Raw genomic sequence first — 55,433 nt, 5'->3', positions numbered from 1 at the left:
TGCCTCATCGCCCGCGGGCAGGTCGCGACAAAAGCCGCGGATGTCGTCTAGAGTATTGAACTGCATGCGATTCCCTCGTCGAGCGGGCCGCAAGCTAAAGCATGATCCGGAAAAGTGTGAAGCGATTTTCCGAACAGATCATGCTCAAACAAGAAGCCAGAGCGCGATGATGATCCAACCTGATTTCAGCGCGCTTTAGTTCAATTTGCAGGCCGCTACCATGAATCAATGGCTCGACGATCTCAGGATTGCCGTCAGCTTCCTGACCCGCCTGCCGATGCCGCATCCGGATGGCGCACGGCCGGACAGTTTTGCGCGGGCGCAACGGATGTTTCCCTTGGTCGGTGCCTTCATCGGGGCCGCCATCGGGCTCGCCTGCCTGTTTCTGCGCGTGATCGGCGTGCCGGATCTGGCTGCGGCGGCGCTCGCGCTTGGCGGCGGTGCGTTGCTGACCGGCGCGCTGCATGAGGATGGGCTGGCTGACGTCGCTGATGGTTTCGGCGGTGGCCGCGATACCGCGGCCAAGCTCGAGATCATGCGCGACAGCCGGCTGGGCACCTATGGCGCGCTGGCGTTGCTGGTGAGCTTTGCCGCCAAGATCGCGGCGGTGGCGGCAATCCCCGACAGTGCGGTCGTACAGAGCCTGATCGCCGCGCATGCGCTCGGCCGCGGCGTGTTGCCCTGGATGTCGATCAGCCTGCCTTACGCGCGCAAGGATGGGCTCGCGGCCAATGCCGGCCGGGCCGACGGCGCGGTTGCCGCGGTGGCGGCGGGCATCGCGCTCGCGATCGCATTTCTGTCATTGCGCTTCTCCGATGCGCTGCTGGCGGCGATCGTGGCCGGAGCCGGTGCATGTATCGTGGCGCTGCTGGCAAAGCGGCACATCGGCGGCCAGACCGGCGACGTGCTCGGAGGCGCCGAGCAGGTCGCGGAGACCGCGATCCTGGTGCTGCTCGCGGCGCGGCTCGGGTGAGCACAGTGGAGCGCGAAACGCATCTTTGGCTGATCCGCCACGCACCGGTCGATGGCCCGCGCGGCGTGATCCACGCGCCCGATGCACCGGCCGATCTCGGCGATGCCGCGACATTCGCCGCGCTGCAGGCAAGGCTGCCGGCCTCAGCCTTTGCTGTCTGCAGCCCGGCGCGGCGCACCCGCGAGACTGCCGTGCGGCTCGGCCTTGATGCGATCGAGGACGACGCCTTCCGCGAGCAGGATTTCGGAGATTGGACCGGGCGGCGCCACAGCGAGCTCGAGGCCGAACTCGGCGTGGCCTACCGCGCATTCTGGAACGCGCCAGGCAACAACCGGCCACCCGGCGGTGAAAGCTTTGCCGATCAGATTGCGCGCGCACGGGCAGGGCTTGCGCGCCTGCCTGCAGGCGATGCGGTGCTGGTCGTGCATTCCGGCACCATCCGCGCCATCCTTGCGATCGCACTCGAGCTCGCGCCGGAGCGCGCGCTGCGCTTCGTCATCGACCCTCTGTCGCTGACGCGCATCGACCGGCTGGACAATGCTTGGCGCGTGGTCGCGGTGAACGGGCCTCAGGCTACGGCTTGAGCACCGTCAGCTTGAACGGCCCGGCGTTGGCCGCCGCGTGCGCGACGGCGTCGTTGGCTCCGGTCAGCGGAAACGCCGTCACGGCCCAATGGCCGAGGTCCAGCAACCCGCTGCGAACCAGGCCCACCAGGCCCGGTATGGCGGCCGTGTCATACATCCACTGTCCGCGCACCGTAATGAGGTTGCGCATGATCCACGGATAGGGCAGCGACAGGTCCTCCCCGCCCAGCATGCCCACGCCACCCGTCAGCACGGCCCGCCCGCCTTGCCGCAGGGTCATGATCGCTGCCCGTGCCACGGCCGCGCCCACGGAGGGCGGCAGGAAGTCCATCACCGCATCGATCGGCCCCGGTGCTGCCTCCTGCATCGCCCGCGTGTCCGCCGCCGCATTGCTCGTCAGTTGCACCGGCACCAGGCGCTCACCGAAGCGCCGGCGCAGATCGTCCAGCACGGTGCCGTTGCGACCAGGCGCCACCACGCAGCGTGCGCCCATCGCCATCGCCAACGCCACGGTCGCCGAGCCGAAGTTGCCGGTGGCTGCACTCACCAGCAGCGTTTCGCCGGGCCGAAAATCCATCGCGAGCAAGCCACCATAGGCGATCAGCAAAGTGCCGACGGCGCACCACCGCCCAGCTTCAGCGGGGGCGATCGTGCCGATAGGGGCGGCATTTTCCGTCGGCACGCGGACCTTCTCGGCAAACGTGCCATCGCGGAAGTAGCGCTGGAGCTTCTGCCCGCCTTCCCCTCGAGCGCTCGCGGCCTGCAGGGTGATGTCGGGCGTGGTCGCGCCGTCGCGCGACCGCACCGTGGGATCGCAAAACACCCAATCGCCGGGCTGCAGCCGAGTGGCGTCCGGGCCGACCGCGCGCACCCGGCCGATAGCGCCGGCGCCCGGCACCACCGGCGTAGGCAACAGGTAGCGCCGCGCGCCGCTGAGCACCTCGTCCGTGTAGGACAGCACCGGTGCGGCGACGACGTCCACCAGCACCTCGCCTGTACCGATCACCGGATCTGTCACCTGCTCGAGGCTCAGCGGCACTCCGAAATTGTGTAGGACGGCAGCCTTCATGTGCAAACTCCCTGGACAATGAAGCCCAAAGATAGAGCCCGCCGGATTTGCAGGAAGAACCGGTACGATACTAGTCTTCAGCGATACCACCTTCAGGAGGATGGCATGGCAGGCAACCGCCCATTCGGGGACTTCCTGCGTTCACGTCGCACGCGACTGAACCCGGACAAGGTCAGCGATGCGACCCGGCAGCGGCGTCGCACGCCCGGCCTCAAGCGCGAGGAAGTGGCACAGCGTGCCGGCATCAGCGCCGAGTGGTATGTCAAGCTGGAGCAGGGCCGTGCCGTCTCTCCCTCGGCCGAGACGGTGGAAGCACTCGGTCGTGCTCTGCGGCTTGATCGGGTGGAGTTGGCGCACCTCCGCTCGCTTGCCGTGTCAGGTGGACGACAGCCGTTCCGGCGCGAGAACACACCCGATGCGCTGCGTCGCATAGTTGCCAGCCTATCGGAGCCTGCTTACCTCACCGGGCAGCGATTTGACGTCTTGACCTGGAACGATGCCGCTGCGGCGCTCTTCGGGGACTTCGGCCAACTCGCGCCCGAGGATCGCAACATCCTGCACTGGATGCTCACTGATCCGGCCGCCAGACGTGTGTTCGGCAAGACCTGGGCGGAGGAGGCGCGGCGCATTGTTTCGCTGTTCCGTGCGGCGCATGACCTTTGGCCCGGCGACATGGCCTTCGCCGCCCTTGTGGACCGGGTTCGCGCGAGCTGTCGGGAGTTCGACGCGTGGTGGTTCGAGCACGGGGTCGGTGCGCCGGTATCCGGAACGAAGCACCTGCGTCACCCGACACTTGGCGTCGTGCGCTACGAATACGCGAGTTTCCAGGCCAACGACGATCCGGCGCTCAAGCTCGCCCTCTACACACGGCGCTGAGAAAGGCTTACCCGTTCCGCCGCTGGCCGCGCAGCGTCGGCAGGCCGATGCCGGCGGCATCGAAGCCGCCGTCGACGGCGAGGATCTGCCCGGTGATGTAGCTCGCGCGATCCGAGCAGAGGAAGAAGATCGCTTCCGCCAGCTCCTCTTCCAGCCCGTATCGATTGAGCGGAATCGCGTCGTGATAATCGGCGCGGATCTCCGGCGTGTGCACGGCCTTGGCCATCGCAGTCTCGACCGGGCCCGGCGCCACGCCGTTGACGCGGATGCCGAGCGAGGCGAGCTCGACGGCGAGTTGCTTGGTGAGATGCGCGAGACCCGCCTTGCTGGTGCCGTAGGCCGAGCGCAGCGTCGAGGCGCGCACCGCGGAAATCGAGGTGATGTTGACGATCGCGCCGCCGCCATGCTCGCGCATGACGGGTGCGGCCGCCTTGGTGCACAGGAACGGGCCGGTGAGGTTGACGGCCATGATCCTGTTCCAGTCGGCGTCCGAAGTCTCCAGCACCGGCGCGAACACGGCGACGCCCGCGTTGTTCACCAGCGCATCAAGCCGTCCGAAGCGGCGATTGATCGAAGCGATCGCCGCCGCGACGCCCTCGGCATCGGCGACGTCGCAGGTCAGCGCCAGCGTGTCCTCGGGCTTCTTCAGCGCAGCGACCGCGTTCTCCAACAACGCACCCTCGATGTCGAGCAGCGCAACGCGCCAGCCGTCGGCGAGAAAGCGTTTCGCCGCAGCGAGCCCAATGCCGCGCGCGGCGCCGGTGACGAGTGCGACTTTGGGCACAGACGAGGTCATGATGCGATCCATTGTTCAGTCGAGCGGCGTCTGCTCGCGATCAAGGGAGCGTCTGCGGCCTTTATTGCGCGGTGTCAACCGGGCGACGTTGCTTCTAAGTCAGCGGGCGCCTTTCGGCGCTGGGTGGGAGAGCACACGACATCGAGGATGCCATGTCGATCCCACAAAAATAATCGCCGCACGAGATGTCGGCACGGCGGCCTTTAGTTCGTCCTGTGGCTGATGACCTGAAGGAGCTCCGATGTCGCTTACACTGCATTACCACCCGTTGTCCTCGTTCTGCTGGAAGGCGCTGGTCGCGCTTTACGAGAACGGCGCGCCGTTCACGGCGAACCTCGTCAATCTCGCCGATCCCGACCAGCGCGCGGCGCTGCTGCGGATCTCACCGATCGGCCGCTTCCCGGTGCTCAGCGACGAGGTGAGGGGAGAGGTGGTACCCGAATCCAGCATCATCATCGAATATCTCGACCGGCATTATCCCGGCCGCGTCAGGTTGATACCGGAGGATCCCGATCTCGCGCGCAACACCCGGCTGCGCGACCGCTTCATCGACCTTTACGTCCATCTGCAGACGCAGAAGATCGTCGGCGACCGGCTCCGCCCGGCGGACAGGAAGGACCCGCATGGCGTCGCGGAAGCGCGGGCGCAGCTTCGCACCTCCTACGCGATCATGGAGCAGCAGGTCGCGCGGGGCGGCTGGATGATGGGCGACACCTTCAGCCTGGCCGATTGCTCGGCCGCGCCGTCGCTGTTCTACGGCAACAAGGTCGAGCCGATCGGCGACAGACTGCCGCACCTGAATGCCTATCTGGAGCGGCTCAAGGCGCGGCCCTCCTTTGCGCGCGTCCTCAAGGAGGCCGAGCCCTATTTCGGCATGTTCCCCGAGGCCTGAGCTCCCGACTGCCTCCGAAAATAAATCCGGCCCGGATGTCTTGTCCGGCCGGTTCCATTCGTCTTCCAGTCGAGGCGTGCGATCCGGCGGATTTTTCCGGCCGGATCGCGCGCGCCCGGGCTGATGGAGACGACATGGCTGCAGCTGGCAACAGAGCGGAGATCATCCGCGCGATCTTCGCCGCCTATCTCGCCAATGACCGCAAGACGGTGGAAGCGGCGTTTGCCGACGACTTCCGCTTCAACACGCCCTATGGCGAGAACATCGACAAGCCGAGATATTTCGCCGAGTGCTGGCGCGACAGCGACTGGATCGGCCGCCACGAGATCGAGCGGATCATGGTCGAAGGCGGCGAGGCCTTCGTCACCTATCGCTGCATCGCCAAAGACGGCAAGAGCTTCCGCAACACCGAGTTCTTCGTGTTCGACGGCGACAAGGTGACGCGCGTCGACGTCTATTTCGGCCCGTCGCACCAGGACGGCTCACTCGTCAGGCAGGACCGCTGAGAGCTTCGTGCAATGTGGATCAAGCGGGCTCCGTCAATGACGTGCGAAATAATTTCCCACCGCGTGTCGGTTGTGCAGAACACCGGCCGTCTTACATGCGAGAGCCGGTTCTCGGGCGCGACGCAACACGTCGCCCCGGAGCGGCTGCAAACCGAAAGGTGCCATTCAATGCGTTTCATGATGCTGATGATCCCGCTCGGCTATGAGAGCGCGCCGGCCGAGCTCGACCTCGACCCCGAGCGCGTCGCCGCGATGATGCGATACAATCAGGCGCTGAAGGACGCGGGCGTGCTGATCACGCTCGAAGGCCTGCATCCGCCGGCTGCCGGTGCGCGCGTCACGTTCGCGAGCGGCAAGCCCGTCGTCACCGACGGTCCGTTCGCCGAGTCCAAGGAAGTGCTCGGCGGCTTCTGGATGATCGAGGTCGCCTCGCGCGCCGAGGCGATCGAATGGGCCAAGCAATGCCCGGCCTCCGGCAACGAGATCATCGAGATCCGCCAGGTGCAGGAGATGGCGGATTTCTCCGAAGAGGTTCAGCAGGCCGCCGCCAGCTTCGAGCATCCGCAAGGAGGCTGGGGCAAGGCCCTGCGCTAATCCTTCAAACCATCGTCAACCCAAGACCGTCGTCAACCCACCAGCGCAACGGAGCAAGACATGAGCACCAACACGTTCCTCGCCGTCTATCTCGGCAGCAAGAATGGCGCGCGCATGGAGGCCTGGAACAAGATGCCGGAGGCCGAGCGGCGCGCCAAGGAGCAGCAGGGCATGGCCGCCTGGGGCGCCTGGGTCGAGAAGCATCACGACGTTATCGTCGAGATGGGCGGCCCGCTCGGCAAGACCAAGAAGGTCGATGCCAACGGAGGCGCCGACATCACCAACACGATGACCGGCTTTACCGTGGTGCGCGCCGCCTCGCACGAGGCCGCCGCAAAATTGTTCGAGAACCATCCGCATTTCGCGATCTTCCCCGGCGAGGCCGTCGAGATCATGCCAGTGCTGCCGATCCCGGGCCGCTAAGCCGCAGGCGGGAGGGGGAGAGGAGCTTCTCCTGTGACAGCCATCTGCGATGAACGGCAGCCCCGCGAGAGCGCCGTCCGTTAATCTTGATGACGGCCCGTTCCCCCGCTAGTGACCTTTCCGACCGGCTCATGTAAAAGTTATTCACATGAGCTGGACCAAGGACCAAGGCCGCAGCGAGCGCGGCTATCATCACGGCAATCTCAAAGAGGCGTTGCTGCAGGCCGCGCTCGACCTGATCTCGAAGAAGGGGCCGGCCGGCTTCACCTTCGCCGATGCCGCGCGTATGGCCGGTGTCAGCCCGGCCGCGCCGTACCGGCATTTCCGCGACCGTGACGAACTGATCGCCAGCATCGCGCAGCGCGGCTTCGAGCAGTTCGAGGCGCTGCTGACCGCGGCCTGGGACGATGGCCGGCCCGACACCGTCACCGCGTTCGAGCGCGTCGGCAAGGCCTATCTGGCGTTCGCCCGCAACGAGCCCGCGTTCTACTCGGCGATGTTCGAATCCGGGCTGCCTCCCGACGCCAATCCAACGCTCATGGCTGCGAGCGAGCGTGCGTTCGCGATCATCCGCGCTGCCGCCGAGCGGCTTGCGGCGCTGGCGCCGCCGGGCATGCCGCGTCCGCCGGCGATGATGATGGCGCTCCACATCTGGTCGATGTCGCATGGCGTCGCCTCGTTGTTCGGCCGCGGCGATGCCGCGCGGCGCAAGCTGCCGATGTCGCCGGAAGAGCTGCTTGAAGCCGAGGTGCTGATCTATCTGCGTGGCCTCGGCTTCCCCACCGAGCGCAGGGCCGAGGCCGCGGCGGCCGAGCAAAAAGCCGCCGGTCCCTGGGGCAAGGCGAAATAAAATTCCAAAAATAATTGCAGGGGTGCGTCAACCGCTCCGCTTGACTTTCCGAAGGGATGGGCTAGGTATGTAAATGTTATTTACATTCACAACGGCGTGATGCCGTGATGGAGCGTGAAATGGCCTACACCGCAGATGCTGATCGCTGGCGCGGTCCCGTCGAAGATCCGTACCGCCCGCACATGTACTGGGCGCCGTGGCATCCCCTGAAGATCGCCGGGATCATCCTCGGCTTCATGATCTGGTGGCCGATCGGTCTCGCCCTCCTCTTCTTCACACTCGGGAGCAGAAAAATGGCTTGCTGGAGTCACTACGACCAGGATCGTTGGGCGAACAAGATGGAGCGCATGCAGTACAAGATGGAGCGGATGAAGAACCGCATGGAGCGCCGCGGCTTCCCGTTCGGCGGCTTCGGTCCGCCCTCCAGCGGCAACCGCGCCTTCGACGAGTATCGCGCCGAGACGCTGCGCCGGCTCGAGGAAGAGCAGGTCGAGTTCAAGAACTTCCTCGAGCGTCTGCGTCACGCCAAGGACAAGCAGGAGTTCGACGCCTTCATGGCGCAGCACCGGACCCAGCCGACTCCGCCGAACGACCAGCCGTCCCAGCCGCCGCAGGGCTGATCTTTCGGAACGACTAAGCCTTCAGGCGATGTGCCCCCATAGCACCTGAATGGCCACGAGCCGCCCGTTTGCGAAAGCAGACGGGCGGTTTGCGTTTGGGGGGATAATGATGTGATGCGGTCAGTGCACGCGATGCACTTCAGGTGAGGTGAGCACGCAGCTCAGGCTCCCTCTCCCGCAAGCGGGAGAGGCGAAGGAGAGAGTCTCGCGACCACGCAGAGGGAGTAGAACTCCCCTACACATTCGATCCATGAATCGCGTCGATCACCGCATCCGTCACGTCCTTCGTGGTGGCCTTGCCGCCGACATCTGGCGTCAGCACACCCGCCGCGCACACTTTCTCCACTGCCGCCATCAACCGCACGGCGGCGTCCTTCTCGCCGAGATGCTCCAGCATCTGCGCCCCGGTCCAGAAGGTTGCCACCGGGTTGGCGATGCCCTTGCCGGTGATGTCGAAGGCTGAGCCGTGGATCGGCTCGAACATCGAGGGGAAGCGGCGCTGCGGATCGATGTTGCCGGTCGGCGCCACGCCGAGGCTGCCGGCCAGCGCGCCGGCGAGGTCGGACAGGATGTCGGCGTGCAGATTGGTCGCAACGATGGTGTCGAGGCTCTTTGGTTGCAGTGTCATGCGCACCGTCATGGCGTCGACCAGCATCTTGTCCCAGGTCACGTCGGGGAAATCCCTGGCCACCTCGGCTGCGATCTCGTCCCACATCACCATGCCGTGACGCTGCGCGTTCGACTTCGTCACCACTGTGAGCAGCTTGCGCGGCCGCGACTGCGCGAGCTGGAACGCATAGCGCATGATCCGCGTCACGCCGACGCGGGTGAACACAGCCACTTCGGTGCCGACCTCTTCCGGCAGGCCCCTGTGCGCGCGGCCGCCCATGCCGGCATACTCGCCCTCGGAGTTCTCGCGCACGATCACCCAGTCGAGATCGCCGACGCCGACATTGCGCAGCGGTGAGGCGACGCCGGGCAAGATCTTGGTCGGCCGCACATTGGCGTACTGGTCGAAACCCTGGCAGATCGGCAGCCGCAGGCCCCACAGCGTGATGTGATCGGGCACGTCGGGCGCGCCGACCGCGCCGAAATAGATCGCGTCGAACTTCTTCAGTTCGGCAAGGCCGTCGGCGGGCATCATCACGCCGTGCTTCTTGTAATAGTCGGAGCCCCAGTCGAACGTCTTGACGTTGAAGCTGATGTCGCCGGAGCGTTTTGCGAGTGCCTCGAGCACGCGGACGCCCGCGGAAATCACTTCGGGGCCGATGCCGTCGGCGGGAATGGCAGCGATGGAATGGGTGCGCATGAAAATCTCCTGAGTGCGAGTGAGGTCAGTGGGATCGGGCAGGGGTGGGTTGTGGTGCCGTCTCGGCCTTGGCGCCGTGCGTCCGCGACAGCAGCAGCGTGAGCACCGCCGAGAGCAACAGCAGTCCGGCGATGAAGTAGAGACCGCCGTCGAAGCTGCCGGTTCGTTCCTTGATCCAGCCGATCATCGCAGGCCCGAAGAAGCCGCCGAGATTGCCGATCGAGTTGATGGTGGCGATGCCGGCCGCGGCGGCCGAGCCGGACAGGAACATCGTCGGCATGCTCCACAGCGGCGGCTTCGACGATGAGATGCCGATATTGACCAAGGTCAGCGCGGCGATCACGGCAGCAAGGCCGGTCCACGATCCCGCCAGCGCCAGGCCGGCCGCGGCGATCAGGCAGGCGATCACGACGTGCCAGGTGCGCTCGCCGGTGCGGTCCGAATTCCGCGCCCACAGGATCATGGCGACCACGGCGATCGTCGCAGGTACCGCGTTGAGGAAGCCGACATGAAGCGACGACAGACCGAACTGCTTGATGATCTGCGGCGCCCAGACGCCGAGTGTGTAGAGCCCCGCCGAGGTTCCGAAATAGACTAGCGCCAGCGCAAGCACGCGCGGATCGGCGAGGCCGCGCCAGATGCTGTGGCTTGCGGTCGCGGCCTTTCCGTCGTCCTCCGCCTTCATGGTCCTGACCAGCCAGTCGCGCTCGTCGTCGGCGAGCCATTTGGCCTGCTCCGGCCGGTCGGTGAGAAAGCCCAGCACAACGAAGCCGAGGATGATGGCCGGCACGGCTTCGAGCTCGAACAGCCATTGCCAGCCCTTGAAGCCGAGCAGTCCGTCCATTTCGAGCAGAGCGCCCGAGACCGGCGAGCCCAACACGGTCGACAGCGGCGCCGCGGCCATGAACAGCGCGGTGACCGCCGCGCGCTGGCGCGCCGGAAACCAGTAGGACAGATAGAGGATGATGCCGGGGAAGAAGCCGGCTTCGGCGGCGCCGAGCAGGAAGCGCAGCACATAGAAGCTGGTCGCACCCTGTACCAGCGCCATCGCCGCCGAGACCAGGCCCCAGGTGAACATCACCCTCGCGATCCAGATCCGCGCGCCGACCTTGTGCAGGATGATGTTGGAGGGCACCTCGAACAGGAAGTAGCCCCAGAAGAAGATACCGGCGCCGAAGCCGTAGACGGTCGGGGACAGGCCGATATCCTTGTTCATGGTCAGCGACGCGAAGCCGATGTTGACGCGGTCGATGAAGGCCACGAAGTACAGCAGCATGATGAATGGGACGATGCGGAGCGTAATCTTGCGCAACACGCGCGTCTGAAGCTCGCCGGCCATGGGCCTCCCTCGGGTTGGTGTTCTTGTTGGGCAGCGCGCTTTCACTACGCCAACGGCAAGCCTAGAGGGCCGCAGCCTTTGCGTTCAACCCGCGCCGGTTTATACAAAAATATGATATAATCCCCAATCGTCATTGCGAGGAGCGGAGCGACGAAGCAATCCATCTTTCTATGTCGTGGCAATGGATTGCTTCGCGGAGCCTGTCATCGGGCGCGCGTTCGCGCGACCCGTTGGCTCGCAACGACGGCAGCCAGCACAGGAGTGAACACATCTTGGAACTGCATCAGCTCCGCTGCTTCGTGGCCGCCGCCGAGGAACTGCATTTCGGCCGTGCCGCGCAGCGCCTGCAGATGCTGCCCTCGGCGCTCGGCCGCCACATCAAGCTGCTGGAAGAGGACCTCGGCGCGCGGCTGTTCGCGCGGACCACGCGCGCGGTGTCGCTGACCGAGGACGGCTCGACGCTGCTGCGCGAGGGGCGCGCGCTGTTGAGCCGCGCCGAGGCGATCGAGGACGGCTTCCGCAATCGCCAGCGCAAGCCGTCGCCGCGGCGGTTCCGGATCGGCGCGATCGACAGCGCCGCGGCCGGCCTGCTGCCGGCCTTGCTGCGCGATATCGGCAACGCGCATCCGGACATCGCCGTGCAGCTTCTGGAGGAGAAGACCATCCGGCTATTGCCGAAGCTGCTCTCCGGCGCACTCGATCTAGCTTTTGTGCGCCCACCGGAACGCCCCGATGGGCGGATCGAGTTCGTGTCCCTGCTGCAGGAGACGGCTGTTGTCGCCGTGTCGCGGAAACACGCGCTGGCGCGGCGCGCGGTGATTTCGCTCGCCGATATCGCGGACCAGCCCTTGATCGTGCCGGCACGCCGCTCCCGGCCGCACAGCCATGATCTCACCGTCAAGCTGTTCGACGAGGCCGGGCTGATGCCGCGCATCCGCCAGATCGCGGATGAGAAGCAGACCATCGTCAACATGGTCGCGGCCCGGCTTGGCGTCGCCATCGTGCCGCGCTGGACCGCGCGGATGGCGATCCCCGGCGTTCGTTTCGTGCCGCTCAGGCTGAAGCGCGGCAGCAGCGCTGGTCGCCTGCCGCTCGCGGCCGCCTGGCTCCGCGGCTCGCGCGACCCGATCCGCGACCGCGTGCTCGCCGTGCTGGAGGCGCGGTTGAAGACTTATGCGCGGGAGGCGTGAGCGGAGGACGAACCACTTCCCGGTTCGATCGCACAAACGGACGTCCGTGCGCACACCGCTACAGACGTAAGGATCGAGGCTGTCATGGATCTCTGGACCAGATTCCTGCTTGGCGTGACCGCCGTCGCGGTCGTCGGCTATTTTGCCTTGATCTACGGCGGCTGCGCGCTCGATCGACGATGTCACCTGCGTTCCTGCTACTCGCACCGGACCTGCGGCGTCGTCTACGACAAGACCGATGACACGCTGGCGCATTGATGCGCCCTATGACGTTGTGGCGGCGGGACGCGACACCTGCGACATAGTAACCCGACGGGCAAAATTCCGCTTCGCGTTTGACCCAACTCAGCGGTCTAATGCGCCCGTCTCACCCGATTGAGGGGCGCGTCGCGATCGTCACGGGTGTTGCGGTGAGATGCGGTGGACGCGGATTGTGTGGTCGACGAACACGCATGAAGCGGACGGCGAAGTCGTGCAGGCCTGACGCCCTAGTGGCAGGTGTCTTTTCAGCGAGAGGCATGAACTCTTGCTGATGACGGTGACAAGCAAGCCCAGTCTCGCCGGGGAGAACACGTATAAGCCGTAAACCATCGCGCAGGGAAAGCCGGATTGCTCCGGTTACACCTGTGGTCCTACCCCCGAGCTTTCTACCATTGCTCGGGGCCCAGGGTGCGATCGGCACCCGGCTTTCCCTGCGCCCTCTGTTCTCAGAGCGGCGAAGATTGATGAAAACCTCGGACACATCGTGCCGCGAGAATGTGGATGTTTGACTCATCGGCTCTGCAACACACTCGCTGTCGTCCCTGCGAAAGCAGGGACCCACCACGAATTTCTATTGTTGCGCGATGCTGGAACGACGAGTCCCGTTCACAACATCCGCCGCGGGGTATGGGTCCCTGCTTTCGCAGGGACGACAACGTGGAGAGAGCCTGCGCCTCTCCTGCATCACGGGGAATGCACATACACCAGGCTATAGACATACGACTTCGGCCCCTTGCGGCTTACCCAGTCGCCCTCCGGGGGATGCTCGCGCTGATCGGCCGGCAGCATATTCCAGGGCCGCCCAGTGCACGATTGGCTCGCTCTATCCCAGGCCACCCAGCCCCAATCCTTCCGGCGCTCGATCCAAAAATCCTGGTCCTGCCGCTGGTAACCGACGGTTCCATCGGTGCTGGTCTGCCGCACGAAGGTGTAGACGAGGTCGTCGCTCTGTCGGCGGAGCTCGAATCTGTCCCGATTTTGCCTGCCAGCCATGATGGTTCCGCTTTGTGGACTCGCGTTATGTTATAATATAACACTATTCGCCATGACACACGCGCATCCCCACGATCACGCCCGTCACCACGGCCATGCCCACCCCCACGGGCACAGCCACGGTTCAACGTCGCCGCATCCGGCACAGATAACGCACTGGTCGATCCTGCGCATGACCGTGCCGGCCCGGCTCTCCGCGGCGCTGGCGGTCAGCGCCTGCCTGTGGGCCGTGGTCTGGCTGGCGATGAGGTGATCCGTGGTTGCGCTCGTTACATTCCGCGATGTCACGCTCGGCTATGACCGTCACCCGGCGGTGCATCACCTGAACGGCGAAGTCGCATCAGGTGCGTTGCTGGCGGTGATCGGCCCGAACGGAGCCGGCAAGTCGACGCTGTTGCGCGGCGTTGCCGGCGTGCTGAAGCCGCTCTCGGGCGTGATTGATCTCGACGGACTCGAGCACAGGGATATCGCCTATCTGCCGCAAAGCGCCGACATCGACCGCAGCTTCCCGATCTCGGTGTTCGACTTCGTCGGCACCGGGCTGTGGCGCACCACCGGCTTCTTCGGCGGAATGGGCAAGGCGGCTCGCGAGAAGATCCTGGCCGCGCTGGCCGCAGTCGGCCTCAATGGTTTCGAGAACCGTCCGATCGGCACGCTGTCGGGCGGGCAGATGCAGCGCATGCTGTTCGCGCGCGTGCTGTTGCAGGACGCGCGCCTGATCGTGCTCGATGAACCGTTCAACGCCATCGACGCCAAGACCACCGCCGACCTGCTGGCGCTGGTGAAGCGCTGGAATGCCGAGGGACGCACGGTGCTGGCGGCGCTGCACGACCTCGAGATGGTGCGCAACAACTTCCCGGAAACGCTGCTGCTGGCCCGCGGCCCGGTCGAATGGGGGCCGACCGCGGAAGCGCTGACACCTGATAATCTGACCGTCGCGATGCGGATGTGCGAGGCCTTCGACGACAGTGCCGCCGCCTGCGCGGCCGATCCGCGCTCGAGGGCTGCCTGACTGCCATGATCTACGATGCGCTGATCGGCCCGTTCACCGAATTCGAGTTCATGCGCCGCGCGCTCGCGGCCGTCATCGCACTGTCGCTCGGCGGCGCGCCGATCGGCGTGTTCCTGATGCTGCGGCGGATGAGCCTGGTCGGCGACGCCATGGCGCATGCGATCCTGCCTGGAGCCGCGATCGGCTTCCTGCTGTCGGGGCTCAATCTATTCGCGATGACGACTGGCGGCCTGATCGCGGGCTTTGCCGTGGCGCTGCTCGCGGGCCTCGTCGCCCGCAACACCGAACTGAAGGAAGACGCCTCGCTTGCGACCTTCTATCTGGTCTCGCTGGCGCTCGGCGTCACCATTGTCTCCATCAAGGGCACCAATATCGACCTGCTGCACGTGCTGTTCGGCAACATCCTGGCGATGGACGACCAGACGCTGCTGGTGATCGCCTTCAACGCCACCCTCACGCTGCTGGTGCTCGCCGTGATCTATCGCCCGCTGGTGATCGAATGCGTCGATCCCGTGTTCCTGCGCACCGTAAGCCGGGCCGGTGCGCCGGCGCATCTCGCCTTCCTCGCGCTGGTCGTCATCAACCTCGTCAACGGCTTCCACGCGCTCGGCACGCTGCTCGGCGTCGGGCTGATGATCCTGCCCGCAGGCATCGCGCGGTTCTGGTCGCGCGACATCACCACGATGATCTGCATCGCGGTTGCGAGCGCGATGCTCTCGGGCTATGCCGGGCTCGTGCTGTCCTATCAGACGCGGATCCCGTCCGGCCCCGGGATCATCCTGGTCGCGGCTGGGCTCTATGTCGCTTCGCTGCTGTTCGGCAATGTCAGCGGCCTGGTGCGGCAGCTGTTCCCTGGCCGGCATCTCGAGGCGTGACGCCGATGCGCAGGTTGTTGGGGTTGATCGGTCTGGCGCTGCTGCTGGCGAGCGGTGCAGCGCGCGCCGAGGGACGCGTCAACGTCGTTGCGAGCTTCTCGATCCTTGCCGATATGGTGCGGAACGTGGGCGGCGACCGCGTCGACGTGATTGCGCTGGTCGGGCCGGGCGGCGACCCGCATGTCTACGCCCCGACGCCTGCCGACGCGAAGAAGGTTGCCGCGGCAAAGCTTCTGGTCATCAACGGGCTCGGCTTCGAGGGCTGGCTGCCGCGCCTGTTGCAGGCCTCCGGCAGCAAGGCGCCGATCATGGTGGCGACCAAGGCCATCATGCCGCGGAAGATGGGCGGCCATGACGATCCGCATGCCTGGCAATCCGTGGCCAACGCGAAGATCTACGTTGCGAATATCCGCGACGGGCTGATCGCCGCGGACCCCGGCGATGCCTCCGTCTTCAAGGCCAATGCCGACGCCTACCTGGCCAAGCTGGAGGCGCTCGACCGCGAGGTGCGCGAGGCGGTGGCGAAGATACCGCAACAGCGGCGCAAGGTGATCTCCACCCACGACGCCTTCGGCTATTTCGCCGACACCTACGGGGTCACATTCTTCTCGCCGCTCAGCGTCTCCACGGATTCCGAGCCCAGCGCACGCGATATCGCCGCCATCATCGCCCAGATCAAGGATGCGAAAATTCCGGCAGTTTTTCTCGAAAATATCAGCGATCCGCGCCTGATCCGGCAGATCGCGGCCGAGACCGGCGCCAAGGTCGGCGGGACCCTTTACTCCGACAGTCTGACGGGCGAAAACGGTGATGCGCCCACTTACATTGACATGGTCAGGCACAATATAAAGGCCCTGACCAGCGCGCTCGCCGACTAGGGCAGGGGCCTCCCTGCCGGGGTTGAGCGCCTTTCAAGTTCCTCGGAGTTGCTATGGTTGAAGCTTCGCAAAAAATTCCTGTGACCGTGCTGACGGGCTATCTCGGCGCCGGCAAGACCACCCTCTTGAACCGCATCCTGTCGGAGAACCACGGCAAGAAATACGCCGTGATCGTCAATGAATTCGGCGAGATCGGCATCGACAACGACCTGATCATCGGCGCCGACGAAGAAGTGTTCGAGATGAACAATGGCTGCGTCTGCTGCACGGTGCGCGGCGACCTCGTCCGCATCATGGACGGCCTGATGAAGCGCAAGGGCAAGTTCGACGCCATCATCGTCGAGACCACGGGTCTCGCGGATCCGGCGCCGGTGGCGCAGACCTTCTTCGTCGACGAGGATGTGCAGAAGAATGCCCGGCTCGATGCCGTGGTGACGGTGGCCGACGCCAAGTGGCTGAGCGACCGCCTAAAGGATGCGCCCGAGGCCAAGAACCAGATCGCCTTCGCCGACGTCATCGTGCTGAACAAGACCGACCTGGTCTCCAAGCCCGAGCTTGCCGAGGTCGAGGCCCGCATCCGCGGCATCAACCCCTATGCCAAGCTGCATCGCACCGAGCGCTGCCAGGTGGGGCTGACCGACGTGCTGGAGCGCGGCGCGTTCGATCTCGACCGCATCCTCGAGATCGAGCCCGATTTCCTCGAAGCCGGCGACGATCATGACCACGATCATCACCATCACGACCATGATCATCATCACCACCATCATGATCATGACCACGGCCATGGCGGGCTGAAGCACTATCACGACGAGGACATGCAGTCGCTATCGCTGCGTTCGGACAAGCCGCTCGACCCGACCAAGTTCATGCCGTGGTTGCAGCAGCTCGTCGCCACCGAGGGCCAGAAGATCCTGCGCTCCAAGGGCATCCTCGCCTTCACCGGCGATGACGACCGCTACGTGTTCCAGGGCGTCCACATGATGCTCGAGGGCGATCACCAGCGGAAATGGAAGGACGGCGAGAAGCGCGAAAGCCGGGTCATCTTCATCGGTCGCGAATTGCCGGAACAGGCGATCCGCGACGGCTTCGAGAAGTGCATCACGACGTGACGAGCGAGTTCGACCCGGGCGAGAGCGCCTCCATCGTTTCGATCACCGATCGGGTCAAGCCGCTTGCCATTGGCGCGGCGGTCGGCTCGGTGCATTTCCTCGGCGAGCGCGCCTGCTTCGTCGGTGCGGAAGAGAGTGTCGCGCTGGCGACGATCGACGGCGAGATCAGCAAGGTGCCGACGCATTTCGGCGGCATCCTCTGCGCGGCCTCCGACGGCAAGCGTCTCGTCACCGGCGGCGATGACGGCAAGCTGATCGCGCTTGATGCAAAGGGCGGGACGACGACGCTTGCGACCGACGCCAAGCGGCGCTGGATCGACAATGTCGCGCTGCACGGCGACGGCACGGTGGCGTGGTCGGCCGGCAAGACCGCCTTCGTTCAGGGCGCCAAGGGCGAGGCCAAGACCTTCGACGTGCCGTCGACCGTCGGCGGGCTGGCCTTTGCGCCGAAGGGCGTGCGGCTCGCGATCGCGCATTACGGTGGCGTGACCTTGTGGTTTCCCAACATGGCGGCCAATCCGGAATTCCTGGAATGGGCCGGCTCGCATCTCGCCGTCATGTTCAGCCCGGACAACAAATTCCTTGTGACGGCGATGCACGAGCCGGCGATGCATGGCTGGCGGCTCGCCGACAACAGGCACATGCGGATGAGCGGTTATCCCGGCCGCGTGCGCTCGATGTCATGGAGCGCCGGCGGCAAGGGGCTCGCGACCTCGGGCGCCGATACCGTGATCGTCTGGCCGTTCGCCAGCAAGGACGGCCCGATGGGCAAGGAGCCGGCGATGCTGGCGCCGATGCCGACGCGGGTCGCGGTGGTGGCCTGCCATCCGAAGAATGACATCATGGCGGTCGGCTATGGCGACGGCACCGTGCTGATGGTCCGGCTCGAGGACGGCGCCGAAATACTGGTGCGGCGGAATGGCGGCGCGGCGGTCGCGGGGCTGGCGTGGAATGCCAAGGGCACGCTGCTTGCTTTTGCCGCGGAAGATGGTGACGCGGGCATTCTGGAAATGTAAGAGATCGCGGCATCCAGCCGGGTGACGCCATGCGATTCCTCACGACATTCCAAACCGCCGACTTCATCGATACGATCATAAGCTTGGCGTCGGCCTTCGTGCTCGGCACGCTGATCGGGGCGGAGCGGCAGTATCGGCAGCGCACCGCGGGCCTGCGCACCAATGTGCTGGTCGCGGTCGGCGCGGCGGCCTTCGTCGATCTGGCGATGCACCTCGCCGGCGCCGACGGTGCGGTGCGCGTGATCGCCTATGTCGTGTCGGGGATCGGCTTCCTCGGCGCCGGCGTCATCATGAAGCAGGGCATGGACGTGCGCGGCCTCAACACCGCGGCGACGCTGTGGTCCTCCGCCGCAGTCGGCTCCTGCGCCGGCGCCGATCTGGTGGCGCAGGCGGCGGTGCTGACCGTCTTCGTGATCGCCGGCAACACGCTGCTGCGTCCGTTGGTCAATGCCATCAACCGCATCCCGCTCAACGAGAAGGCTTCGGAGGCGACCTATTACGTCAAGGTCGCGGTGACCACCGAAGCCCTGCCGGCGATGCGCGATCGCCTGGTGGAGAAGCTCGAAGCCGCGAGCTACCCGGTCGCCGACGTCGCCGTGGTCGAGATCGGCGACGATATCCCGGAAATCGTGGCGACGCTGGTCTCGACCGCGATCGATCCGACCGAGCTGAATGCGGTCCTCGCCGACCTCGAACGCCAGCCCGGCGTGCGCCACGCGACCTGGGAAAGCAATACCGCGGACTGAGTTCCCGTGAGCTGACGCCCAGGAACGATGCCGGAGCCGGATCGTTGACGTCGCGAACAAGTCGCGAGTGGACGAGATGGCTGTGGACCCTGGCAAGCGAATGCCGCGCAAGAACATGCTGATCGCAGCAGGGCTGGTCGTGGCGGGCGTCGCGATCGCGGGCCTTGCGATACGCGAGATCAACGCGACCGATTCCGAGCAGATGGCGCAGGCGACGCAACCGCTGCAGCCATCGCCGGAGCCGCACAAGACGCCGCCGGCGGAGTCGAAGCCCGGCGGCGAACGTCCGACCACGCCGGCGCCGGAGCCGGCGCATCCGGACGCCAACGCGCAGAGGGAGGGAGCCAAGCCGGTCCTGCCGCCGGCGCCCGCAGAGAAGACCGCACCGCCGATCAAGCAGAAATAAGACCGTCGCGTGTCACGCATTGTGACGTGCATTTGACGAGCGGTGCCGATATTCCGGTCTCGCCTCGACCGCCCACCCGCCCCATAATCCGCGCTCACGCAACGCCAGATGGGGCCTTCCATGAAGATCGACGAGATCAGGCGCACCGCCTATTCGATGCCGCTCACCAACCCGTCATTTCCGCCGGGGCCCTATCGGTTCTTCGACCGCGAATATTTCATCATCACCTACAAGACCGATCCCGAGGCGCTCGCCGCTGTGGTGCCGGAGCCGCTCGAAGTCGCCGAGCCGGTGGTGAAGTACGAATTCATCCGCATGCCGGACTCGACCGGGTTCGGCGACTACACCGAAACCGGGCAGGTGATCCCGGTCCGCTTCAAGGGCGAACTGGGTGCCTACACCCACGCGATGTATCTGGACGACGAAGGTCCGATCGCCGGTGGCCGCGAGCTGTGGGGATTTCCGAAGAAGCTGGCGCGGCCGAAGATCAAGGTCGAGAGCGACGTGTTGGTCGGCTCGCTGCATTACGGCTCGGTGCTCTGCGCCTCCGCCACCATGGGCTACAAGCACCGCAAGATCGACCACGACACCTTGCTGGACGCGATGAAGGTGCCGAACTTCATCCTGAAGATCATCCCGCATGTCGACGGCGGCCCGCGGATCTGCGAGCTGGTGCGCTTTCACCTCGAGGACATCGTGCTGAAAGAAGCCTGGACCGGTCCCGCCGCGCTCGGCCTGTTTCCCCACGCGCTCTGCGACGTTGCCCGCCTGCCGGTGCGCGAAGTGGTCTCGGCGCTGCACTACCGGGCGGACCTGACGCTGGGGCTGGGCACCGTGGCGTTCGACTATCTCGCGAGATGACGAGGTGACCGGGGCGCGCCATGACGCGCCCCGGTTCGTCACTATTGCGCCTTGTCCTGTGGCAGCAACGCCGCAAAGGCCCGATCGAGCGCGGCATCGGCTTTCGCGAGCTTGTCGCGCTGCCCGGCGAGCCAGGCCTTGTCAGCATCGAGGCGCCGCTCGGCCTCCTTGAGCATGCGTCCGGTCTCGGCAGGCTGCGGTCCGCCCACCCCCTTGGTGTGGGTCACGATCCATTCAGGCGACATGACCTCCCTGAACTCAGCCTCGCTCATCGGGAAGGCCTGCGCAGGCATGTTGAACTTGGCGAGCGTCTTGGCGAACAGGTCCGTCACCGTGTTGAACGGAATGGTCTTCGGCGTGAGGTTCAGCGGCCGCGCATAGCTGACCATCTGCGACGCGAAGCCATGCCCGACGCGGAACGGAATCTGGTGCGTCTGCAACAGCAGTTCGGCGAGGTTCATGGTCGACGTCCAGTCGCTCTCCAACTCTTCCTTTGCGCGGGCCTTGTCGACCATGATCGCGTCGAACACCCGGTCGGCGGCGTTGACCATCTTGATGGCGCGCGGGAACAGGCCGAGATCCTCAAACTCGAACTTGTAGTCGACCATGCCCGACGTGACGTTGTGCGCGCGGATCGACACGGCGTCCGACAGGCCCACCACGTCGGACGCGGCGATCCGCGCCTGCATGATCAGGCCCGGATTGCGCTTCTGCGGCATCGCGCTGCTGGTGTAGGTCGAGCCCTCCTGCAGCAGCAGCCACGGTCGGACCTCGGCGTATTGCGTGTGCAAATCCTGCATCATGACGCCGACGCGGATGGCGGCCGAGTTGGCGATCGCCGTGGCCTCGAGCTGGTTGTCGAAGGGAATCACCTGGTTGGCGTCCATCGAATTTTCGACGATGCCGTCAAAGCCCAGCAGCTGCGCGAGCCGTGCGCGGTTCAGCGGCCAGATCGAGCCGGACATCACGCCGACGCCCATCGGGCTGAGGTTGAGCCGGCGCCAGGCGTCGCTGATGCGCTGCTGGTCGCGCTCAAGCGATTCCTCGTAGGCGAGGAGGTAATGACCGTAGGTGATCGGCACGGCCTGCACGCCGTTGGTGTAGCCGGGCATCAGCGTGTCGAGGTTGTCGGCCGCCTTGGCGAGCAGCCTGGCGCGCAAGCCCAGCAGCGCCTCGGCGAAATCCAGCGTCTGGTTGCGTAATTTGGCAGCACGATACGTCGCGTACATGTCCTGACGGCTGCGCCCGGCATGGATGACGGAGGCTTCCTCGCCGACTTTGTCGGTCATGATCTTCTCGATCTGGAGGACGTCGCTCGGGCGTTTGCCGTCGGGCTGCTTGGCCTGGCTGATCGTATACTCGACGCCCTTGGCGATTAGCTGGCCGACGTCCTTTGGAAAGATCCCTTCCTCCATCAGCATGACGGTGGAGGCCTTGTTGATCTTGTTGAGCCAGTAGAACTGATCTTCGGCGGCGTCGGACTTGCTGGTCGAGGGCAGCGTGCCGCTCGGGGCATTGGCGCCGACCTTCGCGGCGTTTTCGTTACACTCCTGCGTGGTCTTGCAGGGCAACTGCCCGGTGTCCGCCGCGAGAGCGGTAGACGCAATCAAAAGGCTGACGCCTCCCGCGATGCAGGCGAAATACTTCATGCGATCCTCCCAGATGCCTTGCAGCCGGCCGGCTGGTTAGCACCTGGGCCGGCCCAAGGCCATTGGCCGGAAGGCCATCGCGGGAGCGCGCGGGAGGCGAAGAGGTGCGCTTGTCAGCGCACCAGCACGTTCCGGAACTGCCAGGGATCGCTGGTGTCGATATCTTCCGGGAACAGTCCCGGACGATCCGTCAGCGGGGTCCAGTCGGTGTAGAAGCCCTTGACCGGCCCGAGATACGGCAGCTGGATTTCCAGCAGACGATCGAAGTCCATCTCGTCGGCTTCGACGATGCCTTGCTTCGGATTCTCCAGCGCCCACACCATGCCGCCGAGCACCGCGGAGGTCACCTGCAGGCCGGTGGCGTTCTGATAGGGCGCGAGTTTGCGGGTCTCCTCGATGGAGAGCTGCGAGCCGTACCAGTAGGCGTTGTTGTCGTGGCCGAACAGCAGCACGCCGAGTTCGTCGATGCCGTCGACGATTTCGTTCTCATCGAGGATGTGATGCTTTTCCTGCATCTTCGCGGCGCGGCCGAACATTTCATGCAGCGACAGCACGGCATCGTCAGCCGGATGATAGGCATAGTGGCAGGTCGGCCGATAGATCGCCGTGCCCGATGCGTCACGCACAGTGAAGTAATCGGAGATCGAGATCGACTCGTTGTGGGTGACGAGGAAGCCATATTGCGCACCGCGGGTCGGACACCAGGTGCGCACGCGCGTGTTGGCGCCGGGCTGCATCAGATAGATGGCGGCGCCGCAGCCGGCTTCGTGGGTACGCGCATTCTCGGGCATCCATTTTTCATGGGTGCCCCAACCGAGTTCGGACGGCTGCACGCCTTCCGACAGGAAACCTTCCACCGACCAGGTGTTGACGAAGACATCAGGCTCCTTCGGCGACTTGGAGCGCTGCGTGTCGCGTTCGGCGATGTGGATGCCCTTGACGCCAGCCTGCCGCATCAAGTCCGCCCATTCCGCCTTGGTCTTCGGCCTGGGGGCATTGAGCTTCAGATCAGCGGCGACATTGAGCAGCGCCTGCTTGACGAAAAAGGAGACCATGCCGGGATTGGCGCCACAGCAGGAGACGGCCGTGGTCGAGCCCGCGGGGCGCGCCTTCTTGGCGGCCAGCGTCACTTCGCGAAGGGCATAGTTGGAGCGCGCTTCCGGGCCTTTCGAAGAATCGAAATAGAAGCCGAGCCAGGGCTCGTTGACGGTGTCGATATAGAGTGCACCAAGCTCGTTGCAGAGCTCCATGATGTCGGTAGAGCCGGTATCGACCGAGAGATTGACGCAAAAGCCTTGGCCGCCGCCTTCCGTGAGCAGCGGCGTCAGCAAGTCGCGATAGTTCTCCTTGGTCACGGCCTGCTGGATGAACCTGACATTGTGCTTCTCGCAATGTGCCTTGCGGCCCTCGTCCTTGGGATCGATCACGGTGATGCGTGACTTGTCGTAATCGAGATGCCGCTCGATCATCGGCAACGTGCCTTTGCCGATGGAGCCGAAGCCGACCATGACGATCGGGCCGGTGATCTTCGCGTAGATCTGCGAGGAGGGGTTCATCATTTTCTCCAGGAGAGTGCCTAGCGGCGGGTAGAGTGGATCAGGGAGTGCGTCGCTTTGCGGTAACTTCGATCTCGACTTTCATCTCGGGCTTGTAGAGCCCCGCGACGATCAGCATCGTTGCGGCCGGGCGGATGTCGCCGAGAACCTCGCCGCAGACCGCGAAATGGGCGTCCACGTCACGGGGGTCGGTGAGGTAGTAGGTCGCGCGGACGATGTCGGCCATCGCAAAGCCGCCCTCCTTGAGGGCAGCCTCGATGGTCTTGAAGCAGTTCCGTGACTGGCTCGTGATATCATCGGGCATCGTCATCGTGGCGTAGTCGTAGCCGGTGGTTCCCGCGACGAAGGCGAAGTCGCCGTCGATCACGGCGCGGCTGTAGCCGGCGGATTTCTCAAAGGGCGAGCCGGTGGAAATCAGGCGACGGGACATGTTTGGACCTCGACTGAAAAAGGGCGTTGCGCGGGGTTTACGGGCATTTCGAGCGCCCGTGCAACCCCCACGGATGACGTCAGCGGGACTGCTGGGTGGTGTCGGGCGACGACGGCGGCGCAGCCGTCCAGCGCCGGATCAGGATGTCCCTGACGATCATGACAGATATCAGGAGCAGCATGACCGTGGTGACGAGGCTGCGCAAACGCGGGCGCGCGACATCGGCTGGGCGAAGGTTCTCGGACATGGCGGCCGCCCTTACGCCGCGTGCGGCACGGGGAGCGGTGCCTTGCGGTTACGGCTACGGGATGCTGTCCGAGGTGCCTTGGCCTTGGACAGGGATGCGCCGGTCGGCACAATCATGCCCCAGGCGCCGTCGAGGGCACCTTCGACAAGCTCCAGGCCGAGCAGCCGCTCGCGCTCGAACGTGCCGGGCAGGGAGAGTTCGCCGGTCTTGGCGGCGGAGAAACCGAAGCGGGCGTAATAGGGCGCGTCGCCGAGCAGGATCACTGCGACGTGGCCGCGCGTCTTCGCGGTGGCCAGCGCACGCTGCATGAGCGCGGCGCCGACGCCGAGGCCGCGGCGGTCGTCATCGACTGCCAGCGGCCCCAGCATCAGCGCGCTGCGGCCCCCCGCGCTGACGTGCCACAGCCGCACGGTTCCAACCAGCCGGCCGTCCTGGCGCACGGCCGCCAGGCTCAGGCCTGCGGCGGGCGCGCGTCCGTCGCGCAGGCGCTGGCAGGCGCGTGCATGGCGGTTCTCGCCAAAGCAGGCATCCAGCAGCGCTTCGCGCGCGACGACGTCCGATGCTCGTTCCGCACGGATCGCGAACGGAGCGGCATTCCGGATGAGGGCAACGGGGGTGTTCCGCTTTGCAGTCATGGCACGTCAGTCCTCGCTTGCAACGGCATTGCGTACGCCGCGGCAAGCGTCGTTCAGAGAATCGAAAATGGTCAGGGAAGAAGCCGGCTCGCCGGCTCCCGGTTCGTCAGGCCTCGAAACGGAGGCGGGTCAGATGTGGTAGGTCTTCAGCGGCGGAATGCCGTTGAACGCCACCGACGAGTAGGTCGACGTATAGGCGCCGGTGCCTTCGATCAGCAGTTTGTCGCCGATCTCGAGCGTTACCGGGAGCGGATACGGCAGCTTCTCGTAGAGCACGTCGGCAGAGTCGCAGGTCGGGCCCGCGAGCACGCACGGCGTCATGTCCGCCCCGTCATGCGGAGTGCGGATGGCGTAGCGGATCGACTCGTCCATGGTCTCGGCGAGACCGCCGAACTTGCCGATGTCGAGATAAACCCAGCGCACCTCGTCCTCGTCGCTCTTGCGCGAAATCAACACGACCTCGGTCTCGATGACGCCAGCATTGCCGACCATGCCGCGACCCGGCTCGATGATCGTCTCCGGGATCTGGTTGCCGAAATGCTTGCGCAGCGCGCGGAAGATCGACCGGCCGTACTGCACGACCGGCGGCACGTCCTTGAGGTACTTGGTCGGGAAGCCACCGCCCATGTTGACCATGGTCAGGTTGATGCCGCGCTCGGCGCAGTCACGGAACACCGTCGACGCCATTGCGAGCGCGCGGTCCCACGCCTTCACCTTGCGCTGCTGCGAGCCGACATGGAACGAGATGCCGCACGGCTCGAGCCCGAGGCGCTTGGCGAGGTCGAGCACCTCGACCGCCATCTCTGGGTCGCAGCCGAACTTGCGCGACAGCGGCCACTCGGCGCCGGCGCAGTCATAGAGGATGCGGCAGAACACCTTGGCGCCGGGAGCGGCACGGGCGACCTTCTCGACCTCGGCGGCGCAGTCGACCGCGAACAGGCGAATGCCGAGCCCGAAGGCGCGCGCGATGTCGCGCTCCTTCTTGATCGTGTTGCCGAAGGAGATGCGGTCCGGCGTCGCACCAGCGGCCAGCGCCATCTCGATCTCCGCGACGGTCGCGGTGTCGAAGCAGGAGCCGAGCGAAGCCAGCAGCGACAGCACTTCGGGCGCCGGGTTGGCCTTCACCGCGTAGAACACGCGGCTGTCCGGCAGCGCCTTCGCGAAGGTCTGGTAGTTGTCGCGCACGACCTCGAGGTCGACGACGAGGCACGGCTCGGTGTCGAGGCCCTCGCTGCGGCGGTGACGCAGGAATTCCTGGATGCGTTCGGTCATGGCACTCTCCAACGGCCCCAGCGACGGGATCCGCTCAACGTGACGTCGGATAAGAGCGCTCTGGCCACATCGCGCGATGGAGGCGCGCTGAGACCAAAAAACTCAAACCAGACTGTGCTGCCGTGGATTGGTTGGGAGAGTCTCCCGCCCGCTCACCTGGCAATGAAGGACAAGCCTTTTCAGTAGCCCGCGCCGGCGTTGGAATGCCGGTAGAGACCAAAAAAGCCCGCTCCGTCGTTGCTTTAAGTCGCGTCCCCCGTTGAGAGCGGGGTGCGCCGGTTCGCCTCCGGCTGCCAGTCACGGTTGCAAGCAGCGGTGAGACCTTCAACGGCATCCCTGGAGAGAGATGCTGGCCGCCTGATCCATCCTGACGGACGGGAGCGACCCTCGGTTCTTCCACCCCTTGGCGGCTGTCCGGCCTCTTGTCCGGATACCTACCGACTGACACACGACCACAGGCACGTGCGAAATTGGGCAAGTGAGGAAATAAGTCTTTTGATTTCGCTGCGCAAGAATTTTTTTGCGATAGCGACAAATTTCCCTAACGCGTGCTTGCGATCTCGTGCACGGCGCGCGCGTCAGCGTGTTGAAGATGAACGGCTGTTAAGAATGACTAACGAAGCGTGTGCGTTTTAGCCCTGTGCCGCAGCGCTTTCTTGAATCGCTGATGTTACGCGCGACGCGTGAACGGCTCGACGCGCTGAGCGGCGCGGATGAAGGCGATCATGATCAGCACGCCGATGCCGAACAGCACCGCCTGCAGGATGTGCGCGCCCATGGTGTCGAGCCCGAACAGGATCGCGAGCGCCCAGCCGCCGGCGAACGCCGCGCCGAACACTTCCGCGCCGATCAGGATCGCCGCCGAGATGACGGTGATGACGCTCGGCCAGACGATGGTGCGGTTGCCTGAGGTGGTGGGCTGCATGCTCATGAAATAGGTCCTGTTCAGGGAGCGCAATCTCTCCGAAAAGTGCCCATCTATCAAGCGCAAAAGGCCCAAAAATGCCGTATCGCGTGATATAGACTGGCCGCAATTTCAAGGCGAAAAACGGGACTTTAGATGTCAGAAATCAGCGCAGAGGCCAACGCTCAGAATCTTGCCAATCCCCTCCTGAAGGCATGGCAGACGCCGTTCGAGACGCCGCCCTTCGCCGAGATCGCGCCGGAGCATTTCCTCCCCGCCTTCGAGCAGGCCTTCGCCGACCATTCGGCTGAAATCGCCGCGATCACGCACGATCCGGCGCTGCCCGACTTCGACAACACCGTCACCGCGCTGGAGCGCTCCGGCAAGCTGCTGTCGAAGGTTTCGGCCGTGTTCTACGACCTGGTCTCGGCCCACTCCAACCCGGCGATTCTGGAGATCGACAAGGAGGTGTCGCTCCGGATGGCGCGGCACTGGAATCCGATCATGATGAACGCTGTGCTGTTTGGCCGCATCGCCATGCTGCACGAGAAGCGCGCCAGCCTCGGCCTATCAGGCGAGCAGCTGCGGCTGCTGGAGCGGACTTATACCCGCTTCCACCGCGCCGGCGCCGGCCTCGACGACGCCGCCAAGGTGCGGATGGCCGAGATCAACGAGCGCCTCGCCCATCTCGGCACCTCCTTCAGCCATCATCTGCTCGGCGATGAGCAGGAGTGGTCGATGGAGCTCGGCGAGGGCGACCTCGGCGGCCTCTCCGACACATTTGTGGCAGCCGCCAAGGCTGCGGCGGAAGAGCGCGGCAAGCCCGGCAAGGCGATCGTGACGTTGTCGCGCTCTTCGGTCGAGCCGTTCCTGCAGAGCTCGACCCACCGCGACCTGCGCGAGAAGGTCTACAAGGCTTTCACCGCCCGTGGCGACAATGGCAACGCCAACGACAACAACGAGACCATTGTGGAAATCCTCAAGCTCCGCGAGGAGAGCGCCGGCATCCTGGGTTATCCGACCTACGCCGCCTATCGCCTCGAGGATTCCATGGCCAAGACGCCGGAGGCGGTCCGCGGGCTGCTGGAGCGGGTCTGGAAGCCGGCACGCGAGCGGGCGCTCGCCGACCGCGACGCGCTGCAGGCGCTGATCGCCGAGGAGGGGAACAACTTCGCCCTGGCGCCCTGGGACTGGCGCTACTACGCCGAGAAGCTCCGGCAGCGCCGCGCCAATTTCGACGATACCGCGATCAAGCCCTATCTGGTGCTCGACCACATGATCGAGGCCGCTTTCGACTGCGCCACCCGCCTGTTCGGCGTCACCTTCGAGGAACGCAAGGACGTTCCGGTCTGGCACCCGGACGTGCGGGTCTGGGAGGTCAAGGACCGCAACGGCGAGCACAAGGCGCTGTTCTACGGCGACTACTTCGCTCGGTCTTCGAAGCGCTCCGGCGCCTGGATGACCTCGCTCCGCGACCAGCAGAAGCTCGACGGCGACACCGCGCCGCTGGTCATCAATGTCTGCAACTTCGCCAAGGGCGCCGACGGCGCGCCGTCGCTGCTGTCACCGGACGACGCGCGGACCTTGTTCCACGAATTCGGCCACGGCCTGCACGGCATGCTCTCGAACGTGACCTATCCCTCGCTGTCGGGGACCTCCGTCTTCACCGACTTCGTCGAGCTGCCCTCGCAGCTCTACGAGCATTGGCAGGAGCGGCCCGAGGTGCTGCAGCGCTTCGCCCGGCACTACCGGACCGGCGAGCCGCTGCCGGATGACCTGCTCAAGCGCTTCCTGGCCGCGCGCAGGTTCAACCAGGGCTTTGCCACCGTGGAGTTCGTCTCCTCGGCGCTGGTCGACCTCGAATTCCACACCCAGCCGGCCGCGGCCAGCCGGGACGTCCGGGCTTTCGAGAAGCAGGAGCTGGAGAAGATCGGCATGCCCGCCGAGATCTCGCTGCGGCACCGGCCGACCCAGTTCGGCCACATCTTCTCCGGCGATCACTATGCCTCGGGCTATTACAGCTACATGTGGTCGGAGGTGATGGACGCCGACGCCTTCGGCGCCTTCGAGGAGGCCGGCGACATCTTCGATCCCGCGACCGCCAAGCGGCTGCATGACGACATCTACTCGTCGGGCGGCTCACGTGACCCGGAGGAGGCCTATGTCGCCTTCCGCGGCCGCGAGCCCGAGCCGGACGCGCTGCTGCGCCGTCGCGGCCTGCTCGAGACGCCAGAGGCGGCCTGACGTGGGGCCGGTCCTGCGCCGCCTCACAGCGTGGCTCGTGCTCGCGGCGGCCGTCGTGCTCGGTGCGGCGGCCGCGCAGGCCCATCCCCATGTCTGGATCACGGCCAAGAGCGAGCTGATCTACGCTCCCGACGGCACTATCACCGGGGTCCGTCACGCCTGGACCTTCGACGATATGTTCTCGACCTACGCGCTGCAGGGGCTCGAGACCAAGACCAAGGGCGTCTACACCCGCGAGGAGCTGGCGCCGCTGGCGCAGACCAATGTCGAGTCGCTGAAGGAGTACGCCTATTTCACCTTCGCCAAGGCCGACGGCAAGAAGCAGAAGTTCACCGAGCCGGTCGACTATTTCCTCGAATACAGGGACACGGCGCTGACCTTGCACTTCACGCTGCCGGTGAAGACACCGTTCAAGGCCAGGCAGCTCTCGCTCGAAGTGTTCGATCCCACCTACTTCATCGACTTCCAATATGCCGACAAGGACCCGGTGAAGCTGGTCGGCGCAGCGGCCGAATGCAAGATGCAGTTCGAACGGCCGAATGACGGCTCCGCCGCCGCGCAGAAGCTCGGCGAGCAGAATTTCCTGGATGGCGGCGCCGGCAATTTCGGCATGATGTTCGCCAACAAGATCCTGGTGGATTGCCCATGACGCTCGTGTTGTCCCGCGTGATGCGCGGCCTCGCCGTGTCCGCCGCCGTGCTGGGCGCGGTGATCCTGCTCGACGGCGTGCTCCACACGCTGCTGGCGCAAAATCCGTTCGGCGCGCCGCGTGCGGCCGAGCCGCAGGGCGGCCTGGTCGGCTGGCTGTTGGCGAAACAGTCGGAGTTCTATCGCGAGATGTCCACGACGATCCGTGCCGCCAAATCCGACGGCTCGGCGGTCTGGACGCTGCTTGCGATCTCCTTTGCCTACGGGATCTTTCACGCCGCGGGCCCCGGCCACGGCAAGGCGGTGATTTCGTCCTATCTGGTCGCCAATCGCGAGACCGCGCGCCGCGGCATCGTGCTGTCGTTCGCCTCGGCGCTGATGCAGTCGCTGGTCGCGGTCGTCATCGTCGGGGTCTTTGCCTGGCTGCTCAATGCGACGGCGAAGACCATGTGCGGGGCGGAGAAGGCGATCGAGATTGCGAGCTACGCGCTGATCGCTGCGTTCGGCGCCCGGCTGCTCTGGGTCAAGGGCCGCGGTTTGATCCGGGCGCTGCAGATGCCGCGCCCGGCGCTGGCGATGGCAGGCGCCCATCAGCATGGTCACGACCACCACGACCATGGACATGACCACCATCATCACGATGCTCACGAACATCATGACCACGATCATCATCATGATCACGGTCATGATCCGAACCACGTCCATGACGAGCACTGCGGCCATTCGCACGGGCCGACGCCGGCCGAGCTCGCCGGCCCCGGCGGCTGGCGGCGCGGCCTGAGCGCGATCTTCGCGGTCGGGATCCGGCCGTGCTCGGGCGCGATCCTGGTGCTGGTGTTCGCGCTGGCGCAGGGCCTGTTCTGGGCCGGCATCGCCGCGACCTTCGTGATGGGCATCGGCACTGCGATCACGGTGGCGGCAATCGCCATCGTCGCGGTATCGGCGCGCGGCGTGGCCGAGAAGCTCAGCGCCGCCCGCGACGGCGGCGGCATGCTGATCATGCGCGGCGTGGAATTCGTCGCCGCCGCGCTGGTGCTGCTGTTCGGGCTCGGTCTGCTGTTCGGTTATGTCGCGGCTGAGCGGGTGACGTGTCTTTAAAGTCACCTCGCCCCGCTTGCGGGGAGAGGTCGAAATTCAAGCACAGCTTGAATTTCGGGTGAGGGGGTACACGTATCTCCACTGCCACAACTCTTGGAAGCAGCCCCTCACCCCAACCCTCTCCCCGTAAGAACGGGGGGAGGGAGAAGAAGCAGGCTCAGCGCGTCAGATAGCCCCGGATCGCCGGCAGGAAGAAGATCGCGATGTTGATCGCGAAACCGATGCTCCAGAGGATCGAGCGCAACGTCGGGCGGTTGCCGATATAGGTGAAGACGTAGGCAACGCGCACGATCAGGAACAGCACCGCCAGCTCATCGATCAGCCGCAAATGGCCGAGGCGGAACTCGGCGAGCAGCACGGCGACGGCGAAGAACGGGAAGGCCTCGATACCGTTCTGGTGGGCGCCGAGCGCCCGCGACCGGATCGGATCATCGTAGAAGTCGGGATCGCGCGGCCGGGAATTGTCGAAGCGGCGGAAGCCGATCCATTTCACGGATGCGATCGTCAGGAGCGAGAGCATCAGCGTTCCGAAGACGCACCATTCGGCGACCGTCATGGTTTTTCCCCATCTTTGGACCGGAACGTAGCCAAGGCGCACTCGGCTTGACAAGGTTGGAGCAACGCGCGAAGCCCAAGACCTGAAGCACAGGGCCATCATGAGCACGGTCATTCCATTCGGAAACGCGAAGCGGGCCGCGGAAGCGACGCCCGAGCGCGTCGGCGTGCTGCTGGTCAATCTCGGCACGCCCGATACTGCCGATGCCGCGGGCGTGCGGGTCTATCTCAGGGAATTCCTGTCCGATCCGCGGGTGATCGAGGATCAGGGCTTGCGCTGGAAGCTGATCCTCAACGGCATCATCCTGCGTGTGCGTCCGCGCAGCAAGGCGCGCGACTACCTGAAGATCTGGAACGTCGAGAAGAACGAGTCGCCGCTGAAGACGATCACGCGCTCGCAGGCCGAGAAGCTCGCGGCTGCCATCGCCGATCACGACCATGTCGTGGTCGATTGGGCGATGCGCTACGGCAACCCGTCGATCCAGTCGTGCATCGAGGCGCTGGCCGCCCGCGGCTGCAGCCGTCTCCTGGTCGTGCCGCTCTACCCGCAATATTCAGCCGCGACCTCGGCAACCGTCTGCGACGAGGTGTTTCGCGTGCTGGCCGGCATGCGCGCGCAGCCGATCCTGCGGGTGACGCCGCCTTACTACGATCATCCCGATTATATCGAGGCGTTGGCGCAGTCGATCGATGCGCATCTGGCAAGCCTGCCGTTCCAGCCCGAGATCATCCTCGCGTCCTTCCACGGCATGCCGAAGGAATATGTCGAGAAGGGCGATCCCTACCAGGCGCAGTGCATCGCAACGACGGACGCCCTGCGCAAGCGGCTCGGGCTCGATGCCTCCAAACTGATCCTGACGTTTCAGTCGCGCTTCGGTAACGCCGAGTGGCTGCAGCCCTACACGGACAAGACGGTCGAGAAGCTGGCGAAGGACGGCGTGCGGCGAATTGCCGTGGTCACGCCGGGCTTCTCCGCCGACTGCCTGGAGACGCTGGAGGAGATCGCGCAGGAGAATGCCGAGATCTTCCGGCACAATGGCGGCGAGCAGTTCGCCGCAATCCCTTGCCTCAACGACAGTGACGGCGGCATGACAGTGATCCGCCGGCTGGTGCTGCGCGAGCTGCAAGGCTGGATTTGAAGGGCCGGGTTTGAACGGCTCGATCTGATTGTAAACGATCGATGACGCTGGACTCGCGGCGTCCGTTCGGCCTTCATACATCTGGCAGCCCGCCAGACCGCTTCCTACGTAATGGTCAAAGAACAGCCGGCTGAACCGGCGTAGCGGTCCTGCCGACCAATGCACGACCGCGTCCGGCGATGGTCTGGCCGGCTCTGGAGGACTTTATGACTGGTTTCGACATTTTCGCGATCGCGATTGTTCTTCTCGTCATCGTTACGCTGTTCGCCGGGATCAAGACCGTCCCGCAGGGGTATGACTGGACCATCGAGCGGTTCGGCAAATACACCCGCACGCTGTCGCCCGGCCTCAATCTGATCGTGCCCTATTTCGATCGCATCGGGCGCAAGATCAACATGATGGAGCAGGTGATCGACATTCCCGAGCAGGAGGTGATCACCAAGGACAACGCCACCGTCACGGCGGACGGCGTCGCGTTCTTCCAGGTGTTCGATGCCGCCAAGGCGAGCTACGAGGTGGCCAACCTGACGCAGGCGATCACCGTGCTGACCATGACCAACATCCGCTCGGTGATGGGCTCGATGGATCTCGACCAGGTGCTGTCGCATCGCGACGAGATCAACGAGCGGCTGCTCCGCGTCGTCGACGCCGCGGTCGCGCCCTGGGGTGTCAAGGTCAACCGGATCGAGATCAAGGACATCGTGCCGCCGGCCGATCTGGTCGAGGCGATGGGCCGGCAGATGAAGGCCGAGCGCGTCAAGCGCGCCGACATCCTGCAGGCGGAAGGCCAGCGGCAGTCCGAGATCCTGCGCGCCGAGGGCGCCAAGCAGGGCCAGATCCTGCAGGCCGAGGGCCGCCGCGAAGCCGCCTTCCGCGACGCCGAGGCGCGCGAGCGTCTCGCCGAGGCCGAAGCCAAGGCGACGCAGATGGTGTCGGAGTCGATCGCCAAGGGCGACGTCGCCGCGCTGAACTATTTCATCGCCGACAAGTACATCAAGGCGTTCGGCCTGCTCGCGGAATCGCCGAACCAGAAGGTGGTGATGCTGCCGATCGAGACCTCGAGCGTACTGGGCTCGCTCGCGGGCATCGGCGAGATCGCGCGCGCCACGTTCGGCGAGAGCGCTGCGTCAGCAACGGCAGCCGCGCGGCGCGGCTCGGTGCCGCCGGCCGGTCCGGCAGCGCCGCCTGCAGTGCCGTCGCAGAGGTGAGAGCGTGATGGCGTCACGCCCGCAATCATAGAGGTCGTGTCATGGCCGAGATGTTTTCGACATTGGGCACCTGGAACTGGTTGATCTTCGGCGTCATCCTGATGGCGCTGGAGCTGGTGGCGCCCGGTGTTTTCCTGTTCTGGATCGGGCTTGCGGCGCTGCTGGTCGGCCTGCTGTCGTTTCTGATCAATCCGTCCTGGCAGACGCAGCTCCTGATGTTCGCGGTGTTCGCGGCGGCGGCCGTGCCGGCCTGGCGGCATTTCGCCAGGAGCGGGCAGGCCAGCAAGAGCAACCCGTTCCTCAACCGCCGCAACGAAGCGTTGATCGGTCGCGAATTCACGCTGGAGAAGCCGATCATCGACGGCGCCGGCACGGTGCGGATCGATGACACGATCTGGCGCATCGCCGGTCCCGACACCCCGGCCGGCAGCCGGGTGAAGATCATCCGCGCCGACGGCGCCAGCCTGACGGTCGCGGCGGCGTAGCTTCACGAAACTAGGTCCTTGCTTCACCTCTCACCGTAAGAACGGGGAGAGGGAGAGGACTAACGACCGTGCTTGCTCCAGCGTTCGGCGAAGCGATTGAGCGACGTGAAGGTCTCGAACAGCTCCCTGCCCAATTCGGTGAGACAGTAGCCATCGGCAGTCAGCTCGACGAAACCGGCGTCGCGCAGCTCGGTCAGCCGTGTCTGCAGGATCGTCGGCGACGCCTCGTCGCAGGCGGTGCGTAGCGCGCGCGAGGTCAGTGCGACCTCGCGCAGTTCCCAGATGATCCGCAACGTCCAGCGGTGGCCCAGCAGGTCGAGCAGTGCCATGATCGGGCGCCCGGTCCGTGAGCCGCGGACGCTGCGTTTGGCGGTCGGAGCCTGCTTCGGCATGGGCACGAATCCCTCTTGCGCGCCGCTACAGATATTGTAGCGTTCTGCTACATTAATTGTAGCAAAGACCTCGGGCCATGTCACGCATCGCGCCACTCGATCCGCCTTACGCAGCCGACGTTCAACAGCATTTCGACCGCATCATGCGCGGCAAGCCGCCGCTGGTGCTGTTTCGCATCATGGCGGGACATCCGCGCGCCTGGGAAAAGTTTCGCGGCGGCAGCCTGCTCGACCGCGGACCGCTGCCCTTGCGGGAGCGGGAGATCGTGATCGATCGCACCTGCGCGCTGAACGCCTGCGAGTATGAATGGGGCGTGCATGTCACCGCCTTCGGCGCGGCCGCGGAGCTCTCGGAGGAGCAGGTCCGCATGGTCCCGCAGACGCGAGCTGCTGGTCGCCGGCTGAACAAGCGATGATCGCTGCAGTCGACGCGCTGCATGCGCGCGCAACCTTGAGCGATGCCGAGTTCGCCGCGCTGAGAGTGCATTACGACGACGACCAGATCCTGGAGATTATCCTGCTGTGCGGCTTCTACCGCACGGTCTCCTATCTCACCAACGCGCTTGCCATGCCTGTGGAGGCGACCGCGGCGCGGTTTCCGGGGTTGTAGGGTATGTTAGTCGTACTGCGTCATAGACGTAGTATCCCCTCATCCTGAGGAGCTTGCGAAGCAAGCGTCTCGAAGGATGTAGGCCACAGATGGGGCTTCATGGTTCGAGACGCGCGTTCCGCGCTCCTCACCATGACGGTTGACGCAGTAAGGCTAACCCATCCCACGGATGCCTATGCCACGCCCGCCCGCAGCAGATCGTGCAGATGGAGGATGCCGACCGGCTTCTTCGCATCGGTCACGATCAGCGTGGTGATCTTCGAGGTGTTGAGCAGCTCCAGCGCCTCGCCGGCCAGCGTGTCGCGGCCGACCGTCTTGGGAGACTTCGTCATCACCTCGTCGACCGACAAAGTGAGCAGGTCCGGGCGGTACTTCCGCCGCAGGTCGCCGTCGGTGATGATCCCGACGATGTGGCCGCTGTGATCGACGATGCCGACGCAGCCAAAGCCCTTCGAGGTGATCTCGACCAGCGCGTCCGACATCTTGGTGCCGAGCGGCTTCAACGGCACGGCGTCGCCGCCATGCATGAGGTCGCGGGTATATTTCAGCATCGCGCCGAGCTTGCCGCCCGGATGCAGCACGCTGAAATCGGTCGAGGTGAAGCCGCGGCCCTCAAGCAGCGCGATCGCGAGCGCATCGCCGAGCGCCAGCATCATCAGCGAGGACGTCGTCGGCGCCAGATTGTGCGGGCAGGCCTCGCGCGCCTTCGGCAGCGTCAGCTGCACATCGGCCGCCTTGCTCAGCGTCGAGTCCTTGTCCGCCGTCATCGCGATCAGCGGGATGCCGAAGCGCGCCGCATAGGCGATCAGGTTGCGCATCTCCGCCTGCTCGCCGGACCAGGACAGCGCCAGGATCACGTCGTCAGCGGTGATCATGCCGAGGTCGCCGTGGCTGGCTTCGGCCGAGTGCACGAAGAACGCCGGCGTGCCGGTCGAGGCGAAGGTCGCGGCGATCTTGCGGCCGATATGACCGGACTTGCCGAGCCCGGTGACGATCACGCGCCCCTTCAGCTTGCGGATCAGCTCGGCCGCCGCAGTGAAGGTCTCGCCGAGGTCGGATTTGAGTGCCGCGGAGATCGCGGCGATGCCGCTCGCTTCGGCATCGAGAGTGCGGAGTGCCGATTGAACAGCGCCGTCGTCGGGGCCGGATGATTTGGTCATCAGCGGTTTCGGTTTGGCCATCTTGGATTCCAGGGGGAGGGGCTTCGCGCCCCGGGCGTCCTCCCTTAGCACGGTCCATTCTGGGAGGCGACGCGCGGTGTGCGGCCCTCAACGGCTCATTAACCATAATTGTTTTTACTGCATTAACGACGTTTTCCGGCGGTCGCCGGAATGTGTCCTGCAAGTGCATGAATTTGTTGGAGTATTTTCTATCGTGGTGCGGAGGCCAGCGAGGGGCTGGGCTGGGCGTGGGCGTCTCGTTCGCGTCGCCTTGCCGTGCCTTGTTCTGACCGCGACCACGGGGCTCGCCAACGCCCAAACCGTCACGCCCGATCTGTTCAGCCCGACGCGCCAGAGCCAGTTCATCGATCCGAACTCGCCGCTGCGCCCGATCGCGGCCGATGCGAGCGATCAGCTCAATGGTTCAGGCTTGCCCGATCTCAACCGCAATCGGCGCGCGCCATCGCGGACCGCTACCGCCCAGGCCGGCACCGGCCAGCTCGGTACGGGCCAAGCCCCGATCTACGGCCTGCCGGCTGCCAACGGCGCCTCGACCTCGGGTTACGACTCGCTCAATCGCAAGCGCCAGCGGCCGAGATATTATCCGGGCCAGGCCAGGCCGAAGCCGCCGCCGGGCCCAGGCACGCCGCCGCCTCCTGCGCCGCCGGTCGACGCAGCCGGGCAGTTGCGGCTGTCGATCCCGCCATCGGCGACGGCCAACAAAGCGCCGATCCCGCCGGCGATGGCCGGCACCATTCAAGGACAACCGCCGCGCCGGCGGCTGAAGCTCGACGACGACCCGTTCGGCGCGGTCGGCGACTACGTCGGCTCGTTCATGGTCAAGACCGCGGTCGAGGTGATGGCCGGCTACGACACCAACCCCGGCCGGCTGTATCAGCCGCAGGGCCGGGCGTTCTACATGGTCTCGCCTGAATTCCTCGCGGTGTCGGACTGGGAGCGCCATGCCGTGGTTGCCGATCTGCGCGGCTCCTTCACCGGCTACGGCAGCGAGCTGACGCCGAATGCCGACGGCACGCCGCTGTCGGCGCCGCTCGACATCGACCGTCCCAATTTCGTCGGCCACATCGACGGCCGCTTCGACGTCTCCCGAAACACGCACCTCACCGCGCAGGCGCGCTTCCTGGTCTCGACCGACAATCCCGGCAGCCCGAACGTGCAGGCCGGCCTCGCCAGATATCCGCTGTACAGCACGATCGGCGGCACCTTCGGCTTCGACCAGAATTTCAACCGCCTGAATGTCGCCGCCGGCGCCACCATCGATCGCACCGACTACCAGTGGTCCAAGCTGACCGACGGCACGACATCGTCGAACGATGATCGCAACTTCACCCAATATGGCGGCGTCAGCCGGGTCAGCTATGAGCTGACGCCCGCAGTCAAGCCGTTTATCGAGGTCGAAGGCGACAGCCGCGTCCACGATCTCTATCTCGACCGCGCCGGTTATGCGCGCGACTCGAACGGCGGCTACGCCAAGGCCGGCACGTCGTTCGAATTCACGCGGCTTCTGTTCGGCGAGGTCTCGATCGGCTACGCGATGCGCGACTATGCCGACACGCGGCTCGGCCGGCTGGAGGGCCTGCTCACCACAGCCTCATTGACCTGGACCGCGACGCCGCTGACGACGGCTAAATTCTATTCCGACACCCAGCTCGGCGAGACCACGCTGCCCGGCACGTCGGGCGTGATATCACGCACCTATACCGTCGAGGTCGACCACGACTTCCGCCGCTGGCTGACCGCGATCGGCAAGTTCACCTACGGCACGCTCGAGTACAAGGGCGACAACCGCACCGACGCGATCTACTCGGTCTCGACCGACATCATCTACAAGATGACCCGCAGCCTCTGGATCAAGGGCACGATCCGCCGCGACTGGCTCGACTCGAACCAGCCGCTGCAGAGCTCGGCCTCGACCGTAGTGATGCTGGGCGTGCGGGTGCAGAACTAGAAAGGGCTCTCCAATTTCTTAATGCATTTGTTCTTTCGAGAATCTAATGATGAAGGTCCACAACCTTAACGATAGTAGTTGCTGAAATTATAATGCTCAAGGGTTTTTAGCCTCCATGCCCAAGCTGTCCGACAAGCACCGCTTACTCTTTACCAAGAGTACCATGGATGCCATTGGCAAGATGGGTTACGGCATCCATCTATCGTCTCAATCGGGTCTGACGCTTGATCAGCTAGTCGAGAATGCTTGCAAGGATAGGTTCCACTTGGCGCAGGGATTCTTAAAAACAGCGCGCCGCGTCCTAATAGGGCCAAATCCGAATTGTCGAATTGGTTTAGCGCGCGCCTACTACGCGATGTATCACGCGGCGCGGTCAGTTGTGTTCTTCGTGCACAGGGGGGATGATCACGAGTCTCACCAAGATGTGCCAAAGAACCTTCCCAAGGACTTCGTTGATCGGGCGCATTGGGAGAATGAAATCAAGACAGCTAGGCTTGAGAGGAATCGTGCCGACTATGATCCCTAGGCCTCCAAACGGGCCATGATGCGGCAATCATCAATCTAGACATCACTCTCGAGCAGCCTGCAAAGGCTAAGGCGTTCCTTTCAAACATATTGGAGAGCTATGCGCGAGAAGTCAGTGTCTCAAGCGCTTCGAGCGCTATTTCGAAATCAGCTCTCGATCGTTTGGTGCTGGCGTCCGGCGGGGTGCCCCGAGACTTCATGGTGCTTGGGTCATTGGCCATTCAGGTTGCGCGTGAGCGCAGCAACGCGAAAGCTGCGCGTGTTCAAGACGTCAATGAAGCTGCTGGTCGAAATGCACAGCCAAAGCTGCAGGAGCTTGAGGACGACGCGGCTTCCTCAATCGGAAGTGCTAACGCTAGAAAGGATGCTCTCACAAGTATCAGGGCGTTCCTTCTCGACCAACGTCAAACGACCTACTTTCGGGTAGACTTCCGGGACAAGGAGGTTCACCAGCGCGAGTATGATCTTTTGCAAAGCTTGATGGACTTGCGCCTAATCCATTTAATCAATTCGAGCGTTTCAGACGAGCGCTTGGCCGGGCACAGGTCTGAGGTCTACATGCTAGATCTTAGTCAGTTCGCAAGTAGCCGCTTTAAGCGCAACATTCGAGTTCTGGATTTTGTAAACAATCATCTTGTCTTGAAGAGCACGGGTGCTGGCTCTGATGTGCGACCGGGTGACACGCCAAATAAGTTGCTCGGAATTTTGCGTCGGGGGCCAGCTTTTGAGCTTTCCAATTTCACGCCGTTCGTGACATAGGGCAGGGAGTGTTGCGGTGGAAGCGCCCAGTGGCAAACTCTCTACCAGTCTCTGGACAGTACGAGAACTTGTTCCTGTCTGACGCAATGCAGGCGGACCTACCGTCGCGCCCGCCGTGGCGCCGAATCTGCTAGCTACCCCCGTTCGATCGGGGACAACGGAGTTTGGGGCTAGCGGGAGTCCCGCGTAACCGCCGCGGCGTTACCGCGGCAGGTCCGTCTTCCCCATCAGGAAGGTGTCGATCGAGCGTGCGCAGAGGCGGCCTTCGCGGATCGCCCACACCACTAGCGACTGGCCGCGGCGCATGTCGCCGGCGGAGAACACCTTGGCCTGCGAGGTCTTGTAGTCCTGCAAATTGGCGCGGACGTTGCCGCGCTGGTCGAGATCGACGCCGAGCGTCTTGAGCAGGCCCTCGTGCACCGGATGCACGAAGCCCATCGCCAGCAGCACGAGCTCGGCTTGAAGCGTGAACTCGGTGCCGGGCAGCGGCTTGAACTTGTCGTCGACCTTGACGCAATGCAGCTTGGTCACCTTGCCGTCGGCGCCCTCGAACTTGGTCGTCAGCACCGCGAATTCGCGCACCGCGCCTTCGGCCTGACTCGACGAGGTGCGCATCTTCAACGGCCAGTTCGGCCAGGTCACGCCCTTGTTCTCGTGCTCGGGCGGGGCCGCCATGATCTCGAGCTGGGTCACCGACTTGGCGCCCTGCCGGAACGAGGTGCCGATGCAGTCCGAACCGGTGTCGCCGCCACCGATCACGACGACATGCTTGCCCTCGGCGAGGATATCGGGGGCACCGTTCAGCGGCTCGCCGGAGACGCGGCGGTTCTGCTGCGGCAGGAAGTCCATCGCGAAGTGGATGCCGGCGAGATCGCGGCCGGGGATCGGCAGGTCGCGCGGAGCTTCCGCGCCGCCGGTCAGCGCGACGGCGTCATACTGCTTGGCCAGTTCCTGCGGATCGATCGCGCCGGGAGCTGAGCCGCCGACCGGCTTGCCGTAGTGGAAGGTCACGCCCTCGGCTTCCATCTGCGCCACGCGGCGGTCGATGACGTTCTTTTCCATCTTGAAGTCGGGAATGCCGTAGCGGAGCAGACCGCCGGCCTTGGCGAACTTCTCGTAGACATGCACCTCGTGGCCGGCACGCGCGAGCTGCTGCGCGCAGGCCATGCCGGCAGGGCCGGAGCCGATCACGGCGACCTTCTTGCCGGTCTTCTCGGCCGCGATCTCCGGCTTCAGCCAGCCATTGTCCCAGGCGCGGTCGACGATCGCGCATTCGATGGTCTTGATGGTGACCGGATTGTCGTCGATGTTGAGCGTGCAGGACGCCTCGCATGGCGCCGGACATATGCGTCCGGTGAACTCCGGAAAATTGTTGGTCGAGTGCAGGTTGCGCGAGGCCTCTTCCCAGTTGTCCTGATAGACGAGGTCGTTGAAGTCAGGGATCTGGTTGTTGACCGGACAGCCCGGCGTGCCCGGCGCGGCGGAGCCGGTGCCGTGGCAATAGGGGATGCCGCAATTCATGCAGCGCGCGGCCTGGTCGCGCGTGTCTTTTTCGCTGAGCGGAATGACGAACTCGTTGAAGTTCTTCAGCCGGTCGGCAACCGGCTCATACTTGCGCTCGTTGCGGTCGATCTCGAGAAAACCTGTGATCTTTCCCATTAAACCTGATGCCCCTGCATCTCAGTTGTTCCGTCATTCCGGGATGCGCCGCGAGGCGCAGGCCCGGAATCTCAAGGTTTGGTTTGCGAGATTCCGGGTTCGCGTTGCGCGCGCCCCGGAATGACGCTCGGTGATACTACGCTCCGATCGCGATCTTCGGCTCGGCGTCGGCGTTCGCTTTCATTTCCTTCAGCGCGCGGCGGTACTCCACCGGCATCACCTTGCGGAATTTCGGCAGCCACGCCTTCCAGTTCGCGAGGATCTCGGCCGCCTTCTGCGAGCCGGTCAGCTTGGCGTGACGCGTGATCAGGACGTGCAGCCGCTCGACGTCTGAGTCGAGCAGGTTCTGGAACACGTCGACCCGGCCGTGCGCCTCAAGATCGCCGGAGTGATGGTAGGTGCCGGCGTTGATCATCTCCTCCGACAGCACCGGCTCGAGCTCGACCATCGCGAGGTTGCAGAGCTTGGCGAAGTCGCCGGCCTCATCGAGCACATAGGCGATGCCGCCGGACATGCCGGCCGCGAAGTTGCGCCCGGTCTTGCCGAGCACCACCACGATGCCGCCGGTCATGTATTCGCAGCAATGGTCGCCGGAGCCTTCGACGACCGCGACCGCGCCGGAGTTGCGCACCGCGAAGCGCTCGCCGGCGATGCCGCGGAAGTAGCACTCGCCCGCGATCGCGCCGTACATCACGGTGTTGCCGACGATGATCGACTCTTCCGGCACGATGCCGGAGATCTTCGGCGGCTTGATGATGATGCGGCCGCCGGAGAGGCCCTTGCCGACATAGTCGTTGCCTTCACCCTCGAGCTCGAAGGTGACGCCCCTGGCGAGCCATGCGCCGAACGCCTGTCCTGCGGTGCCCTTCAGGTCGACATGGATGGTGTCGAGCGGAAGCCCCTCATGGCCGTAGATATTGGCCACCGCGCCCGACAGCATCGCGCCGGCGGAACGGTCGGTGTTGTTGATCTCCTCTTCGATCTTCACCGGAGCGCCGCGATCGAGCGCGGCCTGCGCCTTCTCGATCAGACGGCGGTCGAGCACGGCTTCCAGATGGTGGTTCTGGCTCTCTGAGTGGTAGATCGTCTGGCCCTTCTCTTCCTGTTGCCGCACGAACAGCTTGGAGAAGTCGAGGCCCTTGGCCTTCCAGTGCGAGACCAGCGCGGTCTGGTCCAGCATCTGGACCTGGCCGATCATGTCGTCGAACTTCTTGTAGCCGAGCTGCGCCATGATCTCGCGCACTTCCTCGGCGACGAAGAAGAAGTAGTTGATGACGTGCTCGGGCTGGCCGGTGAAGCGCTTGCGCAGCACCGGATCCTGGGTCGCAACGCCGACCGGGCAGGTGTTGAGATGGCACTTGCGCATCATGATGCAGCCCGCCGCGATCAGCGGCGCGGTGGCGAAGCCGAACTCGTCGGCGCCGAGCAGCGCGCCGATCACGACGTCACGGCCGGTACGGAAGCCGCCGTCGACCTGGACCGCGATGCGGCTGCGCAGTCGCTGGCGCACCAGCGTCTGGTGGGTTTCGGCAAGCCCGATCTCCCACGGCGAACCGGCATGCTTGATCGAGGTGAGCGGGGAGGCACCCGTGCCGCCCTCGAAGCCCGCGATGGTCACATGGTCGGCGCGCGCCTTGGCGACGCCGGCGGCAACCGTGCCGACGCCGACCTCGGAGACGAGTTTCACGGAGACCTGGCCGTCCGGATTGACGTTCTTGAGGTCGTAGATCAGCTGGGCAAGGTCTTCGATCGAGTAGATGTCGTGATGCGGCGGCGGCGAGATCAGGCCGACGCCCGGCGTCGAATGCCGCACGCGTGCGATCGTCGCGTCGACCTTGTGGCCGGGCAACTGGCCGCCTTCGCCGGGCTTGGCACCCTGCGCCATCTTGATCTGCATCATGTCGGAGTTGACGAGGTATTCCGTCGTCACGCCGAACCTGCCAGAGGCGACCTGCTTGATCGCCGAGCGCATCGAATCGCCGTTCGGCAGCGGCTTGAAGCGGTCGGATTCCTCGCCGCCTTCACCGGTGTTCGACTTGCCGCCGATCCGGTTCATGGCGATCGCGAGCGTGGTGTGCGCCTCGCGCGAGATCGAGCCGAACGACATCGCACCGGTGGAGAAGCGCTTGACGATCTCCTTGGCGGGTTCGACATCCTCGAGCTTGACCGGCTTGCGCTTGTCGTCCTCGGCGGTCTTGATCCGGAACAGGCCGCGCAGCGTCAGCAGCCGCTCGGACTGTTCGTTGAGGATCTTGGCAAAGGCCCGATAGCGCTCCAGCGAGTTGCCGCGGACGGCGTGCTGTAGCGTCGAGACCGATTCCGCGGTCCAGGCATGGTCCTCGCCGCGGGTGCGGAAGGCATATTCGCCGCCGACGTCGAGCGCGCTCTTGTAGACCTGCGCGTCACCGAACGCGTCGGTATGGCGGCGCACGGTCTCCTCGGCGATCTCGGCGAGGCCGACGCCCTCGATGCGGGTGTGGGTGCCGGCGAAATACTTGGCAACGAAGTCCGCCTTCAGGCCGACCGCGTCGAAGATCTGCGCGCCGCAATAGGACTGGTAGGTCGAGATGCCCATCTTGGACATCACCTTGAGCAGGCCCTTGCCGATCGACTTGATGTAGCGCTTGACGATCTCGTAGTCGTCAAGCGCGCCGGGCAGCTTGTCCTTCATCGCGAGGATGGTTTCAAACGCGAGATAGGGATTGATTGCTTCCGCGCCGTAGCCGGCCAGACAGGCGAAGTGATGCACCTCGCGCGGCTCGCCGGATTCGACCACGAGGCCGACCGAGGTGCGCAGACCGGTGCGGATCAGATGATGATGCACGGCGGCGCAAGCGAGCAGCGACGGGATCGGGATCCGGTCGGTCCCGGTCATGCGGTCGGACAGGATGATGATGTTGATGCCCTCGCGCACCGCGCCCTCGGCGCGCGCGCAGAGCTCGTCGAGCACCTGCTCCATGCCCGCCGCGCCGAAACCGGCGTGGAAGGTGGTGTCGAGCGTGCGCGACTTGAAATGCGTCTCGGCAACGTCGGAGATCGAGCGGATCTTCTCGAGATCCGCATCGGTCAGGATCGGCTGCCGCACTTCGAGGCGCTTGGTCGAGGCCAGCCCCTGCAGATCGAACAGGTTCGGCCGCGGCCCGATGATCGAGACGAGGCTCATCACGAGCTCCTCGCGGATCGGGTCGATCGGCGGGTTGGTGACCTGCGCGAAGTTTTGCTTGAAATAGGTGAAGAGCTGCTTCGGCCGGTCGGACAGCGCCGAGATCGGCGTGTCGTTGCCCATCGAGCCCGCAGCTTCCTCGCCGATGGCCGCCATCGGCGTCATCAGGATGGTGATGTCTTCCTGGCTGTAGCCGAACGCCTGCTGCCGGTCCAAGAGCGGCAGGTTGGAGCGCACGCCCTTGGTCGGCGCATCCCGCAGCTCCTCCAGCTGCATCTGGGTGCGATGCAGCCAATCGCTGTAGGGATGGCTCTTGGCGAGGTCGGCCTTGATCTCGTCGTCCGGAATCAGGCGGCCCTGCTCGAGGTCGACGAGCAGCATCTTGCCGGGCTGGAGCCGCCACTTGGTGACGATCTGTTCCTCCGGAATCTTAAGCACGCCCATTTCGGACGCCATCACGATGCGGTCGTCCTTGGTGACGAGATAGCGCGCTGGACGCAGGCCGTTGCGGTCGAGCGTGGCGCCGATCTTGCGGCCGTCGGTGAAGGCGATCGCGGCCGGGCCGTCCCACGGCTCCATCAGGGCTGCGTGATATTCGTAGAAGGCGCGGCGCTGCTCATCCATCAGCGGATTGCCGGCCCACGCTTCCGGAATCATCATCATCACCGCGTGCGGCAGGGAGTAACCGCCCTGCACGAGGAATTCGAGCGCGTTGTCGAAGCAGGCGGTGTCGCTCTGGCCTTCATAGGAGATCGGCCACAGACGGCTGATGTCCTTGCCGTAGAGCTCCGAATGCACGGAGGCCTGCCGCGCCGCCATCCAGTTGACGTTGCCGCGCAGCGTGTTGATCTCGCCGTTATGGGCGATCATCCGGTAGGGATGCGCCAGCGACCAGGTCGGGAAGGTGTTGGTCGAGAAGCGCTGATGCACCAGCGCGAGCGCGCTCTCGAAATCCGCCTCATGCAGGTCGGGATAGTACCTGCCGAGCTGGTCGGCGAGGAACATGCCCTTGTAGATCACGGTGCGGCACGACATCGAGCAGACGTAGTAGCCGGACATGCCGCGATCGCGGCGCTGGTAGATCGCCTGCGAGATCGACTTGCGCAGGATGTAGAGCCGCCGCTCGAAGTCGTCCTCGGTCTTCGCTGCGCCGTTGCGGCCGATGAAGACCTGCATGTGATAGGGCTCGGTCGGCTTCACGGTGACGCCGAGCGAGGAATTGTCACTGGGCACGTCGCGCCAGCCGAGCAGCTTGAAGCCCTCGTTCTTGATCTCGTCGGCGATGATGCTCTTGATCACGTTCCGCCACGCGGAGTCGCGCGGCATGAACAGCGCGCCGATCGCGTACTCGCCCGGGTTCGGCAGCTTGAAGCCGAGCTCGGCGGTCTTGCGCGCGAAGAAGGCGTGCGGGATCTGCACCAGGATGCCGGCGCCGTCACCGGCGCGGGGGTCGGCGCCGACGGCGCCGCGATGCTCGAGGTTGCACAGGATGCTCAGCGCGTCGGAGACGATCTGGTGCGACTTCTGGCCCTTGATGTTGGCGATGAAGCCGACGCCGCAGGAGTCCTTCTCCAGGCTCGGGTCGTACAGGCCTTCGGCTTCCGGACGCCAGGTGTGGAGCTCACGCGCGGGCTCGGCGGGTTTCGAGTCCGCGGTCGCCGACAGCGTTTCTGTCACGATGATTTCGCGCTCGAATTCCGACCCGCTCATGTGTTTTCTCCCTTCCGTAAGGGGCCTCACTGTCATTGGCGCACCTTGGGCGTTGCGGCACCCATCGGGCCACCGCTCGTCCGCCGCGAGCCGCAATTTCTTTAATTCAGGCGAGGGCGTTCAACGTCCCTGAGGAACGGCCCTGCCTGCAGCATTCTCGGAGCCCGGGGCACCGAGGTTTCGTTGCAATCCCTATGCCGGGATGGCCCCGAAATTGAGACAGCTTTGCTGTCCTAACTCCGACCTTGCCAAATTTTTCTCTATCACACAAGCGCGTGAAAGTCCCCGCCCGCATGCTCGAAACGGACGTCTCGACGCGCGCCGATCGCCCCCGATTTGAAGCAAACGCGCCCCGAAGTGGCCCAAGGACCGACCAAGGACCGCCGGAATTCATCATGAAATTTCGCGCCGGGCAACCGACAAGAGAGCAAGAACGCTCCACGGCGCGGGCAGACAGGAGTGACGGCGATGAAGGCGATGAAGTTGTACACAGGTTGGGTCGCGGCCGCCGGTTTGGCGCTCGGCGCCGCCTCGGCGCAGGCGCAGTTGCTGACACCCGCTCAGTTCGGCCGTCCGGCTTACGTCAAGGTGTCCGACCTGGACGGGCCTTATGCGGCCATGCCCCCGGACGTTCCGCCCCCGCCGCGCTATGGCCGGGTGCCGAGCCTGCTGCCGCCGATGGAGGTCTACACGGTGCTCCGCGAGAACGGGTACCTGCCGCTCGGCGCCCCGCAGCAACGCGGCTTCGTCTACACCATCTCGGTGATCGACCGGGACGGCGAGGACGGGCGGCTGGTGATCGACGCCCGCAATGGCCGGATCGTCAATTTCATGCCGGCCTACCGGATGGGCGACAATTACGAGAACGAAATGAGCGCGACCTACGGGCCGGTCGGCCCGATGCCGCGGCCGATCCGGGCCCGCGNTGCCGCGGCCGCCGGCCCCGATCCCTCATGTTGCGACCCGCTCCGTGCCGGCGCCGAAGCGGAGCCCGCTCGCGGCCAAGTCCGCGCCGGCTCCAGCTCCGGCCCAGGCGGCGCTGCCGGCACCCGCTCCTTCGCCGGCGCCCGCGCCCTCGGAGGCGGCCGCCCCGGCACCGGCCCCGGCGCAGCAGACCGCGGCTGTGGCGTCGAAGCCGCCAGAGGCCCCGGCCGCACCCGAGGCTGCTCCTGCGCGGGCCGAGGCGCCGACCATCGGCCAGGCGGCTCCGCCGGCTGCGCCAGCGCCTGCGATCCTGCCGACCCAGGAGATGCCGAAGGTGCAAGGGTTCGAGTAGATCCAACAGCGTCATTCCGGGTCCGCGCTTCACGCGCCCCGGAATGACGTTTCAATACGCAAAAAAGCGCCCCGGTTTCCCGGGGCGCTTTCGCGTGCGGCCAATATCTGCCGACGCGGGACTTGCTTAGGCAGCGACCTTGGCAGCCGAGCCGTCGACGACCTGCGGGGCCTTCTCGCCGCCGCCGATCGGAATGCTGCGGGGCTTCTTGGCCTCGGGGATCTCGCGGACGAGATCGACGTGGAGCAGGCCGTTCTCGAGCGAGGCGTTCTTCACCTGCACGAAATCGGCAAGCTGGAAGACGCGCTCGAAGGCGCGCGAGGCGATGCCGCGATAGAGCACCTCGGAGCTGTTGCCGGAGTTCTCGTTGGCGGTTTTCTCGCCCTTGATCGTCAGCGTGTTTTCCTTCGCGACGATCGAAAGCTCGGTCTGCGAGAAGCCGGAGACCGCGACGCTGATCCGGTAAGCGTTCTCGCCGGTGCGCTCGATGTTGTAGGGGGGATAGCCGGGGCTGCCGTCCGAAGTCACCTGGTCGAGCAGGTTGAAGAGGCGGTCGAAGCCGACGGTGGAACGGTAGAACGGGGTGAGATCATAGCTACGCATAGGGTAGTCCTCCAATGAGCGACTGTTTCAGTTACCCGCCCGCCATCGGGCCGGGCTTTACGTGTGTGCAGCCTGATGTTCCGGGTCCGAAACACTGGTAGCGGCCTGCACTGAGGTGATATGGGAGGGGTTACGCCACGTTCAAGAGCCCGAAGCCGCGTCGCTTTTTGGCGCCCGTGTCCTTGATCTCCACCCCGTTTCACATTGCCGGTTCGCTGCATGACGCTCGTCTCGATTCCCGCCAATCCGGTCCCGGACGATGTTGTCAGCGGCACGATCAAGACTCCCGACGGAGCCGAGTTGCGCTTCGCGCGCTGGGCGCCGCCGCCCGGCCGCAAGGGCACCGTTTGCGTCTTCGCCGGGCGCGGCGAGACCATCGAAAAGTATTTCGAGACCGTGCGCGATCTGCGTGACCGCGGCTTTGCGGTGGCGATGATCGACTGGCGCGGGCAGGGCCACTCGTCGCGGCGGCTGCGCGATCCGCGCAAGGGTTATGTGCGCAACTTCGCCGACTACGAGGTCGACGTCGAGACCTTCGTGCAGCAGGTGGTGCTGCCGGATTGCCCGCCGCCCTATTTCGCGCTGGCGCATTCGATGGGCGGCGCGGTGATGCTGCGGCTGGCGCATGCCGGCAAGCGCTGGTTCGACCGCATGGTGCTGTCGGCCCCGATGATCGACCTGCCGCGCGGCCGCGTGTCCTTCTTCCCCAGCGCGCTGCTGCGGATCATGCGATTGACCGGGCAGGGCGGCAACTACGTTCCCGGTGGCAGCGACAAGCTCGTCGGGACCGGCGATTTCATCGGCAATCCCGTGACCAGCGATCCGGTGCGCTACGCCCGCAATGCCGCGATCCTGGACGAAGACCCGACGCTCGGCATCGCGGCGCCGACGGTCGCCTGGGCCGACACGGCGTTCGCCGCGATGCGCACCTTCCGCGGCCTGACCTATCCGAGTGAAATCCGCCAGCCGATCCTGATGCTCGCGGCGAGCAATGACGAGGTGGTGTCGACACCGGCGATCGAGGAGTTCGCCTATCATTTGCGTGCGGGCGCGCACCTCGTGATCGCCGGCTCCAAGCACGAGATCCTGCAGGAGCAGGACCGCTACCGTTCGCAGTTCTGGGCGGCGTTCGACGCCTTCGTGCCGGGCACGCCGCTGTTCAAGTAAGGCGTCGCGTTCCGGCGCGAAGCGGGTGGCTCAGCGATTGAGCAGCGCAACGATGCGATCGGGAAAGCGCCGCTCGACGAACAGCGTCCTGACCTCGGCGACGCTGAGATAGCGATCCTTGCCATCGCCCTTGCCCATGATGTCGAGCAGCACCGGCCACTCGCCGAGCATCAGGAGCGGGTAGTAACAGCGCAGGATCGCGTAGGTCCAGGAATGCTCATCCTTGGCACGCTGGAAATTGGCGGTCATGAAGGTCTTGATGTCTGACGCCGACAGCCCGCGCTCGACGCTTCCGTCGGGGCTCTTGTAGTCCCTGCCGAAGGTCGCGAGACGCGCGATCTCGTCCTCATGCACCACGGCATGCTGGTCGAGGATGCGCGAGCCGGCGCCGTGCTTGTCGAGCGGACCATTGCGCAACTCGTCGAGGATGGCGCCCTTGGTCAGGCTGCGCAGCAGGCTGAACGGACCGATGCCGTTTGCCATCTGCGCCACCATGAAGATCTGGGCGCCGGCGATCAGCGCAGGAAGGCCGGTCTTGCCGGTCGCGCGATCGATGGTCCTGGTCAGCTCCGGCAACGGCACGATATGGCCGCCGACATAGTCGCCGGCGACCAGCGCACGCAGGAACGGGCAGGGATTATCGGATGAAACCTGTGGGGCGGGCGTCTTGTGTGCAGCGGGATCGGGCATGAAATCGCATCCTGAAAAATGTTCAGTCTAAAAAGCACCCGTCGCCAAGTGATGAATTGGCTCAGGAGTCCACGGCGAATTTTGACGCAGATGCAACCAGAGCGATTTTGCCGAAGGGGACGCCGGCTTTCAAGAGCCCATCGCGATAGTGGGCGATGTCGGCCGGGTTCTTCCAGTGGAAATTGCGCAAGTGCCGTTCGACCGTGAGGTTCGGATAAATGCTGAGCAGTGCCTCGGCCGCCTGTTTCGCTTCGTCCGCGCGCCCGAGCTGCGCCAGCGCCGCGGCGCGCACCGCGAGGCCCTGCAGATGGTTCGGGTTGAGATAGAGCGTTTCGCGCGACCACGACAACGACGCGTCATATTGTCCGAGCAGGTAATGGCTGAACGCATTCAGCGCACCCCACTGATAGCGCGGATCGCTGTTGTCGCGCTGGACCGCCATCGAGAACAGCTCGACCGCCCTGCGATGATCGCCGATCACCATGTGGCAGATGCCGAGCACGCCGCGCGCGCCCATGTCGTAGGGATTGAGCTCGATCGCCCGCTTGATCGCGTCCATCGCGGCTTCGTAGTGCCCCTGCATCGCGTGCAGATAGGCGAGCAGCGAGAAGGCAAACGACGAGCGCGGGTCGAGCCGGACGCTGCTTTCGGCGAGGCTCACCGACGACGCCCACAATTCGCGCGTGCTCGGAATCCAGCCGAACTGCGAGCCCTGGATCTGAATGGTGGCGAGATAGGCGCGCGCGATCGACAGCGCCGGATCGAGCTCGATCGCTTCCTTGAACAGGGCGATCGCGATCTCGAAATCAGCCTTGGTCTGTTGATAGTAGTGCGACAGGCCCTTCAGGAAGCGATCCCACGCCGTCAACTCGGAGTCCGGCGCGCGTGCCGGCGCGGAGGCCTCGGCGCGATAGATCTCCTGGGCGACCGCCGCGGAGAGGTTCGCGGTGATCTCGTCCTGCATCGCGAACAGGTCGCCCATGTCGCGGTCGTAGCGTCCGGTCCACAGCTGCTCGCCCTTTTCCGGCGCGATCAATTCGGCGGTGACGCGGATCTTGTTGCCGGCGCGCCGGACCGAGCCCTGGATCAGATAGGTCGCGTCGATCTCGCGCGCGATCAGGCGGGTGCTGACATTTTTGCCCTTGTAGGCGAAGGTCGAGTTGCGGCTCAGCACGCGATAGAAGGATTGCAGCGACAGCGCATGGATCAGATCCTCGGTCAGGCCGTCGGAGAAATATTCGTCGGCGCCGCCGCTGAGATTGTCGAACGGCAGCACGCCGACGATCGCGGTCCGGTACTGTCCCGGCAAATGGGGGCCCTCCTGCGGGGCTTTCTCCTGGATGTCAGATCCGGCGGGCGACCAGGTCCAGACGGTGATCGGCTCGGCGATGTTCTTGAAGCGGTGCGGGCCGGCGTCGATCAGGGTGACGGCAAGCCGCCGCCCGGCCTCGGTGCGGGCCTTATCGGACACCGCGATTCCGCCGGGGGCTGCGACCGTCTCGAGCCGGACGGCGATGTTGACGTCGTCGCCGAACACCTCGTCCTCGTCGGCCATGACGTCGCCCATGTGGACGCCCATCCGGAAGTGCATGGCGCGATCGGCCGGCAGGTGCTCGTTGCGCTCGGCCATCAGGGTCTGCATCGCGACGGCGGCCTCGATGGCGCCGATGATGCTCGGAAATTCCAGCAGGAAGCCGTCGCCGGTATTTTTGACGATCCGGCCGCCATGGTTGAGGATAATCGGATAGATCGCGCTGCGGTGGGCCTTGAACGAGGCATGCGTCCCCGCTTCGTCGACGCCCATCATGCGGGAGTAGCCGGCGATGTCAGCGCAAAGAATGGCAGCTAGCCGTCTTTCCATGTCTCCTGTGCCCTGGATGGCCACTCAGCCGACGTGACCGAATCCAATACTTACAAGACATGCCGGGCCTGGCGGAAGTTCGGTTTGCAGGCAGCTATAATGCATTGTAGCAGAATTGGCATGCTACGAACGGACCTTATGGTCCATTTCTCTACCGAATTCGTGTGTCGTAGGGATGGCGTTATCCTGACCGAGCGCCCTTTCCAGTTTCTTACTCACATAGGTTAATCTCGCTGACATGCTTGGGATTCACGAACTCTGGCTTTTCGTCCTCTCGGGCCTGCTGCTCAACATCACCCCGGGGCCGGATACCGCCTACATTATCGGCCGCAGCATCCAGCTCGGGTGGCGCGGCGGCGCGGCGGCCGCGATCGGTATCAGCTGCGGCTGCCTGGTGCACGTGCTGGGTGCGGCGATCGGGCTATCCGCGCTGCTGATGGCGTCGTCGACCGCGTTCCTGGCCGTCAAGCTGGTCGGCGCGGCCTATCTGGTGCTGACCGGCCTGCAGATGCTGCTGTCACGCGCCAAGCCGATCGCGGAGATCGCGGCGCAGAGCGGTGAAACCTCGGTCTCCCGCGTATTCTGGCAGGGGGCGCTGACCAACGTCCTCAACCCCAAGGTGGCGCTGTTCTTCCTGGCCTTCCTGCCGCAGTTTGTCGCGGTGGATTCGTCGCACAAGGCGCTGGCCTTCCTGGTGCTCGGGCTGATCTTCATCGTCAACGGCACGCTGTGGTGCCTCGGTGTCGCAGCCTTTGCGGCGCGGGCCGCCGGCCGCATCCGGCAATCCACCGGCATCATCACCTGGATCAACCGCTCGCTCGGCGGCCTCTTTATCTATCTCGGCTTCCGCGTCGCGATGCTGGAAGCGCGTTAGCCGTGGATTTTGAGTAGGGCGCTGCCGGCGAGGTAGATGCCGAGCAGGATCATCGAGATCAGGAACCAGCGGCGAAATACGTCCGGCTCCATCCGTGTGCGGACGGCCTGGCCGATGAACATGCCGACGAAGGACGCGACCATTGCCACCGCGCCCGGCAGTGCGGTGGCGGCGGTCAGCAGGCCCGAGGCGGTGAGGTTGAAGGCCATCGCGACGGTCGCGGTGGTGAAGAAGACGCCAAGCGCCTGCACCAGCTCGTCTCGCTCCATCCCGATCGCCTGCATGAAGGGCATCGAGGGGATGACCTGGACGCCGGTTGCGGCCGAAATCATCCCGGTCACGACGCCGACGATGCCGCCGATCCACTTCTCGTTGCGCCGCGCGACCTTGAAGCTGAACTTGCTCAGACCGACGATCGCGTAGATCACCAGCAACAGGCCGAGGACGACGGTGCCGTACACCGCATAAGGTCCCGTCAAGAGCCCGGCATTGAGCCAGATGCCGACCACGGTGCCGAGCATCAGCGGCCACAGCCGCTTGACGATGTCACGCAGATAGGGACCGACGAACGTCTGCCAGATATTGGTGACGATCGCCGGCACGATCACGATCGCGATCGCCTGGCCCGGCGGCATCGTCACCGCGAGCAAGCCCATCGAGACCGTCGGCAGGCCGAGTCCAAGCGTGCCCTTGACGAAGCCGGCCAGCAGGAAGGCGAAGGTGATGAAAATCAGGAGATGGTCGATCATGTCGGCACATTGACCGATGGGCACGATCGGCACAATTTGGAGGTTACGGAGTTAGCCTTCGGGCAGACCGAAGGACAGGGGCTGGAAACGTCATGCGGTTCGACCTGATCGACTTGCAATTGTTCATCGCGGTGGCCGATGCGCGCAGCATCACGCAGGGCGCGACCCGCGCCAACCTTGCGCTAGCCTCGGCAAGCGAACGAATCAAGGGACTCGAGGAAGCGTTGGGCGTCGCGCTGCTCAAGCGCGGCCGCCGCGGTGTCGAACTGACGGCGGCGGGCGAGAGCCTGCTCGACCATGCGCGCGTCGTGATCCACAATGTCGAAGCCTTGCAGGGCGATCTCGCCGCCTATGCCAGCGGCATCCGCGCCAGCGTGCTGCTGCTCGCCAACACGTCGGGCCTGTCGGAGCATCTGCCGCGGGCGCTGGCGACCTTCCTGCGCGAACATCCCGACATCAATGTCGACGTCGAGGAACGCGAGAGCACGGATATTGCGACCGCGATCGCGAGCGGCGCCGCCGATCTCGGCTTCGCCGCCGAGCACGCGCTCCCCGACAGCATCGAACGTTTCCTGTTCAGCGAGGACCGGCTGATGCTGGTGGCCGCGCGGCGCAGCGAACTCGGCAACCGCCGCCAGATCGATTTTCAGGAAGTGGTCGATCGCGACTTCGTCGGTTTGACAGCGACGACTGCGCTGCAGCTTCATGTGTCGAAGCATGCGGCAAAGCTCGGTGCGCGGCTGCGCTTCCGCGCCCGCTTGCGCGACTTCGACGCCATCTGCCAGATGGTTGCGGCCGATGTCGGCGTTGCCGTGGTTCCTGAAACCGCGGCGCGACGCTGCGCGGCGGCGATGCCGATCGTCACGATCCGGATCCGCGACGCCTGGGCCAACCGGCGGCTGACGATCTGCGCGCGCAGCTTCAGGGCGCTCCCGCGGCCGGCCAAGCAGCTCGTGGAATATCTGCGGGCGGAAGTGCAGCACTGACGGAGAGAGGCAATCGCCATGCTCAAGGTTTGGGGACGGCGCAGCTCGTTCAACGTGCAGAAGGTAATGTGGCTGATCGGGGAGCTCGATCTGGCGCATGAGCACATCGATGCCGGCGGCGCTTTCGGCGGGCTCGATGCACCGGAGTTCCTGGCGATGAACCCGCACGGCCGCGTGCCTGTGATCAGGGATGACGACGCGACCGTCTGGGAATCCCACGCCATCCTGCGCTACCTCGCCGCGCGTCGTGGCGCGGAGCGCTTCTGGTCCCAGCGCGACCGGCCCGCGATCCGCGCGGCGCTGGCGCGCTGCGAGCGGCACTTTGCCAAGCTCGAGCGTCTCGTTGAGATGAGGCCGTTCCTGCTCGGCGACACGCTGTCGCTGGCCGACATCACGGCCGGAACATCGCTCTACCGCTATTTCGAGCTGGAAATTGTACGGCCAGATCTACCCGCGGTCGAACGCTGGTATCACAGGCTGCAGCAGCGTCCGGCGTTTCGAACCCACATCATGATTCCGTTCGGGGAGCTGCGCGGCCGGCTCGACTACTAGCTACTTTCCGGCGCAAAATTCGTGAGCCCGAGTGTTGGGGCAGAATCGGCGCAGTTGTGATTTTCTGCAAGCCTGGACGGATTTGAGTTTGACGCCCGTGCGCGCCCCTGATTCATTGATTGGGATGATTCGTGAACGCACGCTTCAAAAGCGCAAGAAACTGGTTGGAACGCTGCCGATCACCGGCGAGCTTTTGCGTGGGACGCTGTTGGAGCGAGTCGTGCGTCACAAGAGCGGCTGTCCGAAATGCGCGCGCGGCGAGGGCCATCAGGTGTACGTGCTGACGGTCAGTTATGGGCGCGGACAGACGCAACAGATCAGCGTACGGCGGGAGCGGGTGGCCGAGGTTCGTCGTTGGCTGGACAACTACCAGAAACTGAAGGAGACGATCGAGCAGATTTGCGAGCTCAATCACGATTTGCTGCGTCCCGACCCCGCCGTGCCCCACCCCGGGAGGAAGCGGCGTGATTGAGATGCGGC

55 protein-coding genes and 1 pseudogene (1 of these 56 running past the window's edge) are annotated in these 55,433 nt (G+C 65.0%); 34 read left to right on the top strand and 22 right to left on the bottom strand.

Annotated elements, in window-relative coordinates:
• A protein-coding gene (cobT, locus tag AS156_RS21585) for a nicotinate-nucleotide--dimethylbenzimidazole phosphoribosyltransferase (protein WP_066508467.1) crosses the window boundary here: on the bottom strand, window positions 1–66 show its start. Its footprint begins 948 nt before the window's first position; only the first 66 of its 1,014 coding nucleotides appear in the window; it begins with the start codon at window positions 64–66; the stop codon falls past the left edge of the window.
• Between the two features lie 154 nt (window positions 67–220).
• Between cobT and cobS the strand changes: the two genes are divergently transcribed.
• Window positions 221–973 (top strand): adenosylcobinamide-GDP ribazoletransferase, encoded by a 753-nt coding sequence (cobS, locus tag AS156_RS21580; RefSeq protein WP_066508466.1) that lies wholly within the window; start codon window positions 221–223, stop codon window positions 971–973.
• A 5-nt stretch (window positions 974–978) separates the two neighbouring features.
• On the top strand, window positions 979–1,557 hold the full coding sequence (locus AS156_RS21575; RefSeq protein ID WP_066508465.1) for a histidine phosphatase family protein: 579 nt from the start codon (window positions 979–981) through the stop codon (window positions 1,555–1,557).
• Here AS156_RS21575 and AS156_RS21570 read toward each other — a convergent pair.
• Window positions 1,547–2,626 carry an alcohol dehydrogenase catalytic domain-containing protein gene (locus AS156_RS21570; RefSeq protein WP_066508463.1) on the bottom strand — a complete coding sequence of 360 codons (1,080 nt, stop codon included), beginning with the start codon at window positions 2,624–2,626 and terminating at the stop codon, window positions 1,547–1,549. The two genes, AS156_RS21575 and AS156_RS21570, sit on opposite strands and share 11 nt — an antisense overlap.
• 105 nt (window positions 2,627–2,731) lie before the next feature.
• Here AS156_RS21570 and AS156_RS21565 point away from each other — a divergent pair, with 105 nt between their 5' ends.
• Window positions 2,732–3,502, top strand: coding sequence for a helix-turn-helix transcriptional regulator (locus tag AS156_RS21565; RefSeq protein ID WP_066508461.1), 771 nt, complete (start codon window positions 2,732–2,734; stop codon window positions 3,500–3,502).
• A gap of 7 nt (window positions 3,503–3,509) precedes the next feature.
• On the opposite strand, the gene AS156_RS21560 is transcribed toward AS156_RS21565, so the two are convergent.
• Window positions 3,510–4,298: an SDR family NAD(P)-dependent oxidoreductase gene (locus AS156_RS21560; protein WP_066508609.1), complete on the bottom strand. Its 789-nt coding sequence runs from the start codon at window positions 4,296–4,298 to the stop codon at window positions 3,510–3,512.
• Between the two features lie 241 nt (window positions 4,299–4,539).
• On the opposite strand from AS156_RS21560, the gene AS156_RS21555 reads away from it, so the two are divergent.
• From AS156_RS21555 to AS156_RS21530, 6 genes are all read left to right on the top strand, one after another.
• The gene (locus tag AS156_RS21555) at window positions 4,540–5,190 is read left to right on the top strand and encodes a glutathione S-transferase family protein (RefSeq protein WP_066508459.1); all 651 of its coding nucleotides are present in this window, start codon (window positions 4,540–4,542) and stop codon (window positions 5,188–5,190) included.
• 134 nt (window positions 5,191–5,324) lie between these two features.
• Window positions 5,325–5,696: a nuclear transport factor 2 family protein gene (locus AS156_RS21550; RefSeq protein WP_066508451.1), complete on the top strand. Its 372-nt coding sequence runs from the start codon at window positions 5,325–5,327 to the stop codon at window positions 5,694–5,696.
• Between the two features lie 168 nt (window positions 5,697–5,864).
• On the top strand, window positions 5,865–6,290 hold the full coding sequence (locus AS156_RS21545; RefSeq protein WP_066508449.1) for a YciI family protein: 426 nt from the start codon (window positions 5,865–5,867) through the stop codon (window positions 6,288–6,290).
• Window positions 6,291–6,350: 60 nt separating this feature from the next.
• Entirely contained in the window at window positions 6,351–6,713 is a 363-nt protein-coding gene (locus tag AS156_RS21540) for a YciI family protein (RefSeq protein ID WP_066508447.1), read from the top strand.
• 148 nt (window positions 6,714–6,861) lie between these two features.
• Window positions 6,862–7,563, top strand: coding sequence for a TetR/AcrR family transcriptional regulator (locus AS156_RS21535; protein WP_066508445.1), 702 nt, complete (start codon window positions 6,862–6,864; stop codon window positions 7,561–7,563).
• A 119-nt stretch (window positions 7,564–7,682) separates the two neighbouring features.
• A complete protein-coding gene (locus AS156_RS21530) occupies window positions 7,683–8,183 on the top strand; it encodes a DUF2852 domain-containing protein (protein ID WP_066508443.1) in 501 nt (166 codons plus the stop codon).
• Window positions 8,184–8,418: 235 nt separating this feature from the next.
• On the opposite strand, the gene AS156_RS21525 is transcribed toward AS156_RS21530, so the two are convergent.
• Together AS156_RS21525 and AS156_RS21520 are read right to left on the bottom strand one after the other, a co-directional pair.
• A complete protein-coding gene (locus AS156_RS21525; protein ID WP_066508442.1) occupies window positions 8,419–9,492 on the bottom strand; it encodes a tartrate dehydrogenase in 1,074 nt (357 codons plus the stop codon).
• 25 nt (window positions 9,493–9,517) lie between these two features.
• The gene (locus tag AS156_RS21520; protein ID WP_066508440.1) at window positions 9,518–10,831 is read right to left on the bottom strand and encodes an MFS transporter; all 1,314 of its coding nucleotides are present in this window, start codon (window positions 10,829–10,831) and stop codon (window positions 9,518–9,520) included.
• A 272-nt stretch (window positions 10,832–11,103) separates the two neighbouring features.
• Here AS156_RS21520 and AS156_RS21515 point away from each other — a divergent pair, with 272 nt between their 5' ends.
• Both AS156_RS21515 and AS156_RS43435 read left to right on the top strand, forming a co-directional pair.
• The gene (locus tag AS156_RS21515) at window positions 11,104–12,021 is read left to right on the top strand and encodes a LysR family transcriptional regulator (protein WP_066508607.1); all 918 of its coding nucleotides are present in this window, start codon (window positions 11,104–11,106) and stop codon (window positions 12,019–12,021) included.
• An 84-nt stretch (window positions 12,022–12,105) separates the two neighbouring features.
• Window positions 12,106–12,279, top strand: a complete 174-nt coding sequence (locus tag AS156_RS43435; RefSeq protein ID WP_201456087.1) for a hypothetical protein — start codon at window positions 12,106–12,108, stop codon at window positions 12,277–12,279.
• 687 nt (window positions 12,280–12,966) lie between these two features.
• Here AS156_RS43435 and AS156_RS21510 read toward each other — a convergent pair.
• Entirely contained in the window at window positions 12,967–13,275 is a 309-nt protein-coding gene (locus tag AS156_RS21510; RefSeq protein ID WP_066508438.1) for a hypothetical protein, read from the bottom strand.
• Between the two features lie 256 nt (window positions 13,276–13,531).
• Here AS156_RS21510 and AS156_RS21500 point away from each other — a divergent pair, with 256 nt between their 5' ends.
• The 8 genes from AS156_RS21500 to AS156_RS21465 all read left to right on the top strand — a co-directional run bounded on the left by AS156_RS21500 (window position 13,532) and on the right by AS156_RS21465 (window position 20,178).
• Window positions 13,532–14,287, top strand: coding sequence for a metal ABC transporter ATP-binding protein (locus AS156_RS21500; RefSeq protein WP_066508433.1), 756 nt, complete (start codon window positions 13,532–13,534; stop codon window positions 14,285–14,287).
• Window positions 14,288–14,292: 5 nt separating this feature from the next.
• Window positions 14,293–15,162, top strand: coding sequence for a metal ABC transporter permease (locus tag AS156_RS21495; protein ID WP_066508431.1), 870 nt, complete (start codon window positions 14,293–14,295; stop codon window positions 15,160–15,162).
• A 5-nt stretch (window positions 15,163–15,167) separates the two neighbouring features.
• Window positions 15,168–16,040, top strand: a complete 873-nt coding sequence (locus tag AS156_RS21490; protein ID WP_066508602.1) for a metal ABC transporter substrate-binding protein — start codon at window positions 15,168–15,170, stop codon at window positions 16,038–16,040.
• A 53-nt stretch (window positions 16,041–16,093) separates the two neighbouring features.
• Complete coding sequence (locus AS156_RS21485; RefSeq protein WP_066508429.1) at window positions 16,094–17,149, top strand: CobW family GTP-binding protein; 1,056 nt, start codon at window positions 16,094–16,096, stop codon at window positions 17,147–17,149.
• On the top strand, window positions 17,146–18,165 hold the full coding sequence (locus tag AS156_RS21480; protein ID WP_066508600.1) for a WD40 repeat domain-containing protein: 1,020 nt from the start codon (window positions 17,146–17,148) through the stop codon (window positions 18,163–18,165). Before AS156_RS21485 ends, AS156_RS21480 begins: the two co-directional genes overlap by 4 nt.
• A gap of 29 nt (window positions 18,166–18,194) precedes the next feature.
• Window positions 18,195–18,911 carry an MgtC/SapB family protein gene (locus tag AS156_RS21475; protein ID WP_066508427.1) on the top strand — a complete coding sequence of 239 codons (717 nt, stop codon included), beginning with the start codon at window positions 18,195–18,197 and terminating at the stop codon, window positions 18,909–18,911.
• 76 nt (window positions 18,912–18,987) lie between these two features.
• Window positions 18,988–19,317 (top strand): hypothetical protein, encoded by a 330-nt coding sequence (locus AS156_RS21470; RefSeq protein WP_066508425.1) that lies wholly within the window; start codon window positions 18,988–18,990, stop codon window positions 19,315–19,317.
• A 120-nt stretch (window positions 19,318–19,437) separates the two neighbouring features.
• Window positions 19,438–20,178: an acetoacetate decarboxylase gene (locus AS156_RS21465; protein WP_066508424.1), complete on the top strand. Its 741-nt coding sequence runs from the start codon at window positions 19,438–19,440 to the stop codon at window positions 20,176–20,178.
• A gap of 41 nt (window positions 20,179–20,219) precedes the next feature.
• Here the strand turns inward: AS156_RS21465 and AS156_RS21460 are convergent, their stop codons facing one another.
• From AS156_RS21460 to AS156_RS21435, 7 genes are all read right to left on the bottom strand, one after another.
• Window positions 20,220–21,827 (bottom strand): lyase family protein, encoded by a 1,608-nt coding sequence (locus AS156_RS21460; protein ID WP_066508423.1) that lies wholly within the window; start codon window positions 21,825–21,827, stop codon window positions 20,220–20,222.
• Window positions 21,828–21,940: 113 nt separating this feature from the next.
• A complete protein-coding gene (locus tag AS156_RS21455; RefSeq protein WP_136626361.1) occupies window positions 21,941–23,383 on the bottom strand; it encodes a homospermidine synthase in 1,443 nt (480 codons plus the stop codon).
• Window positions 23,384–23,423: 40 nt separating this feature from the next.
• Window positions 23,424–23,813, bottom strand: coding sequence for a RidA family protein (locus AS156_RS21450; RefSeq protein ID WP_066508419.1), 390 nt, complete (start codon window positions 23,811–23,813; stop codon window positions 23,424–23,426).
• Between the two features lie 79 nt (window positions 23,814–23,892).
• Window positions 23,893–24,060 carry a hypothetical protein gene (locus AS156_RS43430; protein ID WP_201456086.1) on the bottom strand — a complete coding sequence of 56 codons (168 nt, stop codon included), beginning with the start codon at window positions 24,058–24,060 and terminating at the stop codon, window positions 23,893–23,895.
• An 11-nt stretch (window positions 24,061–24,071) separates the two neighbouring features.
• Window positions 24,072–24,695, bottom strand: coding sequence for a GNAT family N-acetyltransferase (locus AS156_RS21445; RefSeq protein ID WP_066508418.1), 624 nt, complete (start codon window positions 24,693–24,695; stop codon window positions 24,072–24,074).
• A gap of 129 nt (window positions 24,696–24,824) precedes the next feature.
• A complete protein-coding gene (locus tag AS156_RS21440; RefSeq protein WP_066508417.1) occupies window positions 24,825–25,967 on the bottom strand; it encodes a type III PLP-dependent enzyme in 1,143 nt (380 codons plus the stop codon).
• A gap of 670 nt (window positions 25,968–26,637) precedes the next feature.
• Window positions 26,638–26,898: a hypothetical protein gene (locus tag AS156_RS21435; RefSeq protein WP_066508414.1), complete on the bottom strand. Its 261-nt coding sequence runs from the start codon at window positions 26,896–26,898 to the stop codon at window positions 26,638–26,640.
• A 129-nt stretch (window positions 26,899–27,027) separates the two neighbouring features.
• Between AS156_RS21435 and AS156_RS21430 the strand changes: the two genes are divergently transcribed.
• The 3 genes from AS156_RS21430 to AS156_RS21420 are packed head-to-tail and all read left to right on the top strand — an operon-like array spanning window position 27,028 to window position 30,861.
• Window positions 27,028–29,115, top strand: coding sequence for a M3 family metallopeptidase (locus AS156_RS21430; protein WP_066508409.1), 2,088 nt, complete (start codon window positions 27,028–27,030; stop codon window positions 29,113–29,115).
• A gap of 13 nt (window positions 29,116–29,128) precedes the next feature.
• The gene (locus tag AS156_RS21425; RefSeq protein WP_066508598.1) at window positions 29,129–29,764 is read left to right on the top strand and encodes a DUF1007 family protein; all 636 of its coding nucleotides are present in this window, start codon (window positions 29,129–29,131) and stop codon (window positions 29,762–29,764) included.
• Window positions 29,761–30,861, top strand: coding sequence for a nickel/cobalt transporter (locus AS156_RS21420; RefSeq protein ID WP_201456085.1), 1,101 nt, complete (start codon window positions 29,761–29,763; stop codon window positions 30,859–30,861). The genes AS156_RS21425 and AS156_RS21420 overlap by 4 nt, the downstream gene beginning before the upstream one ends.
• Before the next feature lie 157 nt (window positions 30,862–31,018).
• On the opposite strand, the gene AS156_RS21415 is transcribed toward AS156_RS21420, so the two are convergent.
• On the bottom strand, window positions 31,019–31,417 hold the full coding sequence (locus AS156_RS21415; protein ID WP_066508405.1) for an MAPEG family protein: 399 nt from the start codon (window positions 31,415–31,417) through the stop codon (window positions 31,019–31,021).
• Between the two features lie 100 nt (window positions 31,418–31,517).
• Between AS156_RS21415 and hemH the strand changes: the two genes are divergently transcribed.
• The 3 genes from hemH (at window position 31,518) to AS156_RS21400 (ending at window position 34,248) form a co-directional block, all read left to right on the top strand.
• A complete protein-coding gene (gene hemH, locus AS156_RS21410; RefSeq protein ID WP_066508403.1) occupies window positions 31,518–32,555 on the top strand; it encodes a ferrochelatase in 1,038 nt (345 codons plus the stop codon).
• A 206-nt stretch (window positions 32,556–32,761) separates the two neighbouring features.
• Complete coding sequence (locus AS156_RS21405) at window positions 32,762–33,763, top strand: SPFH domain-containing protein (protein WP_066508597.1); 1,002 nt, start codon at window positions 32,762–32,764, stop codon at window positions 33,761–33,763.
• A gap of 41 nt (window positions 33,764–33,804) precedes the next feature.
• Window positions 33,805–34,248, top strand: a complete 444-nt coding sequence (locus AS156_RS21400) for an NfeD family protein (RefSeq protein ID WP_066508401.1) — start codon at window positions 33,805–33,807, stop codon at window positions 34,246–34,248.
• A gap of 59 nt (window positions 34,249–34,307) precedes the next feature.
• Here AS156_RS21400 and AS156_RS21395 read toward each other — a convergent pair whose 3' ends face one another.
• The gene (locus AS156_RS21395) at window positions 34,308–34,640 is read right to left on the bottom strand and encodes a winged helix-turn-helix transcriptional regulator (RefSeq protein WP_066508400.1); all 333 of its coding nucleotides are present in this window, start codon (window positions 34,638–34,640) and stop codon (window positions 34,308–34,310) included.
• A gap of 77 nt (window positions 34,641–34,717) precedes the next feature.
• On the opposite strand from AS156_RS21395, the pseudogene AS156_RS21390 reads away from it, so the two are divergent.
• Window positions 34,718–35,250, top strand: a pseudogene (locus AS156_RS21390) (carboxymuconolactone decarboxylase family protein).
• A gap of 173 nt (window positions 35,251–35,423) precedes the next feature.
• Here the strand turns inward: AS156_RS21390 and AS156_RS21385 are convergent.
• On the bottom strand, window positions 35,424–36,431 hold the full coding sequence (locus AS156_RS21385; protein WP_066508398.1) for a KpsF/GutQ family sugar-phosphate isomerase: 1,008 nt from the start codon (window positions 36,429–36,431) through the stop codon (window positions 35,424–35,426).
• Between the two features lie 250 nt (window positions 36,432–36,681).
• Between AS156_RS21385 and AS156_RS21380 the strand changes: the two genes are divergently transcribed.
• From AS156_RS21380 to AS156_RS21370, 3 genes are all read left to right on the top strand, one after another.
• Complete coding sequence (locus AS156_RS21380) at window positions 36,682–38,379, top strand: outer membrane beta-barrel protein (protein WP_136626360.1); 1,698 nt, start codon at window positions 36,682–36,684, stop codon at window positions 38,377–38,379.
• Between the two features lie 115 nt (window positions 38,380–38,494).
• Window positions 38,495–38,905: a hypothetical protein gene (locus tag AS156_RS21375; protein WP_066508393.1), complete on the top strand. Its 411-nt coding sequence runs from the start codon at window positions 38,495–38,497 to the stop codon at window positions 38,903–38,905.
• Window positions 38,906–39,069: 164 nt separating this feature from the next.
• Entirely contained in the window at window positions 39,070–39,663 is a 594-nt protein-coding gene (locus tag AS156_RS21370) for a hypothetical protein (RefSeq protein WP_136626359.1), read from the top strand.
• 201 nt (window positions 39,664–39,864) lie between these two features.
• Here the strand turns inward: AS156_RS21370 and AS156_RS21365 are convergent, their stop codons facing one another.
• From AS156_RS21365 to AS156_RS21350, 3 genes are all read right to left on the bottom strand, one after another.
• Entirely contained in the window at window positions 39,865–41,322 is a 1,458-nt protein-coding gene (locus tag AS156_RS21365; RefSeq protein ID WP_066508390.1) for a glutamate synthase subunit beta, read from the bottom strand.
• Window positions 41,323–41,458: 136 nt separating this feature from the next.
• Window positions 41,459–46,195: a glutamate synthase large subunit gene (gene gltB / locus AS156_RS21360; RefSeq protein WP_066508388.1), complete on the bottom strand. Its 4,737-nt coding sequence runs from the start codon at window positions 46,193–46,195 to the stop codon at window positions 41,459–41,461.
• A 1,402-nt stretch (window positions 46,196–47,597) separates the two neighbouring features.
• Entirely contained in the window at window positions 47,598–48,074 is a 477-nt protein-coding gene (locus AS156_RS21350; RefSeq protein WP_066508379.1) for an Hsp20 family protein, read from the bottom strand.
• 219 nt (window positions 48,075–48,293) lie between these two features.
• Here AS156_RS21350 and AS156_RS21345 point away from each other — a divergent pair, with 219 nt between their 5' ends.
• Entirely contained in the window at window positions 48,294–49,241 is a 948-nt protein-coding gene (locus AS156_RS21345; protein ID WP_066508377.1) for an alpha/beta fold hydrolase, read from the top strand.
• Window positions 49,242–49,271: 30 nt separating this feature from the next.
• On the opposite strand, the gene AS156_RS21340 is transcribed toward AS156_RS21345, so the two are convergent.
• Together AS156_RS21340 and AS156_RS21335 are read right to left on the bottom strand one after the other, a co-directional pair.
• Window positions 49,272–49,931: a hypothetical protein gene (locus AS156_RS21340; protein WP_066508375.1), complete on the bottom strand. Its 660-nt coding sequence runs from the start codon at window positions 49,929–49,931 to the stop codon at window positions 49,272–49,274.
• A 61-nt stretch (window positions 49,932–49,992) separates the two neighbouring features.
• Entirely contained in the window at window positions 49,993–51,792 is a 1,800-nt protein-coding gene (locus tag AS156_RS21335) for an adenylate/guanylate cyclase domain-containing protein (protein WP_066508374.1), read from the bottom strand.
• A 238-nt stretch (window positions 51,793–52,030) separates the two neighbouring features.
• Between AS156_RS21335 and AS156_RS21330 the strand changes: the two genes are divergently transcribed.
• Window positions 52,031–52,666: a LysE family translocator gene (locus tag AS156_RS21330; RefSeq protein WP_066508373.1), complete on the top strand. Its 636-nt coding sequence runs from the start codon at window positions 52,031–52,033 to the stop codon at window positions 52,664–52,666.
• Here AS156_RS21330 and AS156_RS21325 read toward each other — a convergent pair.
• Window positions 52,663–53,415, bottom strand: coding sequence for a sulfite exporter TauE/SafE family protein (locus AS156_RS21325; protein WP_066508371.1), 753 nt, complete (start codon window positions 53,413–53,415; stop codon window positions 52,663–52,665). The genes AS156_RS21330 and AS156_RS21325 overlap by 4 nt on opposite strands.
• Before the next feature lie 92 nt (window positions 53,416–53,507).
• Between AS156_RS21325 and AS156_RS21320 the strand changes: the two genes are divergently transcribed.
• From AS156_RS21320 to AS156_RS21310, 3 genes are read left to right on the top strand one after another with little or no spacing between them, the layout of a single operon-like run.
• Complete coding sequence (locus AS156_RS21320) at window positions 53,508–54,401, top strand: LysR family transcriptional regulator (RefSeq protein ID WP_066508369.1); 894 nt, start codon at window positions 53,508–53,510, stop codon at window positions 54,399–54,401.
• Window positions 54,402–54,419: 18 nt separating this feature from the next.
• Window positions 54,420–54,953 carry a glutathione S-transferase N-terminal domain-containing protein gene (locus tag AS156_RS21315; RefSeq protein WP_066508367.1) on the top strand — a complete coding sequence of 178 codons (534 nt, stop codon included), beginning with the start codon at window positions 54,420–54,422 and terminating at the stop codon, window positions 54,951–54,953.
• Window positions 54,954–54,984: 31 nt separating this feature from the next.
• Window positions 54,985–55,425 carry a DUF6788 family protein gene (locus AS156_RS21310; protein ID WP_136625947.1) on the top strand — a complete coding sequence of 147 codons (441 nt, stop codon included), beginning with the start codon at window positions 54,985–54,987 and terminating at the stop codon, window positions 55,423–55,425.
• Window positions 55,426–55,433: the final 8 nt, after the last annotated feature.

It is taken from the genome of Bradyrhizobium macuxiense, from assembly GCF_001542415.1.
Classification (GTDB): domain Bacteria; phylum Pseudomonadota; class Alphaproteobacteria; order Rhizobiales; family Xanthobacteraceae; genus Bradyrhizobium; species Bradyrhizobium macuxiense.
The sequence above is the reverse complement of the archived record's forward strand: the minus strand, read 5'-3'. Positions and strand labels throughout refer to the sequence as shown.

What these genes read in the sequence shown, in the direction of transcription:
- AS156_RS21400 (WP_066508401.1), top strand. Translation starts at nt 33,805, where the DNA reads ATGGCCGAGATGTTTTCGACATTGGGCACCTGGAACTGGTTGATCTTC.
- AS156_RS21345 (WP_066508377.1), top strand. Translation starts at nt 48,294, where the DNA reads ATGACGCTCGTCTCGATTCCCGCCAATCCGGTCCCGGACGATGTTGTC.
- AS156_RS21385 (WP_066508398.1), bottom strand. Translation starts at nt 36,431, where the DNA reads ATGGCCAAACCGAAACCGCTGATGACCAAATCATCCGGCCCCGACGAC.
- AS156_RS21550 (WP_066508451.1), top strand. Translation starts at nt 5,325, where the DNA reads ATGGCTGCAGCTGGCAACAGAGCGGAGATCATCCGCGCGATCTTCGCC.
- AS156_RS21535 (WP_066508445.1), top strand. Translation starts at nt 6,862, where the DNA reads ATGAGCTGGACCAAGGACCAAGGCCGCAGCGAGCGCGGCTATCATCAC.
- AS156_RS21525 (WP_066508442.1), bottom strand. Translation starts at nt 9,492, where the DNA reads ATGCGCACCCATTCCATCGCTGCCATTCCCGCCGACGGCATCGGCCCC.
- AS156_RS21560 (WP_066508609.1), bottom strand. Translation starts at nt 4,298, where the DNA reads ATGACCTCGTCTGTGCCCAAAGTCGCACTCGTCACCGGCGCCGCGCGC.
- AS156_RS21325 (WP_066508371.1), bottom strand. Translation starts at nt 53,415, where the DNA reads ATGATCGACCATCTCCTGATTTTCATCACCTTCGCCTTCCTGCTGGCC.
- AS156_RS21455 (WP_136626361.1), bottom strand. Translation starts at nt 23,383, where the DNA reads ATGAACCCCTCCTCGCAGATCTACGCGAAGATCACCGGCCCGATCGTC.
- AS156_RS21465 (WP_066508424.1), top strand. Translation starts at nt 19,438, where the DNA reads ATGAAGATCGACGAGATCAGGCGCACCGCCTATTCGATGCCGCTCACC.
- AS156_RS21375 (WP_066508393.1), top strand. Translation starts at nt 38,495, where the DNA reads ATGCCCAAGCTGTCCGACAAGCACCGCTTACTCTTTACCAAGAGTACC.
- cobS (WP_066508466.1), top strand. Translation starts at nt 221, where the DNA reads ATGAATCAATGGCTCGACGATCTCAGGATTGCCGTCAGCTTCCTGACC.
- AS156_RS21365 (WP_066508390.1), bottom strand. Translation starts at nt 41,322, where the DNA reads ATGGGAAAGATCACAGGTTTTCTCGAGATCGACCGCAACGAGCGCAAG.
- AS156_RS21460 (WP_066508423.1), bottom strand. Translation starts at nt 21,827, where the DNA reads ATGAAGTATTTCGCCTGCATCGCGGGAGGCGTCAGCCTTTTGATTGCG.
- AS156_RS21510 (WP_066508438.1), bottom strand. Translation starts at nt 13,275, where the DNA reads ATGGCTGGCAGGCAAAATCGGGACAGATTCGAGCTCCGCCGACAGAGC.
- AS156_RS21470 (WP_066508425.1), top strand. Translation starts at nt 18,988, where the DNA reads ATGGCTGTGGACCCTGGCAAGCGAATGCCGCGCAAGAACATGCTGATC.
- AS156_RS21490 (WP_066508602.1), top strand. Translation starts at nt 15,168, where the DNA reads ATGCGCAGGTTGTTGGGGTTGATCGGTCTGGCGCTGCTGCTGGCGAGC.
- AS156_RS21520 (WP_066508440.1), bottom strand. Translation starts at nt 10,831, where the DNA reads ATGGCCGGCGAGCTTCAGACGCGCGTGTTGCGCAAGATTACGCTCCGC.
- AS156_RS21405 (WP_066508597.1), top strand. Translation starts at nt 32,762, where the DNA reads ATGACTGGTTTCGACATTTTCGCGATCGCGATTGTTCTTCTCGTCATC.
- AS156_RS21570 (WP_066508463.1), bottom strand. Translation starts at nt 2,626, where the DNA reads ATGAAGGCTGCCGTCCTACACAATTTCGGAGTGCCGCTGAGCCTCGAG.
- AS156_RS21350 (WP_066508379.1), bottom strand. Translation starts at nt 48,074, where the DNA reads ATGCGTAGCTATGATCTCACCCCGTTCTACCGTTCCACCGTCGGCTTC.
- AS156_RS21450 (WP_066508419.1), bottom strand. Translation starts at nt 23,813, where the DNA reads ATGTCCCGTCGCCTGATTTCCACCGGCTCGCCCTTTGAGAAATCCGCC.
- AS156_RS21475 (WP_066508427.1), top strand. Translation starts at nt 18,195, where the DNA reads ATGCGATTCCTCACGACATTCCAAACCGCCGACTTCATCGATACGATC.
- AS156_RS21555 (WP_066508459.1), top strand. Translation starts at nt 4,540, where the DNA reads ATGTCGCTTACACTGCATTACCACCCGTTGTCCTCGTTCTGCTGGAAG.
- AS156_RS21545 (WP_066508449.1), top strand. Translation starts at nt 5,865, where the DNA reads ATGCGTTTCATGATGCTGATGATCCCGCTCGGCTATGAGAGCGCGCCG.
- AS156_RS21395 (WP_066508400.1), bottom strand. Translation starts at nt 34,640, where the DNA reads ATGCCGAAGCAGGCTCCGACCGCCAAACGCAGCGTCCGCGGCTCACGG.
- AS156_RS21430 (WP_066508409.1), top strand. Translation starts at nt 27,028, where the DNA reads ATGTCAGAAATCAGCGCAGAGGCCAACGCTCAGAATCTTGCCAATCCC.
- gltB (WP_066508388.1), bottom strand. Translation starts at nt 46,195, where the DNA reads ATGAGCGGGTCGGAATTCGAGCGCGAAATCATCGTGACAGAAACGCTG.
- AS156_RS21415 (WP_066508405.1), bottom strand. Translation starts at nt 31,417, where the DNA reads ATGACGGTCGCCGAATGGTGCGTCTTCGGAACGCTGATGCTCTCGCTC.
- AS156_RS21435 (WP_066508414.1), bottom strand. Translation starts at nt 26,898, where the DNA reads ATGAGCATGCAGCCCACCACCTCAGGCAACCGCACCATCGTCTGGCCG.
- AS156_RS21440 (WP_066508417.1), bottom strand. Translation starts at nt 25,967, where the DNA reads ATGACCGAACGCATCCAGGAATTCCTGCGTCACCGCCGCAGCGAGGGC.
- AS156_RS21540 (WP_066508447.1), top strand. Translation starts at nt 6,351, where the DNA reads ATGAGCACCAACACGTTCCTCGCCGTCTATCTCGGCAGCAAGAATGGC.
- AS156_RS21315 (WP_066508367.1), top strand. Translation starts at nt 54,420, where the DNA reads ATGCTCAAGGTTTGGGGACGGCGCAGCTCGTTCAACGTGCAGAAGGTA.
- AS156_RS21335 (WP_066508374.1), bottom strand. Translation starts at nt 51,792, where the DNA reads ATGGAAAGACGGCTAGCTGCCATTCTTTGCGCTGACATCGCCGGCTAC.
- AS156_RS21485 (WP_066508429.1), top strand. Translation starts at nt 16,094, where the DNA reads ATGGTTGAAGCTTCGCAAAAAATTCCTGTGACCGTGCTGACGGGCTAT.
- AS156_RS43430 (WP_201456086.1), bottom strand. Translation starts at nt 24,060, where the DNA reads ATGTCCGAGAACCTTCGCCCAGCCGATGTCGCGCGCCCGCGTTTGCGC.
- AS156_RS21420 (WP_201456085.1), top strand. Translation starts at nt 29,761, where the DNA reads ATGACGCTCGTGTTGTCCCGCGTGATGCGCGGCCTCGCCGTGTCCGCC.
- AS156_RS21320 (WP_066508369.1), top strand. Translation starts at nt 53,508, where the DNA reads ATGCGGTTCGACCTGATCGACTTGCAATTGTTCATCGCGGTGGCCGAT.
- AS156_RS21330 (WP_066508373.1), top strand. Translation starts at nt 52,031, where the DNA reads ATGCTTGGGATTCACGAACTCTGGCTTTTCGTCCTCTCGGGCCTGCTG.
- hemH (WP_066508403.1), top strand. Translation starts at nt 31,518, where the DNA reads ATGAGCACGGTCATTCCATTCGGAAACGCGAAGCGGGCCGCGGAAGCG.
- AS156_RS21495 (WP_066508431.1), top strand. Translation starts at nt 14,293, where the DNA reads ATGATCTACGATGCGCTGATCGGCCCGTTCACCGAATTCGAGTTCATG.
- AS156_RS21445 (WP_066508418.1), bottom strand. Translation starts at nt 24,695, where the DNA reads ATGACTGCAAAGCGGAACACCCCCGTTGCCCTCATCCGGAATGCCGCT.
- AS156_RS21565 (WP_066508461.1), top strand. Translation starts at nt 2,732, where the DNA reads ATGGCAGGCAACCGCCCATTCGGGGACTTCCTGCGTTCACGTCGCACG.
- AS156_RS21530 (WP_066508443.1), top strand. Translation starts at nt 7,683, where the DNA reads ATGGCCTACACCGCAGATGCTGATCGCTGGCGCGGTCCCGTCGAAGAT.
- AS156_RS43435 (WP_201456087.1), top strand. Translation starts at nt 12,106, where the DNA reads ATGGATCTCTGGACCAGATTCCTGCTTGGCGTGACCGCCGTCGCGGTC.
- AS156_RS21340 (WP_066508375.1), bottom strand. Translation starts at nt 49,931, where the DNA reads ATGCCCGATCCCGCTGCACACAAGACGCCCGCCCCACAGGTTTCATCC.